This is a genomic window from Bacillus sp. FSL R5-0439 (assembly GCF_038008805.1).
GTDB classification, from domain to species: Bacteria; Bacillota; Bacilli; order Bacillales; family Bacillaceae; genus Bacillus; species Bacillus safensis.
Genome location: NZ_JBBOZW010000001.1, coordinates 2,935,057 through 2,992,727 on the forward strand (window position 1 = coordinate 2,935,057; position 57,671 = coordinate 2,992,727).

General features: G+C 41.9%; 62 protein-coding genes and 1 riboswitch (2 of these 63 only partly in view). Of the genes, 17 read left to right on the top strand and 45 right to left on the bottom strand.

What is annotated here, in order from left to right; genetic code table 11:
* The 17 genes from NST59_RS15200 to NST59_RS15280 all read right to left on the bottom strand — a co-directional run.
* A protein-coding gene (locus NST59_RS15200) for a cysteine desulfurase (RefSeq protein WP_058838127.1) crosses the window boundary here: on the bottom strand, nucleotides 1-554 show its 5' end (the start). Its footprint begins 667 nt before the window's first position; 554 of the gene's 1,221 nt are visible here — the first part of the coding sequence; the start codon lies at nucleotides 552-554; its stop codon lies off the left edge, out of view.
* Nucleotides 554-1,867 (bottom strand): Fe-S cluster assembly protein SufD, encoded by a 1,314-nt coding sequence (sufD, locus tag NST59_RS15205; RefSeq protein ID WP_024423399.1) that lies wholly within the window; start codon nucleotides 1,865-1,867, stop codon nucleotides 554-556. Before sufD ends, NST59_RS15200 begins: the two co-directional genes overlap by 1 nt.
* Nucleotides 1,868-1,885: 18 nt before the next feature.
* On the bottom strand, nucleotides 1,886-2,671 hold the full coding sequence (gene sufC / locus NST59_RS15210) for a Fe-S cluster assembly ATPase SufC (protein WP_007500355.1): 786 nt from the start codon (nucleotides 2,669-2,671) through the stop codon (nucleotides 1,886-1,888).
* Between the two features lie 213 nt (nucleotides 2,672-2,884).
* Nucleotides 2,885-3,019, bottom strand: coding sequence for a hypothetical protein (locus NST59_RS15215; protein ID WP_254965641.1), 135 nt, complete (start codon nucleotides 3,017-3,019; stop codon nucleotides 2,885-2,887).
* Between the two features lie 215 nt (nucleotides 3,020-3,234).
* Nucleotides 3,235-3,603, bottom strand: a complete 369-nt coding sequence (locus NST59_RS15220) for a carboxymuconolactone decarboxylase family protein (protein WP_003212803.1) — start codon at nucleotides 3,601-3,603, stop codon at nucleotides 3,235-3,237.
* A 306-nt stretch (nucleotides 3,604-3,909) separates the two neighbouring features.
* Entirely contained in the window at nucleotides 3,910-4,731 is an 822-nt protein-coding gene (gene metQ / locus NST59_RS15225; RefSeq protein WP_024423400.1) for a methionine ABC transporter substrate-binding lipoprotein MetQ, read from the bottom strand.
* A 14-nt stretch (nucleotides 4,732-4,745) separates the two neighbouring features.
* Complete coding sequence (locus tag NST59_RS15230; protein ID WP_079919062.1) at nucleotides 4,746-5,414, bottom strand: methionine ABC transporter permease; 669 nt, start codon at nucleotides 5,412-5,414, stop codon at nucleotides 4,746-4,748.
* Complete coding sequence (locus NST59_RS15235; RefSeq protein ID WP_058838173.1) at nucleotides 5,407-6,432, bottom strand: methionine ABC transporter ATP-binding protein; 1,026 nt, start codon at nucleotides 6,430-6,432, stop codon at nucleotides 5,407-5,409. Before NST59_RS15235 ends, NST59_RS15230 begins: the two co-directional genes overlap by 8 nt.
* A gap of 154 nt (nucleotides 6,433-6,586) precedes the next feature.
* Nucleotides 6,587-6,695: riboswitch (SAM riboswitch) on the bottom strand.
* Nucleotides 6,696-6,797: 102 nt separating this feature from the next.
* Entirely contained in the window at nucleotides 6,798-7,139 is a 342-nt protein-coding gene (locus NST59_RS15240) for an SCP2 sterol-binding domain-containing protein (protein WP_024423403.1), read from the bottom strand.
* Between the two features lie 120 nt (nucleotides 7,140-7,259).
* Nucleotides 7,260-7,562 (bottom strand): thioredoxin family protein, encoded by a 303-nt coding sequence (locus NST59_RS15245; RefSeq protein WP_024426005.1) that lies wholly within the window; start codon nucleotides 7,560-7,562, stop codon nucleotides 7,260-7,262.
* Nucleotides 7,563-7,575: 13 nt separating this feature from the next.
* A complete protein-coding gene (locus tag NST59_RS15250; RefSeq protein ID WP_024423404.1) occupies nucleotides 7,576-7,920 on the bottom strand; it encodes a toprim domain-containing protein in 345 nt (114 codons plus the stop codon).
* Nucleotides 7,921-8,051: 131 nt separating this feature from the next.
* A complete protein-coding gene (locus NST59_RS15255) occupies nucleotides 8,052-8,288 on the bottom strand; it encodes a YusG family protein (protein ID WP_039181284.1) in 237 nt (78 codons plus the stop codon).
* Between the two features lie 44 nt (nucleotides 8,289-8,332).
* Nucleotides 8,333-8,716: a glycine cleavage system protein GcvH gene (gcvH, locus tag NST59_RS15260; protein WP_008347039.1), complete on the bottom strand. Its 384-nt coding sequence runs from the start codon at nucleotides 8,714-8,716 to the stop codon at nucleotides 8,333-8,335.
* Nucleotides 8,717-8,782: 66 nt separating this feature from the next.
* Complete coding sequence (locus NST59_RS15265) at nucleotides 8,783-9,139, bottom strand: arsenate reductase family protein (protein WP_024423406.1); 357 nt, start codon at nucleotides 9,137-9,139, stop codon at nucleotides 8,783-8,785.
* Nucleotides 9,140-9,250: 111 nt separating this feature from the next.
* Complete coding sequence (locus NST59_RS15270) at nucleotides 9,251-11,032, bottom strand: acyl-CoA dehydrogenase family protein (RefSeq protein ID WP_341040807.1); 1,782 nt, start codon at nucleotides 11,030-11,032, stop codon at nucleotides 9,251-9,253.
* 14 nt (nucleotides 11,033-11,046) lie between these two features.
* On the bottom strand, nucleotides 11,047-12,222 hold the full coding sequence (locus NST59_RS15275; protein WP_058838130.1) for an acetyl-CoA C-acetyltransferase: 1,176 nt from the start codon (nucleotides 12,220-12,222) through the stop codon (nucleotides 11,047-11,049).
* Nucleotides 12,223-12,234: 12 nt separating this feature from the next.
* On the bottom strand, nucleotides 12,235-14,622 hold the full coding sequence (locus NST59_RS15280; protein ID WP_126682295.1) for a 3-hydroxyacyl-CoA dehydrogenase/enoyl-CoA hydratase family protein: 2,388 nt from the start codon (nucleotides 14,620-14,622) through the stop codon (nucleotides 12,235-12,237).
* Between the two features lie 199 nt (nucleotides 14,623-14,821).
* On the opposite strand from NST59_RS15280, the gene NST59_RS15285 reads away from it, so the two are divergent.
* From NST59_RS15285 to NST59_RS15295, 3 genes are read left to right on the top strand one after another with little or no spacing between them, the layout of a single operon-like run.
* Entirely contained in the window at nucleotides 14,822-14,959 is a 138-nt protein-coding gene (locus NST59_RS15285; RefSeq protein WP_003212904.1) for a YuzL family protein, read from the top strand.
* Nucleotides 14,960-14,985: 26 nt separating this feature from the next.
* The gene (locus tag NST59_RS15290) at nucleotides 14,986-15,237 is read left to right on the top strand and encodes a hypothetical protein (RefSeq protein WP_047202428.1); all 252 of its coding nucleotides are present in this window, start codon (nucleotides 14,986-14,988) and stop codon (nucleotides 15,235-15,237) included.
* Between the two features lie 11 nt (nucleotides 15,238-15,248).
* Nucleotides 15,249-15,596, top strand: coding sequence for a spore coat protein (locus tag NST59_RS15295; RefSeq protein WP_039181293.1), 348 nt, complete (start codon nucleotides 15,249-15,251; stop codon nucleotides 15,594-15,596).
* Nucleotides 15,597-15,629: 33 nt separating this feature from the next.
* Here the strand turns inward: NST59_RS15295 and NST59_RS15300 are convergent, their stop codons facing one another.
* The 3 genes from NST59_RS15300 to NST59_RS15310 all read right to left on the bottom strand — a co-directional run bounded on the left by NST59_RS15300 (nucleotide 15,630) and on the right by NST59_RS15310 (nucleotide 17,376).
* Nucleotides 15,630-15,881, bottom strand: coding sequence for a YusU family protein (locus NST59_RS15300; protein ID WP_024423411.1), 252 nt, complete (start codon nucleotides 15,879-15,881; stop codon nucleotides 15,630-15,632).
* Between the two features lie 71 nt (nucleotides 15,882-15,952).
* On the bottom strand, nucleotides 15,953-16,783 hold the full coding sequence (locus NST59_RS15305; RefSeq protein ID WP_008347057.1) for an ABC transporter ATP-binding protein: 831 nt from the start codon (nucleotides 16,781-16,783) through the stop codon (nucleotides 15,953-15,955).
* A gap of 146 nt (nucleotides 16,784-16,929) precedes the next feature.
* Entirely contained in the window at nucleotides 16,930-17,376 is a 447-nt protein-coding gene (locus NST59_RS15310) for a YusW family protein (protein ID WP_180272447.1), read from the bottom strand.
* A gap of 113 nt (nucleotides 17,377-17,489) precedes the next feature.
* On the opposite strand from NST59_RS15310, the gene NST59_RS15315 reads away from it, so the two are divergent.
* Nucleotides 17,490-18,332, top strand: a complete 843-nt coding sequence (locus NST59_RS15315) for an oxidoreductase (protein ID WP_339209687.1) — start codon at nucleotides 17,490-17,492, stop codon at nucleotides 18,330-18,332.
* 47 nt (nucleotides 18,333-18,379) lie between these two features.
* Here the strand turns inward: NST59_RS15315 and NST59_RS15320 are convergent, their stop codons facing one another.
* Nucleotides 18,380-19,786 (bottom strand): S1C family serine protease, encoded by a 1,407-nt coding sequence (locus NST59_RS15320; protein WP_151284744.1) that lies wholly within the window; start codon nucleotides 19,784-19,786, stop codon nucleotides 18,380-18,382.
* A gap of 327 nt (nucleotides 19,787-20,113) precedes the next feature.
* Here NST59_RS15320 and NST59_RS15325 point away from each other — a divergent pair, with 327 nt between their 5' ends.
* Together NST59_RS15325 and NST59_RS15330 are read left to right on the top strand one after the other, a co-directional pair.
* Nucleotides 20,114-20,791: a response regulator transcription factor gene (locus NST59_RS15325; RefSeq protein WP_047202423.1), complete on the top strand. Its 678-nt coding sequence runs from the start codon at nucleotides 20,114-20,116 to the stop codon at nucleotides 20,789-20,791.
* Nucleotides 20,788-22,119, top strand: coding sequence for a HAMP domain-containing sensor histidine kinase (locus tag NST59_RS15330; RefSeq protein WP_099663710.1), 1,332 nt, complete (start codon nucleotides 20,788-20,790; stop codon nucleotides 22,117-22,119). The genes NST59_RS15325 and NST59_RS15330 overlap by 4 nt, the downstream gene beginning before the upstream one ends.
* Before the next feature lie 20 nt (nucleotides 22,120-22,139).
* On the opposite strand, the gene spxO is transcribed toward NST59_RS15330, so the two are convergent.
* Nucleotides 22,140-22,304, bottom strand: a complete 165-nt coding sequence (gene spxO / locus NST59_RS15335) for an anti-adapter protein SpxO (RefSeq protein WP_003212782.1) — start codon at nucleotides 22,302-22,304, stop codon at nucleotides 22,140-22,142.
* A gap of 192 nt (nucleotides 22,305-22,496) precedes the next feature.
* On the opposite strand from spxO, the gene NST59_RS15340 reads away from it, so the two are divergent.
* A complete protein-coding gene (locus NST59_RS15340; protein WP_099663709.1) occupies nucleotides 22,497-23,375 on the top strand; it encodes a TetR/AcrR family transcriptional regulator in 879 nt (292 codons plus the stop codon).
* Between the two features lie 48 nt (nucleotides 23,376-23,423).
* Here the strand turns inward: NST59_RS15340 and fumC are convergent, their stop codons facing one another.
* Entirely contained in the window at nucleotides 23,424-24,818 is a 1,395-nt protein-coding gene (fumC, locus tag NST59_RS15345) for a class II fumarate hydratase (protein ID WP_024423418.1), read from the bottom strand.
* Between the two features lie 89 nt (nucleotides 24,819-24,907).
* Entirely contained in the window at nucleotides 24,908-25,075 is a 168-nt protein-coding gene (locus tag NST59_RS15350; protein WP_003213147.1) for a YvzF family protein, read from the bottom strand.
* Nucleotides 25,076-25,187: 112 nt separating this feature from the next.
* Here NST59_RS15350 and NST59_RS15355 point away from each other — a divergent pair, with 112 nt between their 5' ends.
* From NST59_RS15355 to NST59_RS15370, 4 genes are read left to right on the top strand one after another with little or no spacing between them, the layout of a single operon-like run.
* Nucleotides 25,188-26,612: a spore germination protein gene (locus NST59_RS15355; RefSeq protein ID WP_039181313.1), complete on the top strand. Its 1,425-nt coding sequence runs from the start codon at nucleotides 25,188-25,190 to the stop codon at nucleotides 26,610-26,612.
* Nucleotides 26,599-27,693, top strand: a complete 1,095-nt coding sequence (locus NST59_RS15360) for a GerAB/ArcD/ProY family transporter (RefSeq protein WP_144490118.1) — start codon at nucleotides 26,599-26,601, stop codon at nucleotides 27,691-27,693. The genes NST59_RS15355 and NST59_RS15360 overlap by 14 nt, the downstream gene beginning before the upstream one ends.
* Nucleotides 27,690-28,811: a Ger(x)C family spore germination protein gene (locus NST59_RS15365; RefSeq protein ID WP_039181318.1), complete on the top strand. Its 1,122-nt coding sequence runs from the start codon at nucleotides 27,690-27,692 to the stop codon at nucleotides 28,809-28,811. Before NST59_RS15360 ends, NST59_RS15365 begins: the two co-directional genes overlap by 4 nt.
* Nucleotides 28,812-28,848: 37 nt before the next feature.
* The gene (locus NST59_RS15370; RefSeq protein ID WP_039181321.1) at nucleotides 28,849-29,217 is read left to right on the top strand and encodes a hypothetical protein; all 369 of its coding nucleotides are present in this window, start codon (nucleotides 28,849-28,851) and stop codon (nucleotides 29,215-29,217) included.
* A gap of 42 nt (nucleotides 29,218-29,259) precedes the next feature.
* On the opposite strand, the gene NST59_RS15375 is transcribed toward NST59_RS15370, so the two are convergent.
* From NST59_RS15375 to NST59_RS15400, 6 genes are all read right to left on the bottom strand, one after another.
* Nucleotides 29,260-29,895 (bottom strand): response regulator, encoded by a 636-nt coding sequence (locus NST59_RS15375; RefSeq protein WP_024426015.1) that lies wholly within the window; start codon nucleotides 29,893-29,895, stop codon nucleotides 29,260-29,262.
* Nucleotides 29,892-30,956 (bottom strand): two-component system sensor histidine kinase LiaS, encoded by a 1,065-nt coding sequence (liaS, locus tag NST59_RS15380; RefSeq protein WP_039181324.1) that lies wholly within the window; start codon nucleotides 30,954-30,956, stop codon nucleotides 29,892-29,894. The genes NST59_RS15375 and liaS overlap by 4 nt, the downstream gene beginning before the upstream one ends.
* Nucleotides 30,953-31,744 (bottom strand): cell wall-active antibiotics response protein LiaF, encoded by a 792-nt coding sequence (gene liaF / locus NST59_RS15385; protein ID WP_185847158.1) that lies wholly within the window; start codon nucleotides 31,742-31,744, stop codon nucleotides 30,953-30,955. The genes liaS and liaF overlap by 4 nt, the downstream gene beginning before the upstream one ends.
* Before the next feature lie 3 nt (nucleotides 31,745-31,747).
* On the bottom strand, nucleotides 31,748-32,617 hold the full coding sequence (gene liaG / locus NST59_RS15390; protein WP_126682300.1) for a LiaG family protein: 870 nt from the start codon (nucleotides 32,615-32,617) through the stop codon (nucleotides 31,748-31,750).
* A 104-nt stretch (nucleotides 32,618-32,721) separates the two neighbouring features.
* A complete protein-coding gene (gene liaH, locus NST59_RS15395) occupies nucleotides 32,722-33,390 on the bottom strand; it encodes a stress responsive protein LiaH (RefSeq protein ID WP_341040808.1) in 669 nt (222 codons plus the stop codon).
* A 15-nt stretch (nucleotides 33,391-33,405) separates the two neighbouring features.
* A complete protein-coding gene (locus NST59_RS15400; protein WP_039181331.1) occupies nucleotides 33,406-33,798 on the bottom strand; it encodes a hypothetical protein in 393 nt (130 codons plus the stop codon).
* A 225-nt stretch (nucleotides 33,799-34,023) separates the two neighbouring features.
* On the opposite strand from NST59_RS15400, the gene NST59_RS15405 reads away from it, so the two are divergent.
* The 4 genes from NST59_RS15405 (at nucleotide 34,024) to NST59_RS15420 (ending at nucleotide 38,558) form a co-directional block, all read left to right on the top strand.
* Nucleotides 34,024-34,818, top strand: coding sequence for an AraC family transcriptional regulator (locus NST59_RS15405; RefSeq protein ID WP_039183310.1), 795 nt, complete (start codon nucleotides 34,024-34,026; stop codon nucleotides 34,816-34,818).
* A 275-nt stretch (nucleotides 34,819-35,093) separates the two neighbouring features.
* Nucleotides 35,094-36,398: an NtaA/DmoA family FMN-dependent monooxygenase gene (locus tag NST59_RS15410; protein ID WP_247543726.1), complete on the top strand. Its 1,305-nt coding sequence runs from the start codon at nucleotides 35,094-35,096 to the stop codon at nucleotides 36,396-36,398.
* 41 nt (nucleotides 36,399-36,439) lie between these two features.
* Nucleotides 36,440-37,426: an ABC transporter substrate-binding protein gene (locus NST59_RS15415; RefSeq protein ID WP_059375015.1), complete on the top strand. Its 987-nt coding sequence runs from the start codon at nucleotides 36,440-36,442 to the stop codon at nucleotides 37,424-37,426.
* Nucleotides 37,427-37,508: 82 nt separating this feature from the next.
* The gene (locus NST59_RS15420; RefSeq protein ID WP_039181337.1) at nucleotides 37,509-38,558 is read left to right on the top strand and encodes an NAD(P)/FAD-dependent oxidoreductase; all 1,050 of its coding nucleotides are present in this window, start codon (nucleotides 37,509-37,511) and stop codon (nucleotides 38,556-38,558) included.
* A gap of 90 nt (nucleotides 38,559-38,648) precedes the next feature.
* On the opposite strand, the gene NST59_RS15425 is transcribed toward NST59_RS15420, so the two are convergent.
* Nucleotides 38,649-39,218: a cob(I)yrinic acid a,c-diamide adenosyltransferase gene (locus tag NST59_RS15425; protein WP_064498056.1), complete on the bottom strand. Its 570-nt coding sequence runs from the start codon at nucleotides 39,216-39,218 to the stop codon at nucleotides 38,649-38,651.
* A gap of 228 nt (nucleotides 39,219-39,446) precedes the next feature.
* On the opposite strand from NST59_RS15425, the gene NST59_RS15430 reads away from it, so the two are divergent.
* Nucleotides 39,447-39,761, top strand: coding sequence for a putative quinol monooxygenase (locus tag NST59_RS15430; RefSeq protein ID WP_039181343.1), 315 nt, complete (start codon nucleotides 39,447-39,449; stop codon nucleotides 39,759-39,761).
* A 151-nt stretch (nucleotides 39,762-39,912) separates the two neighbouring features.
* Here NST59_RS15430 and NST59_RS15435 read toward each other — a convergent pair whose 3' ends face one another.
* The 13 genes from NST59_RS15435 to NST59_RS15495 form a co-directional block, all read right to left on the bottom strand.
* On the bottom strand, nucleotides 39,913-41,199 hold the full coding sequence (locus tag NST59_RS15435) for a heme ABC transporter ATP-binding protein (RefSeq protein ID WP_341040809.1): 1,287 nt from the start codon (nucleotides 41,197-41,199) through the stop codon (nucleotides 39,913-39,915).
* Nucleotides 41,196-42,254, bottom strand: a complete 1,059-nt coding sequence (locus NST59_RS15440; RefSeq protein ID WP_064498054.1) for a FecCD family ABC transporter permease — start codon at nucleotides 42,252-42,254, stop codon at nucleotides 41,196-41,198. Before NST59_RS15440 ends, NST59_RS15435 begins: the two co-directional genes overlap by 4 nt.
* Complete coding sequence (locus NST59_RS15445; protein ID WP_341040810.1) at nucleotides 42,220-43,170, bottom strand: ABC transporter substrate-binding protein; 951 nt, start codon at nucleotides 43,168-43,170, stop codon at nucleotides 42,220-42,222. Before NST59_RS15445 ends, NST59_RS15440 begins: the two co-directional genes overlap by 35 nt.
* Before the next feature lie 172 nt (nucleotides 43,171-43,342).
* Entirely contained in the window at nucleotides 43,343-44,734 is a 1,392-nt protein-coding gene (locus tag NST59_RS15450; protein ID WP_059375027.1) for a glycoside hydrolase family 28 protein, read from the bottom strand.
* A gap of 20 nt (nucleotides 44,735-44,754) precedes the next feature.
* On the bottom strand, nucleotides 44,755-46,248 hold the full coding sequence (locus NST59_RS15455; RefSeq protein ID WP_126682304.1) for a UxaA family hydrolase: 1,494 nt from the start codon (nucleotides 46,246-46,248) through the stop codon (nucleotides 44,755-44,757).
* Nucleotides 46,245-47,696, bottom strand: a complete 1,452-nt coding sequence (locus NST59_RS15460) for a tagaturonate reductase (protein ID WP_341040811.1) — start codon at nucleotides 47,694-47,696, stop codon at nucleotides 46,245-46,247. Before NST59_RS15460 ends, NST59_RS15455 begins: the two co-directional genes overlap by 4 nt.
* Before the next feature lie 58 nt (nucleotides 47,697-47,754).
* Nucleotides 47,755-48,765 (bottom strand): LacI family DNA-binding transcriptional regulator, encoded by a 1,011-nt coding sequence (locus NST59_RS15465; protein WP_059375033.1) that lies wholly within the window; start codon nucleotides 48,763-48,765, stop codon nucleotides 47,755-47,757.
* 57 nt (nucleotides 48,766-48,822) lie between these two features.
* Nucleotides 48,823-50,259 carry a glucuronate isomerase gene (gene uxaC / locus NST59_RS15470; RefSeq protein WP_059375035.1) on the bottom strand — a complete coding sequence of 479 codons (1,437 nt, stop codon included), beginning with the start codon at nucleotides 50,257-50,259 and terminating at the stop codon, nucleotides 48,823-48,825.
* Between the two features lie 135 nt (nucleotides 50,260-50,394).
* Nucleotides 50,395-52,149 (bottom strand): HAMP domain-containing sensor histidine kinase, encoded by a 1,755-nt coding sequence (locus tag NST59_RS15475; RefSeq protein ID WP_064498049.1) that lies wholly within the window; start codon nucleotides 52,147-52,149, stop codon nucleotides 50,395-50,397.
* Between the two features lie 3 nt (nucleotides 52,150-52,152).
* The gene (locus NST59_RS15480; RefSeq protein ID WP_039181371.1) at nucleotides 52,153-52,875 is read right to left on the bottom strand and encodes a response regulator transcription factor; all 723 of its coding nucleotides are present in this window, start codon (nucleotides 52,873-52,875) and stop codon (nucleotides 52,153-52,155) included.
* 174 nt (nucleotides 52,876-53,049) lie between these two features.
* Nucleotides 53,050-53,865 (bottom strand): ABC transporter ATP-binding protein, encoded by an 816-nt coding sequence (locus tag NST59_RS15485; protein ID WP_039181374.1) that lies wholly within the window; start codon nucleotides 53,863-53,865, stop codon nucleotides 53,050-53,052.
* Nucleotides 53,866-53,885: 20 nt separating this feature from the next.
* On the bottom strand, nucleotides 53,886-54,908 hold the full coding sequence (locus NST59_RS15490) for a FecCD family ABC transporter permease (protein WP_064498048.1): 1,023 nt from the start codon (nucleotides 54,906-54,908) through the stop codon (nucleotides 53,886-53,888).
* The gene (locus NST59_RS15495) at nucleotides 54,909-55,961 is read right to left on the bottom strand and encodes a FecCD family ABC transporter permease (protein ID WP_039181376.1); all 1,053 of its coding nucleotides are present in this window, start codon (nucleotides 55,959-55,961) and stop codon (nucleotides 54,909-54,911) included.
* Nucleotides 55,962-56,220: 259 nt separating this feature from the next.
* Here NST59_RS15495 and NST59_RS15500 point away from each other — a divergent pair, with 259 nt between their 5' ends.
* Nucleotides 56,221-57,159: an iron-hydroxamate ABC transporter substrate-binding protein gene (locus tag NST59_RS15500; protein WP_039181380.1), complete on the top strand. Its 939-nt coding sequence runs from the start codon at nucleotides 56,221-56,223 to the stop codon at nucleotides 57,157-57,159.
* A 35-nt stretch (nucleotides 57,160-57,194) separates the two neighbouring features.
* Here the strand turns inward: NST59_RS15500 and NST59_RS15505 are convergent, their stop codons facing one another.
* Nucleotides 57,195-57,671, bottom strand: partial view of an amino acid permease gene (locus NST59_RS15505; RefSeq protein WP_039181382.1) — the 3' portion only. The gene runs 930 nt beyond the window's last position; the window shows 477 of its 1,407 coding nt (coding positions 931-1,407); the start codon falls outside the window, past its right edge; the stop codon is at nucleotides 57,195-57,197.

Consider the following 57,671-nt stretch of genomic DNA (forward strand, 5'->3'; position numbering starts at 1 on the left):
GCGATTTCTTTAATCGGGTTGATGGTTCCTAATACGTTTGAGACATGTGTGACAGCGACGATTTTCGTTTGATGTGTGATCGTTTGCTTCACATCTTCAAGCGATAGCGTGCCGTCTTCCTGTAACGGAATGTATTTCAATGTGGCGCCAGTTGCTTTCGCTGCTTGCTGCCAAGGGATGATATTCGCATGATGCTCCATATGCGTAATGACAATCTCATCGCCTTCTTTGAGGTTGGCTCTAGCATAGCTGATCGCCACTGTGTTTAGTGCAGTTGTTGTACCTCTAGTAAAAATAATCTCCTGGACAGATGAAGCACGGATGAATGCACGAACTTTCTCTCTCGCACCCTCGTATGCGTCCGTTGCTCTTGTGCCAAGGGTATGAACACCCCGGTGGACGTTCGAGTTGTAAGACCGGTAATACTCATTCATTGCATCAATGACCACTCTTGGTTTTTGAGAAGTCGCTGCACTGTCCAAATACACCAAATCATGTCCGTTCACTTGCTGATGAAGGATTGGAAATTGCTCACGAACGTCTTTGATATTCATTATTTTACTTTCCTTTCAATTACAGAAATCAGCTGCTTTTTAACTCCTTCAATCGGCAGTTCTTTCACAACTGGATTTAAGAAGCCGTAAATCACAAGTCTTTCTGCATCTTCTTTGGAAATTCCGCGGCTCATGAGGTAGTACAATTGAATTGGATCGACACGTCCAACAGAAGCAGCGTGCCCTGCTGTCACATCATCTTCATCAATTAATAGAATTGGGTTTGCGTCACCGCGTGCTTTCTCACTCAGCATGAGGACACGTGATTCCTGCTCTGCATTTGACTTTGTTGCGCCATGCTCGATTTTACCAATTCCGTTAAAGATAGAGGATGCTTGATCCTTCATCACACCATGCTTCAAGATATACCCTTCAGAGTTTTTACCAAAGTGGATGATGCTTGTTGTGAAGTTTTCAGTTTGGTTTCCTCGGCCGACAACAACTGATTTCGTATCACCGAATGTACCGTCGCCCATCAGTTTTGTGATGTTTTCAGACACGACATCTCCATCATTCATCAGGCCAAGCGCCCATTCGATTTTACTGTCACGGCCATTTGCCATACCGCGTCTGTTCACATATACTGTGACACCTTCTGCAAGGTTATCTACAGCGCCGTATGTGACGCGGGCGTTTGCGCCTGTGAATACTTCAGAAACGATATTGAAGATTGCTTCTTCTGGTTTTGCTGTACTGATGTAGTTTTCTACATATGTCACAGCACTATGATCGTCTGCTACGACGATGACATGGTTGAACAATGTCGTTTCGTCATTTTCATGAAGATAAACAGCTTGAATTGGTGCTTCAAGCTCAACGTTTTTCGGAACATACAGGAAAGCTCCGCCATTGACTAAAGCAGCGTGTAAAGCTGTTAGTTTATGCTCATCCACTTTCACTGCATCTGTCATGAAGTATTGTTTCACTAAATCTCCATGCTCACGAATCGCTGTATGAAGATCAGTGAAGATTACACCTTTGTCTTTCGCTTCAGCTGAAAGAGACAAATAGGCCGGCGTTTGATCACGCTGAATGTAAACTGTCTTATCTGTGTCCTCTAAATCAATAAGAGATTTCACTTCTTCTGGAAGCTCTTCTAATGATCCAAATGGTGCACTTTCGACTGTATGCTGTTTGAAATTCGTTAAATTCCATTTTGAAATATTCGTTTTGTCAGGCTTTGGCATTGGGAGGTCTTCTGCTTTTTCAAGAGCCTGTAAGCGAAGGGAGCTCATCCATGCCGGTTCCTGATGCTTCTCGGAGAAGCTTTTGACATAATCTTGATCTACTGATAATTTCGTTTCTAATGTCATCAATAATCCTCCTAACGCTTACGCTTCTTGACCAACAGTTTCGTCTTCAATTCCTAACTCTTTTTTAATCCAATCATAGCCTTCTGCTTCTAGACGCTGCGCGAGTTCTGGTCCGCCAGATTTCACGATACGACCTTGCATCATAACATGAACGTGATCTGGTGTGATGTAGTTCAGTAGACGCTGATAGTGAGTGATCATTAAGCAGCCAAAGCTTTCGCCGCGCATTTTGTTAATTCCTTTAGAAACAACTTTCAGGGCATCGATATCAAGACCAGAATCGATTTCGTCAAGGATGGCGATCTTTGGTTCAATCATCATTAATTGAAGAATTTCGTTGCGTTTTTTCTCCCCGCCTGAGAAACCTTCGTTTAAGTAGCGCTGTGCCATATCTGGGTCCATTTCAAGGAACTCCATGTTTTCGTCCATTTTGCGGATGAATTTCATAAGAGAGATTTCATCGCCTTCTTCTCTGCGTGCGTTAATAGCAGAACGAAGGAAGTCAGCATTTGTGACACCGCTGATTTCAGATGGGTATTGCATCGCAAGGAAAAGACCAGCTTGAGCGCGCTCATCTACTTCCATTTCAAGGACATCTTCGCCATCAAGCAAGATGCTGCCTTTTGTTACTTCATATTTAGGGTGACCCATAATTGCAGCAGATAAAGTAGATTTACCTGTTCCGTTTGGTCCCATTACTGCGTGGAATTCTCCACCTTTTATCTCGAGGTTTACACCCTTTAAGATTTCTTTCCCTTCAATCTCAACGTGCAAGTCCTTAATTGTTAATGTCGAAGCAGTCATATATCGATACCTCCAAAATAATCATTATTCTCAATTTATTCTCATTCTAATTTTATAACAAATTAAAACTGAATACAACACATTCACGATAAGCGTGAGAGGATGCTCTCAAAATTCTAACAAAAAAAGCAGGTAGATAAAAGGATTTATGTCGAAAAGACTGTTTTCATAAAGAAAGGGCGGGAAACTGTTCTCCCCGCCCCTCAGCTATTATTAGCCTCTTATATTCATTTTTGCGAGCTGTCTTTTCTCATCTCGATAGGACTGCTCTCGTTTATATTCCACTTTCATCCTTAAGTCATGGTCTCTTTCGTACTCTGCATAGCTCATGCCATGAGCTTGATGCATGGCCTTTTCCATCTCGGCGGTATAATCCAATCCCAGTGTACTATGGTCCGAACAAATAATAAACCATTCCCTTCCTTGAGTGTAGCTTTATTGTAGCAAACGTATGCGGCTTCACTCAAAAGGGATATGACGCTCTATGACGGCATATTTTCTCACACATTCGGATGAGAAGTACTCAACTCCTTGATATGGAAAAATACCTTGTTTTCCTTCTTTTAATGCGTCTGTCCTCCAAATTCATCAATACATTGCTGAACGACAGTGATTCCTTGGCTTAGTGCTGCCCCGCCGCCAAAAGCTGCCGCCACGCTCACAACCTCTAGCAGATTCTCTTCTGTCGCCCCTTGATCGAGCGCTCCCTTTGTATGATAAATCATGCAGTATTCATCCTGCGCATGAATACTGATGCCGAGGGCAATCATTTGTTTTTCCTTTTGCGTTAATGAATCGCTTTGAAAGCACTGCTCCGTAAATTCATTAAATTTCTTTCCAAACACCGGCATTTTCTTCTGGAATTCACCCATTGCGGTTTTATAATCAGTCAGTGATTGCTGCATGGATCCGCTCATATGCTGTTCATTCATTTTGATTCCATCCCTTCAGGTCATTTGTACGTTTTTATTATGAGCGAGATTTGAAAAAATACACAAAAAACCTCGCTTTGAAAGAAGCGAGGTTGCAGATTGTTGACAAAGGGCTAAAATGATCTTTATTTTAGCCCTTTGTCTTCCTTTCAGCGTGATAGAAAACCTTTGCATTCTAGGAAGGGCGAGTACCGGAGCAGAGCGAATTTGACATTCGTGAGCACCGGAGCGCAGAACTGACAAAGAATGCGAGGGTTTGTCTACATGCTGAAACCTCGCTTTGAAAGAAGCGAGGTCGAAATGTTGTTATTCAGATACAGGCAATACTGCACCGTCATATTTTTTGTCGATGAATTCTTTGATTTTATCAGAGTGAAGAACTTCCATTAATGCCTTGATCTTATCTGATTTTTCGTCACCTTTGCGAACCGCAACGATGTTTGCATATGGGTTGTTCTTTGTTTGCTCAAGTTCGATTGAATCTTTTTTCGGATTCAATTTATTTTGGATCGCATAGTTGACGTTGATAAATACAGCATCGCCTTCACTGTTTTCATAAGCTTTCGCAGTTAATTCAGGCGCGATTTTTTTGAATTTTAGGTTCTTTGGGTTTTCTTTAATGTTCTTTACTGTTGCGTTGATTGTATCAACCTTTGGATCAAGCTTGATGACACCAGCATTTTGCAGAAGGGCAAGCATACGGCCTTGTTCAGCTACGTTGTTTGTCATGATGATTGTGCCGCCGTTTGGAATATCTTTTACTGATTTGTATTTCTTAGAGTAGATACCGAAAGGCTCAAGGTGAACCGCACCAGCACTCACTAGGTTATAATCTTTGTTTGATTTATTTTCTTCGTTTAAGTAAGGGATATGTTGGAAAAAGTTCGCATCCACTTCTTTTTCAGCTAACGCTTTGTTGTACATTTTATAATCGCTAAGCACTTTCACTTTTAAATCGTAGCCTTTTTCTTTTAGAAGTGGTTTTGCTTCTTCAAGAATTTCGGCATGCGGCGTTTTTGATGCGGCAACCGTAATGGTTTTGCTTTCACTTGCGTTATTAGATGAACCGCACGCAGCTAAAATACCTGCAAATGCTAGAAATAGTGCACTTAGAATCAATTTCTTCATGAATAAATCCTCCCTTAACGTTTATCAATTTTATTTGTAATCAAATCACCGATTATTTGAATAATAAAGACGATGATCAGAATAAACACAGTGGCTACAAGTGTGACATCTGTATTACCAGATTGGTACCCTTCCACATAGGCGAGGTCACCAAGTCCGCCTGCTCCAATTGCACCTGCAATCGCAGTAGAGCCAATTAGAGCAATCGCTGTTACGGTAATACCTGAAATAAGGGCTGGCAATGATTCTGGCAGCAATACTTTGAAAATGATTGTCGACGTTTTCGCTCCCATTGATCGTGCTGCTTCAATGACTCCTTTGTCTACCTCACGCAGTGCAATTTCGACAAGACGTGCATAGAATGGAGCTGACCCTATGACAAGGGCAGGGAGTGCTGCATTTGGACCAAGAATCGTATGCATTAAGAATTTCGTGAACCCTAGTAAAAGAATAATTAAAATGATAAAAGGAATCGATCTGAAAATGTTGACGACAGCGCCGATGACAGCATTAATCGGTTTATTTTCCCAAAGACCGCCTTTTCCTGTAAGGAAGAGCAGGAGCCCTAGGATAATCCCGATGACAAAGGCAAATGCCAATGAAATCAGTGTCATATACACCGTTTCACCTGTTGCACTCCAGATGACGTCTAAATCAACGTTCGGAAACCATTTCTCAAACATGTGTCATCACCTCGATTTCAACCTGTTTGCTTTGGATATAGGCGATGGCTTTTTCTACCTCAGTCTCTTCTCCATTAATGTGGATAAAGAGTGTTCCAAACGCGCCTTCCTGCGTTTGAGAAATCTTCCCTTGAAGGATGTTCACATCAACATGAAACGATCGAATGATTTCTGTGATCAGTGGCTGCTCGGCAGAATCACCGATAAAGGACAACCGTACGACCTGACCTTCTTTTACTCGCTCTAGGACGTGCTCGATTGTTTCTTTCGCTTCCTCTGGTTCCGCAAGCTGTTTCACAAATCGCTTCGTCATTTCTTCCTTTGGCTGTCTGAAGACGCGTAATACTTCGCCTTCTTCAACAATACGTCCATTTTCCATGACTGCGACGCGATGACAAATTTTGCGAATGACGTGCATTTCGTGTGTAATGAGCACAATCGTGAGCCCTAGTCGTTTATTAATATCGGCCAAAAGCTCAAGGATTGAATCGGTCGTTTGCGGATCTAGCGCAGATGTCGCTTCGTCACATAGAAGAACCTTTGGATCATTCGCTAATGCTCTCGCAATGCCGACACGCTGTTTTTGCCCGCCGCTAAGCTGAGACGGATACGCATTTTCTTTTCCTTCTAAACCGACCAATTTAATCAGTTCATTCGCACGCTCTCTCCGTTTCGATGTCGGTACACCTGCGATCTCAAGCGGGAACATAATGTTTTGTCTCACCGTTCTTGACCAAAGTAAATTAAAGTGCTGGAAGATCATGCTGATTTCTTGTCTTGCTTTCCGAAGTTTCGCATTCGATACTTCATTGATCCGGTTGCCTGCCACTTCAACAATTCCTTCTGTTGGCAGCTCCAGACCGTTTAATAGGCGAATAAGCGAGCTTTTTCCTGCACCGCTATACCCGATAATTCCGAATATTTCACCTTTATCAATATCCAAGTTGACGTCTTTCACGGCATCAACATTTCCGCTTTTTGAATGATACGTTTTTGATACATTCTGTAAATGAATCACAGTCTGATCACCTGCTTTCTTGCTGAATCTATAGGTTTCCATCACATACGTTATTTATTCTTCTTTCTGTCATGACTCTAGCCTGACGTCAGGTCAGTAAAAAAGACCTAACTGCAACGCAAGCAGAAAGGCCTTTTATGTCAATTACGCCTTTCTCTCATCTTTCAAAGCGCTGCGGCTTTGAGTGAATTGGCACCAATTTCAGCTATGCTGACGGTTGCCGGGTTTCATAGGGCACGTCCCTCCACCTCTCTTAATAAGAGAAAATATGTTGTTTTATGTGATGTTCATGTTTTTACTAACGTAGAATATCATGCTATCTCAGATATGTCAACGCTGTAAATCGCTAATTTCCAAGTAAACAACTACGTTATCATTTTTCGAAAAAAACCGTTCGTCAGCCAAAGCACTGCCTCTAGTCTAAGGAGCGCACGGAATGACCCTTTGACTTTGACTTGTCCTCTGCTGATTAACTGCTGTAAGGACATATCTCCATCTAATAATTGTAGAATCTCTTTCCTCTCACCATAAAAGATGAGATCCGATAACTCAATTGCAGGTAGTTTCTTCACTTCACCACGTTCATCCACAATCAATGTACAAGAGTCAGTTTCCGCCTCAAATGTAATCTTCAAGGATGATGATGAGAGCAGCGGTTTTAATAGTAAACGCTGCCCTGTGTTACCATGGGCTTTCACATTTTCCACATGTATAACCTCCCTGTCATTTGGTTATACATAACATTTCTCTACAAACATCTTCTTGTCCTTTATAAATAACTCGACAAATTTTCAAATGAATTTCTTGAAATATGACAAAAAACCGCTTTATTTAGCGGTTTCAATCATTTCATGAAGATATGGAACTGAGTGAAAGGCATAGCCTTTTTGCACCAATTCTCCTTTTTTAAACAGTAGAAAGCAAGGAACACTCTCGATCTCAAATGCTTTTGCAAAGCCTGGTGAGTAGTTTAAATTGTTTTCGTAAAATGGTACATCCGGCTGCATGGCGTCTACGACTGCCAGCATTTTCTTTGCCAGCTGGCATGTTCCGCAAAACGGTGTATATAAGTATAAAAGAAATAAATCGTCCTCTATCTCTTTGAATTCGTGTTCTTCAATCTCTTTCATAATACGTCCACCCTCATAAATATTTCGAATGAACATCAATGTTTGCAGCTAATAGGATAGATGCAATGTGGGCTGACGGTGAAGCGGCCACTTCGCGGTACGTTCTATCGACAAAAAGATGAAGTGCTTCAGGGAATTCTTTTCGAAATTGCTTCCGCAGTTTGTCGCCTGCATCGTCACTGTCTGCTAATATGTAAACGTCTTTCCCCACTAAATCGTCCACAAGCTGGTCCAGCTTCGATGTACTGATCGTGCCATTGGTGCAAATGATGGTAACAGGTTCACTTATGACTTCTTTCAGCTTTTGTTTGTCTGTTTTACCTTCTACAATGATGACCTTTTCTATCTCGACATTCATCACGATCACCCGGCCCTTTTGACGTTGATTCACTTCTTCCTTAGATTACAATCTTTCATTCAGGTTGTAAAGATTGGGCGCCTCGTCATCAAAAAGACTGCAGTTTTTGTTCACTGCAGTCTCCTCTGTGATTAGCACCACCCATTTTCATCGTCACAGTCTACATATTTTTCTGTCCCATCGGTCAATGTATCCGTTAGACGATAAAAACGATTTTGATCATAGGAATATCCCGATTTCAGCTCATATTGGTTTTCACTAATCATTGTGCCAATCTCTTCATTTTGATGATAAAGCACCATGCCGCTTTCTTTGAATCGTCCAGTGACATGCTCTGTTATATCCACCTGTTCTTTTTGAAAAGACAAATTGGACACCCCCCATAAAGGTAGAGTGTCCAATTTCACATGAATTAGTCTTCTTTTGTCATTTCTTCATATTGCTCAGCAGTCATTAAGTTCTCGATTTCAGATGCATCAGCTGGTTCTACAACGATCATCCATGCTTTTTCATATGGAGAGTCGTTGACGAATTCTGGGCTGTCATCCAGCTCATCGTTCACTTCGACGATTGTGCCATTGATCGGTGCATAAAGTTCAGAAACTGTTTTCACTGATTCTACACTTCCGAAAGGCTCGTCCGCTGTGATTTTGTCTCCTACTTCAGGAAGCTCAACGAACACGATATCGCCAAGCTCAGATTGAGCAAAATGCGTAATACCGATACGCACCTTATCTCCTTCTACTTTGACCCATTCATGTTCTTCTGAATAACGTAAATCTTTTGGTGTGCTCATTCAATACCCCTCCAGTCTTTTCTTACAATCTATATTGAAGATACCACAATCTGAATGAAAGTTACATCATTTCCAGACGCTTTTAAATGTATCTTCGTTAAATCCAACTGTTACTCGTTTACCGTCTGTTGTAATCGGGCGCTTGATCAGCATTCCGTTAGACGCGAGTAATTCTAGCTGCTCGTCCTCTGACATTGCAGGAAGTTGATCTTTCAGCTGCAGCTCCCGGTATTTTTGTCCGCTTGTATTAAAGAATTTCTTCAGCTCTAAACCGCTTTTTTCGTAAAGGGCTTTTAATGTTTCTTTATCAGGCGTCTCTTCGACGATATGTATGCTGTTGATGTCTTTATTGTGTGCTTCAAGCCACTTTTTTGCTTTTCGGCATGTACCGCAAGATGGGTATTCGTAAAAATCTAAAGCCACCATTTTCACCTCCTGCAAATTGTGACAACATTTTATCACAAAATATTTTAAAAACCTAAATGTATGCTTACAAAAAGGTGCGGAGTGATATCCGCACCTTTTAAGCCATCCTTATACGATATATTTCTCTGCTTCAAAGATTCGTTTTGCCACTTCACGCTTTTTGGCGATGACATTGATTGGAGTAAATCTTGTCAGCTTGCGAAGGGCTGACAGGCTCATGCGGAGTGAATCTCCTTCCTCCATCGCAATCAAGGATTCTTTTGCATGGGCTTCAATCTTTAAGAAAGCCTCCTGCGTGAAAATTTGTGTGTAAGCCAGCTTTTGAGCGTTCTTTTCTGCGCCTGATGCAGCGACTGCCTTTTCCGTACGCAGAATTGCTGATTCAGCAGCAAATATTTCATTGACTATATCGGCTATGTTCACAAGAATTTCTTGCTCTTTGTCTAAGGCTTTCCCGTATTTCATTGCTGCCATACCAGCCACCATTAAGGCGACCTTTTTCGCATGGGTGAGCAAATATTTTTCTTGATCGAGCGGCTGATCGCCTGGCTCTTCCGGCATCATCATCATCAGCTCTTCCTGTAAGGTCTGCGCTTTTTGAAGCAGCGGAAGCTCTCCTTTCATCGCTTTCTTCAAGAATGTACCTGGTACAAGCAAACGGTTGATTTCGTTTGTCCCTTCAAAGATCCGGTTAATTCGTGAGTCACGATAGGCTCTTTCGACCTCGTATTCTTGCATGAATCCATATCCGCCGTGAATCTGCACGCCTTCATCCACAATATAATCTAACGTTTCAGAGCCAAGGACTTTACAGAGAGAACATTCAATCGCATATTCCGCAATGGATTGAGCAATTTGTTTGCCGTCTTTTTGCTCTTCGTCACTTAATAGACCCATCCGCTGTTCAAATAATCCAACCGTACGGTAAACAGCACTTTCCATCGCATAGAGCTTTGCTGACATATTGGCTGCTTTTTCACCAATTAAGCTGAATTGAGAAATTGGTGTTTTGAACTGCTTACGCTGGTTCGCATATTCGGCCGACAATTGAATGACGCGCTTTGATGCACCGATTGTGCCGACTGCAAGCTTATAGCGTCCGATATTTAAAATGTTAAAGGCAATCACATGTCCTCTGCCGGCTTCACCAAGCAAATTCTCCTTCGGTACTTGGGCATCTTCAAGAATTAATGTTCTTGTCGATGACCCTTTAATGCCCATCTTTTTCTCTTCAGGTCCCGTTTTGACACCTGGAAAATCCTTTTCGACAATAAAAGCAGAGAAGTGTTCACCATCAATCTTCGCATACACAACAAAGACATCGGCAAATGCGGAGTTTGTGATCCACTGCTTTTCTCCATTGAGGACATAATGGGTACCTGCTTCATTCAGAACCGCAGTTGTTTTTGCTCCAAGAGCGTCAGAGCCTGATCCTGGCTCAGTGAGTGCGTACGCCGCAATGGTTTCACCAGAGGCGAGTCCTGGCAGGTACGTTTCCTTTTGCGCTTGATTTCCGAAGAGCACGATCGGCAGAGAACCAATACCGACATGAGCGCCATAGGAAAGTGAGAAACTGCCTGCTCTAGCGAATTTTTCAGTAATGATTGCTGAACTGATTTTATCCAATCCAAGCCCGCCGAATTCTTCAGGTACATCGGCTCCTAGAAGGCCAAGCTCACCAGCCTTTTTGAGAAGCCTGACCGAATGCTCGAACTCATGGTTTTCAATTTGATCTATATGCGGAACCACATCTTGTAAAATATAATCCTCTGTTGTCTTTCCAATCATTTGATGTTCATCAGAGAAATCCTCCGGTGTAAAGATATGCTCATAATTCGTCTCATCAATTAAAAAGCTTCCACCCTTTTTTACATCTTCCAATGCTTTCATCCTGATTTCCCCCTTTAGATCAATTCAAAAATGCCTGCTGCTCCCATGCCCCCGCCGATACACATTGTGACAATGCCAAATTGCTCGTTTCGCCGTTTCATTTCATGAATAAGTGACAGCGTTAGTTTCGTTCCTGTACAGCCGAGCGGATGTCCAAGCGCAATTGCCCCGCCGTTGACATTCACTTTTTCTTCATCAATTCCTAAATGGCGAATGACTTGAATTGCCTGAGAGGCAAACGCTTCGTTTAATTCAAACAGACCAATATCCTTCAGCTCAAGTCCAGCGATTTTCAGCGCACGCGGTATGGCTTCAACCGGACCGATTCCCATCACCTCAGGCGGTACACCGCCAACAGCAAATGCTCTGAATTTAGCGAGCGGCTGAAGAGAAAGTGAGGATGCTTTCTCGCGGTCCATCATCATCACACACGCAGCCCCGTCACTTGTTTGAGACGAGTTCCCTGCAGTCACCGTACCTTTTGTCGAAAAGGCTGGACGCAAAGTGGAAAGAATCTCTTCCGTTGTACCTGCTCTCACACCTTCATCCTGTGAGAACGTGAATTGATGCTCTTCTAATTGATATTGTTCTCCTATCCGCCGGTCTGTTACATCAACGGGCACAATTTCATCAGAAAACTTCCCTTCTTGAAGTGCCTTTGCTGCCTTTTGATGACTCCTCACCGCAAAGGCGTCCTGATCTTGACGTGTGACCTGATACTTTTGCGCCACTTGCTCTGCCGTGTGCCCCATGCTCATGTAGTATTCAGGTGCTTGCTCTGCCAAGAGAGCATTCGGACGAATGGAATGCCCCATCATCGGCACCTGCGACATCGATTCGACTCCTCCGGCTAAAATCGTGTCTGCCTGCCCGAGCATAATTCGTTCACCCGCATAAGCGATAGACTGAAGACCAGACGAGCAGTAGCGGTTTATGGTGATGGCAGGTACCGTATAAGGCAGTCCCGCTAATGCTCCAATATTCCGGGCCACATTTAACCCCTGCTCTGCTTCTGGCGTTGCACAGCCAATGATCAAATCATCTATTTGACCGTCGTATTCACCGGCACGCTTTAACGTTTCTTTTACACATAATGCGCCCATATCATCAGGCCGGACATGTTTTAACGATCCTTTTTTCGCCTTCCCTACTGGTGTTCTTGCGCCAGCGACAATGACTGCTTCTCTCATTTTGACTCCCCCTTAGTTACGTAAAGGTTTTCCTTTGACGAGCATGTGCTGCATACGTGCCTGTGATTTCGCTTCTCCTACAAGACTTAAAAAGGCTTCTCTTTCAAGCTCTAATAAGTATTGCTCCTCTACCTCTGTTCCAAATGGCAGTTTCCCGCCGGAAATGACATGAGCTAATTTTTTTACAATGGTCATGTCATGCTCTGAAATGTATCCAGACAGTCTCATATTTTCAGCAGCCAAAATCATCGCTGCATAGCCTGTTTCTCCCATGACCGGCACCTTTTGCTTGAGCGGCGCGCGATAACCGGCTTCATCAAGAGAGAGCACCAGTTGTTTTGCATCATAGATCAGGTGATCCCCGTTCATACTAATTCGGTCGCTCACGCGGAGCATGTTCATATCCCGCGCTTCCTCAGCTGAAGTTGATACTTTTGCCATTGCAATTGTTTCAAATGTTTTTAGCGTGGCATCCTGTATAGCCGTCTGCGACGGCTTCGCTGATCCTTGCAGGTGACGAAGATATAATTCTTTATTTCCACCGCCCCCTGGAATCAGTCCAACTCCCGCTTCCACAAGTCCCATGTAAGTTTCGCTGGACGCCTGTATAGCCGCTGCCGGCAGACAAACCTCCGTACCGCCTCCTAATGTCATCCCAAACGGTGCGGCTACAACTGGGCGGTCGCTATATTTCACCTTCATCATCGCCTGCTGGAAGCGCCTGATCACAAAGTCAATTTCAAAGAAATTGTCGTCCTGTGCTTCCATTAAAATCAGGGCAAGGTTGGCGCCAACACAGAAGTTCTTCCCTTGGTTTCCGATGACAAGCCCTTTGTAATTCTTTTCCGTCTCATCAACAGCGCGATTGATCATATCAATGACATCTAGTCCAATGGCATTGCTTTTAGAGTGAAATTCGAGCAAGGCGACATCATCACCAATATCAATCAGGCTCGCACCAGAATTTTTGAAGATGACGTCCTGTTTCTTTTTCAATCTAGCTAAAGAAATATGTTTGTCGTTCCCTTTTTCCTGTACGTAAGCCCCATCCTGATAAAACGCACGCTCTCCATCAGCATTCTCTTGATAGAATGTGTCGTGTCCTTTTGACAGCATGTCTTGCACCCATGCTGGGATGCTGTGGCCTTCTGCTTCCATGCGCTCGGCGGCTTTTTTGACGCCTATTGCATCCCACAGCTCAAATGGGCCGTGCTGCCAGCCGAATCCCCATTTCATTGCGTTATCGATGGACTGAATATCATCCGCAATTTCGCCTTTTAGATGCGCTGAATAAAGAAGTACGGGCGCTGTCATATTCCAAAGCAATTGCCCTGCACGGCCATCTTGATAAATAAGCGCTTTCAACTTTGCTTTTGTTCCCTTTTGCTGTTTCGCCATCTCAATGCCTGGATCTTTGAGCTTTGTGCGCTCTCCATATGTGAGCGTCACTGGGTCAAGCTCTAAAATGACCTTGCCATTTTTTTGATAAAATCCTTGTCCTGCCTTGCTGCCAATCCATCCTTTTTCAAGCATTCTTTCAATAAACTCAGGCAGCTGGAAAATCTCTTTTTCCTTTCCTTCTACCTGTTCATAGACGTTTCGTGCCACATGAGAAAATGTGTCAAGCCCCACTACATCGAGTGTACGGAAGGTCGCACTTTTCGGTCTTCCAATGAGGGGTCCTGTGACTGAATCCACTTCTCCAATGGTGTATTTGTTCTCAAGCATTTCACGCACTGTGACAAGAAGCCCATACGTGCCAATGCGGTTTGCAATAAAGTTCGGTGTGTCTTTTGCTTCAACCACACCTTTGCCGAGTACATCCTCGCCAAACGTTTTCATAAATGACAGTACTTCTGGATCTGTTTCTTGAATAGGAATGATTTCTAAGAGCTTTAAATAACGAGCTGGGTTAAAAAAATGTGTGCCTAAAAAGTGGCGTTTAAAATCATCTGATCGGCCTTCTGCCATTTTTTCAACCGAAATACCAGATGTATTGCTCGAAACGATGCTTCCTTCTTTGCGGTGTTCGTCGATGAGAGAGAATACGTGTTGTTTTATGCTGAGCTTTTCAGTGACGACTTCAATGATCCAGTCAGCATCGTGTAATAAGGAAAGGTGGTCTGTGAGATTTCCCGGTGTGATGTATGATAGGTTTTTTGCTGAAGTAAGAGGTGCTGGCTTTTGCTTTAACAATTTTTTCATCGCTTCTTGACTTAATCGATTCCGAACACTAGGGTGATCAAGCGTTCGCTTTTTCGCCGTTTCTTCTTTTGTCAGTTCATTTGGCACAATATCTAGCAGTGTTACTGGTATCCCGATATTGGCTAGATGCGCAGCAATGCCTGAGCCCATGACACCTGAACCAATGACAGCCGCCTTGCGAATATGTTTGCCCATAAATATCCCCCTAAACATTTTGAATGAACAGTCATTCATTTTTTGTCCAAAAAAAAGCAATGCCTCTTTCTTTATCTTAAAAGATTTTCCGAAACAGTTCAATAGCGGATTTCAAAAATTTACACATTCTCATGTGCCTTATTTTGCGGTGTATGAATTAAAGATCAAAGGGAATTGTAAGAATGGAGGTGATGTCCACATGTCTCGTTTGAAGAAAAACCCATCGAAAGCAGGCGTAAGTGCTGCAAGTGTAAAAGGAAACGCAGGTCCATCACAGGAAGCAGACCTAGGCGGGAAAAAAACCAGTCAAAATCAGCAATATAAAAAGAATCAGTAAGGAAACAAAATCGTAAGGAGGAACACATGTTGAACAATCAGCCAATGAATATGCCCCCAGAAGTCATTTCAGTGAAGGATTCCTTGTACTTAGAGGATATGCTCAACTGGAACTTGATCGCCATGAAAAAGGCTCATTTTATGGCCGAGCATTGCCAGGATCAAACATTGAAACAAGAATTAAATCAAGTTGGCCAAATGCATCATCAGCATTACACACAAATTCTTCAGCATTTAGGCAGCTCAGGGCAAGGCCAGTCTACTGGCTTTATGCAATAGGAGGAAAAAACATGGAACAGCAAAACCAACAAAAAATCGGGAATCCACAAACCCCGGTTCCCACAACTACAAACATGAACGATCGTGATTTCGTTACAGATCTCTTGTCGACTGAAAAATACATGACAAGTGGATACAACACAGCGCTCAATGAATTCAGTCATGAATCTCTTTACCAGGATATTCAGCGAATTGCGCTGGAAACACAGAAAACACAAAGACATTTATATGATGTCATGTTCCGATATGGCTGGTATTCTGTTGAAGCGGCTGATCAGCAAAAGCTCCAGCAGACACACCAGAAATTCCAGCAAACACTGACAGATCAATCTCCGTACGGATCATCACAAATGTCATAAGAAAAAAACTGCCAGTCTGATGCTGGCAGTTTTTTAACGGTCTTTATTGGCGCGATGAGCTTCGTTCAACTGTTTGATTCGTTGAATCGTGTGTTTGATTTCTTCTTTTGCTTCCGGATACGTTTCATTGAAATGCTTTGCTAGCGGCGGCATGCTTTTGGCAATATGAGAGTAGATCACCCATTGTTTCACATCTTGTTTCAGCTCGTCTGTTGATTCACCGAGCAGCAGCTCTGTATATTTATCAAGCAAGCCTTCCAGCTTTTCATCTAATTCATTTCCCATTGATATTCCGCTCCTTTTTCAGAAAAAAGCCTGACTCTGTGAGACACAGATGTCAGGCTTTTGACATACGATTATCTTGCAGCAAGAAATGTTTCAGCTTGCGCTTGCTGCACAATACAGCGTCCTCTACCGTGCGGAATACATAATGGTGTTCCAAATAGAGGATCTGTTGTCACTTGGCAATTCATATCAAAGACATTTTTCACGAGATCACAATTAATCACTGTTTCTGGTCTGCCTTCTGCATAAATTGACTTGTCTTTAATCGCGACAAGATGATGAGCATATCTGCATGCGAGATTGAGATCATGAAGAACCATCACAATCGTGCGCTGCTCTTTCTCATTTAAATCAAACAGAAGGTCCAAAATTTCGATTTGATGCGTCATGTCTAAATATGTCGTCGGCTCATCTAACAAAATAATATCGGTCTCTTGGGCCAGCGTCATCGCAATCCATGCACGCTGCCTTTGTCCACCTGATAATGAATCAACGGTCCGATCAGCAAGGTCTTCCATCTTTGTTGACTTCAATGCGCGATTCACTGCTTCTTCATCTTGCTTCGACCACTGCTTCAGCCAATTTTGATAAGGATATCTGCCTTGCTTCACTAACTGATGCACAGTTAATCCTTCTGGCGCTTCTGGTCCTTGTGGAAGAATAGCGAGCTGTTTCGCTACTTCTTTTGTTGGTAATTTTGCAATGGAATGACCTTCAAGCAGGACAGAACCACCCATTGGCTTCATGAGACGGGCCAAAGAGCGAAGTAGCGTGGATTTACCGCATCCATTACTGCCAATAAATACTGTGATTTCACCCTTAGGGATTGATACATTTAGTTCATCGATGATCATTGTTTCTCCGTAGCCTAAGCTTAAACCTTCAGTAGAAATGGCACTCATTCCGCTCAAACGCTCCTTTTCTCATCCAAATTTTTATATGAAATATCGTCTATGTACAGACGTAAAAGATCACTTATCTCAATTTAGTGTATCAGATTTAAGTGATCTTGAAAATCATTTTCAATTAAAAAATGAGAAAGTCTCGTTTATTTCTTCCTTTGGAATGTCCGTTTGGTCCCATCCTCGAGCTTCAGATCGATCTGAATCCGCTGATAATCATCATCTAAATTAAAAGCAGCTAATAGTTCATTTACATACGCTTCATTGATCTTTGCACTAGGAATCGACATATCATTCAGCTTCATCTTCATCTCGCGCAAGGCTTCTTCCCCTTCATAGCGGACCCCATTCATATGATCACGAATGATTGCCTCCTCTTTGCCTCTTGCCTGACGGTAGGTCGCTTCGTATAATTCGTTTTTCTGTCCATATTGTACATGCAGATGCAGATGCTGAAATGGCAGTTCCTTCATTTGAACAGCTGACAGACTTTCTGCCTCTGCTTCATGTGTTTGTTGTAATGGTTCAATTGATTGACAGCCGGACAGCATAAAGAGCAGCACTCCTATTTGTCCCGCCTTCTTCCAACACATCATGTGTTTCCTCCTATTTCATAGCATCGCTTTTTATTCTTCTCCAGGCTCCTTTTTGTTATTCAATAAAACATCTCACTATGATAAATTTAAACAAAAAGGAGAACCGGATGATGAAAAAAACAGCCATTGTAACTGGTGCCAATAGCGGCTTTGGCAAGCTCATCACGATGCGTCTCGCCAAGCAGGGCTATACAGTGATTGCCAGCGTCAGACAGAAAACCAATGCAAAAAAGCTCGCTGAAGAAATCGAGCAAGCCTCTTTATCCGGCATGATACATATTGAAGCGTTAGATGTGACGGATACGCAGTCGATCCAAGCATTTCAGAAGAAACTTCATGCCTATGCACCCATTACCCTGCTTGTGAACAATGCGGGAACAGCCTTTGCTGGTTTTGCGGAAGAGATTCCTGTTGACACGTACCGCCAGCAATTTGAAGTGAATGTCTTCGGTGTGATGGAAATGACCCAAGCAGTCCTGCCGTTTATGACGAGCGGCGCAAAGATTTTCAATATGAGCAGTATCAGCGGATTAATGGGAATGCCTGCACTTTCTCCATATGTATCGTCTAAGTTTGCGTTGGAAGGCTATACAGAAAGCCTACGGATTGAACTAGCTTCGTTCGGTATCCAGGCGGCCTTAATTGAGCCGGGCTCTTTCCAAACAAATATTTGGAATACCTCCATGAACGAGCAAATGATTCAGCCAGCAGAGGGATCGAAATACATAAAACTCTATCAAAAGATGATGGCCCATATTGATACCCAGAAATCCAACTATGGAGATCCTCGTGAAGTGGCAGAGCTTGTTGTTCGGTTAGCAGAGAAGAAGCGGCTGAAACGGCTGAGATATCTTGTTGGAAAAGGCGTACGACTTTCATTCACAGCAAAACAGCTTCTGCCGTGGAACATGTGGGAACACCTCATACTGCGTACACTCTCTTCAAAAAAATAAGCACAAAAAAACAGGTGGATATGTTGACATCCACCTGTTTTTTTCATTTATTCGCTCTCTGACTGCCCAAGGGTAATATCTAGATTTTTGTTCTTTCCTTCACGGATGACAGTCATTGTGGTTTTATCGCCGACTTTTGTTTCTTTGTAAAGAATTTCTTTCAGCTGAGAGCTGTTCACTACGTCTTTCCCTTTGAACTTGATGATGACATCTCCAGATTTTAAGCCTGCTTTTTGAGCAGGTGAACCTTTTGAAACATCCTTTACGTAAATGCCTTTGCCGATTTGTTTATCAAATAAGCCGAGCGTATTTTCCTGATACGTCTCAGGCACTTGCTCAAGGTCAATCATTTGTACGCCAAGGTATGGACGTTCAACTTTTCCATTTTTCAACAGCTCATCTACAATCGGTTTGACATCGTTACTTGGGATGGCAAATCCGAGTGATTCCACACCGCTTTCGCTGATTTTCAAGCTGTTAATACCAATGACTTGACCATCTGTATTGATCAGTGGCCCCCCGCTGTTTCCTGGGTTAATGGCTGCATCTGTTTGCAGTACATTCATCTCCACTGTACCAGATGACGTATTTGCTTCAACAGTACGATCAAGACCACTAATAATTCCTTCTGTCACAGTACCTGAGAACTGTGCACCGAGCGGGTTCCCAATGGCGATTACTTTATCTCCAGCACGCAGCTTAGAAGAATCACCAAAGCTCGCCACTTTATCAATGCCGTCAGCATTGATTTCAACAACGGCTAAATCTGTCATGACATCACTGCCGACAAGCTTCGCGTCTTTTGTTTTCCCATCGTAAAGTGTGACCTTTAATTTATTGGCCCCTTCGACAACGTGGTTATTTGTAATAATGTACGCTTTTTTGCCATCTTTTTTGAAAATGACACCAGAGCCTGTTCCAGCTTCAGCTTCTGTTTGATCACCGCTCAAGCCAAACGAATTTTGTGTAGATTGATAGTTTGAGACACCTACAATGGTGGGCTCTAAATCTTCTACCATATCAGCAACATTTGTGGCATTGGTGATTTGTTTTGTCGAGAAATTATCTGAGGCTGCCGGCTCACTTGATGCGGTCTGCGTTTGCGTGTTGGCAGCTGTATCCTGTGACTGCGGCAAAAGCGGTGTAATGCCAAGTACAAGACCCCCGCCAATAATTCCTCCAAGAATCGGGCTGAGCCATGCCGCCTTCCGCTTTTTCTCCTTTTTTGACGCACGGTCATCCACCATTTGAGGAGAATGATTCGTCACACTCTCCTGCGCGGCAGATGCTTCGTTTTCATGCTGGTGTAAAACGAGTTCCTTCTCTTTTTCTGGTGCGTCTATTTGTTTCTCATTCTCTTGATGGGTATCTTCTTGATGGTTCATTTCATTGTCTTGATTCGTGTTTTCTGGATGATTCATCTTATTCTCTTCATCTTCTCTTCGGAAATCCATCGCTTGCACTCCTTTACATCATGTTTCATTTCATATGTCTAGATAGGACTCAGGTCCTCTTAATGGAAAGATCATTGAAAAATACTTTATGGCAATATGTCAAATTATATAATACTTATTCATAGAAAAAAAGCAAGGTGCGCACATTGATGAAAAGCACCTATTCATCCGCCTTTTGTCTATGCCCTTTTTTCCCTTGACCTTATCATAATCAAACATTATGGGATAATGATGAGAAGAATATGTGAAATTGTGAAAAAAGCGTGTGATTGTTGACATGCCGCCTTTGTATCCCGTTATAATGACGTTGAGAGGATGTGGAAGACTTTGTCGTACACCATTTATTTAGTTGAAGATGAACAAAACTTAAATGAACTGTTAACCAAATATTTAGAGAGTGAGGATTGGAATGTCTCCTCTTTTTTAACCGGAGAAGCGGCACGCGAGGCAATGAACAAGCCGCCGCATCTATGGATTTTAGATATCATGCTGCCTGATACAGACGGCTACACCCTCATTAAAGAAATCAAAGCCGCATCACCTGACGTACCGGTCATTTTCATTTCAGCACGTGATGCCGATATCGACCGTGTCCTCGGCTTAGAGCTGGGAAGCAGTGATTATATTGCGAAGCCGTTTCTTCCGCGTGAGCTGATCATTCGGGTACAAAAGCTGCTGGAGCTTGTGTATAAAAACAATGATACTCCGCAGCAGCAAAGCGTCACAACCGTTTCTTCTTATGTCATTCATGAGGATGTAAGAGAGGTGTATGAAGAGGGTCAGCTCATTAACTTAACTTCTAAGGAATTTGACTTGCTGCTTTTATTTACACATCACCAAGGACATGCTTTTTCTCGTGAAGATATCCTCGTCAAAATTTGGGGACACGATTACTTCGGGACAGATCGTGTAGTCGATGACCTTGTTAGACGGCTGCGCAAAAAAATGCCCGACTTAAAGGTCGAGACCATCTATGGATTCGGTTATAGGATGCTGAAAGGATGAAGAACAAACCGCTCGCTTTTCAAATTTGGGTTGTGATCTCTGGCATTTTGCTCACCATTTCCATTGTCCTGATCATTCTATTTTCTAATACATTACGTGACTTCTTCACAAATGAAATTTATAAAAATATTGAAAATGAACAGCAAGTGCTGACAGAATATCCATTAAACCGAGACGGCTCGCCAAAGTCGACACCGGAAAACCGCTCCGTGCAGCACATTTTGATTCCGTCAAATGAATTAGATCAAATGGCGCAGTTTTTTCCGCATGCCTTTATTGAGAAAATCCAATCGTTTGTGAAAAAACAAAAAAGCGCAACGAAACGTTATTCTGAAGAGGTGAACGGCCAGCATATCTTTTTTGTCATCAAAAAGGTATCATCAGGCAATACACCATATATTCTTCTGTCCTATGCACCAGATTCTTATCGAGACGACCTGTCCTTTACGCTGTTTAAACAGCTGATCTTTATCTTAGGCACCGTTATTTTACTAAGCTGGATTCCATCGATATGGCTTGCCCGCTATTTATCCCGACCAATCGTTGCGTTTGAAAAACACGTCAAACGGATTGCACAAGAGGACTGGGACGATCCTGTCATCGTTGACCGGCAAGATGAAATTGGCAAGCTTGGTCATACCATTGAGGAAATGAGACAAAAACTCATTCAAAAGGATGAAACAGAACGGACACTTTTGCAGAATATTTCACATGACTTAAAAACACCTGTCATGGTCATCCGCGGCTACACGCAGTCCATTAAAGATGGTATTTTTCCTAAGGGAGATCTTGAACAAACGGTGGAAGTCATTGAAGGTGAAGCGGAAAAGCTTGAGAAGAAAATCAAGGATCTGCTGTACTTAACAAAGCTTGATTATTTATCAAAACAACATCCCGCACATTCTTCCTTCCTAATCAGTAATACGATGCTGGAAGTGGTCGACCGAATACGCTGGTCGAAAAATGAATTGCAGTGGAACGTGGACTTAGATGATGAGGCTGCTCTTGAAGGCGATCCAGAACAATGGAGCAAATTATTTGAGAATGTACTAGAAAATCAACTTCGATACGCAAAAAGCAAGATTGATATTCAGATGAAACAGGAAGAGGAGCAAATCCGCATTGTTATTCGAAATGACGGTCCTCCAATTGAAGAACATATGCTGTCCAACCTATACGAACCTTTTAGTAAGGGAAAAAAGGGCGAATTCGGTATTGGATTAAGCATTGTCAAAAGAATTCTTTCAATGCATCAAGCGTCCATATCTATTGAAAATGATGATCTAGGTGTACGTTATACAATCATAGTTCCAAAGAAGAGACTGTAGGTTTTTGACCGCAGTCTTTTTTAGATGAATGAATACCCATTGAAATCACGGTATGTGGCTTTGATCTTTTTGCCAGCTTGATACATCCATTTCTTTTCAATGGTTGTCTCTTTTGGCATTTTGACTTTTTCTACTTGAATCCCTTTTGTTCGCAAGCGTCTAATCATATCATCGATTTCTCTCATGGAACATCATCCTTTCACATATTTTGACCAGTTGGTCACCTTACTTTATAATATAAAGAATTACACTGTAAAAAACAAGTTACAATCTGATTAATTTTTGAAAACTTTCGTCGTTTATGACCGATAAGTCATATCTCTTTGCGCACGTTTCCTAAGACATTTGTCTCTCGGTAAGAAAGGATGACATTCATATTGAAAAAGAAAGAAAAAATGATCATTGAGGCTGGCATGAAATTATTTGCCAGCAAAGGCTACAACACAACGTCTGTTCAGGAAATTGCGGATGAATGCCACATGTCAAAGGGTGCTTTTTATCTTTATTTTAAATCAAAGGAAGCACTGCTCATTTCAATCCTTCATTACTATTACGATAAGGTATTTACCCGGATTCATGAGGTTCAAACAGAGGGCGGCACACCAAAAGAAGCCTACCGAAAACAGCTCACTGTCTATTATGATAATATTTTGCAGCAAAAGGATTTTATTAAAATGCAGCTGAGCGACAGGGCGCTTCCACTGAATGAAGAAACGCAGCAGCTCGCAAAACAAATTAGGCTTGCGACCGTCCAGCTTCACATTGATAACATTAAACAAGTATATGGAGATGCTGCTATTCCTTATATGGCTGATTTATGTTTGACGATTGAGGGCATGAGCCACGTTTATTTCGAGCTGGCGATTTTATATGATTTTCAGCTGGAAGCAGAAGAACTTGCCACAACCATGATTCATCGTATCGATGATTTGATGGGCGGTATGATGAAGCGAAATGACCTTCCTCTCATTTCTGTAGATCAAGCGAGCGATTGGTTTGGTCCGATTTATGAACGGTCATTCGATCCGCTCACAGAATCTCTTTTAAAGGAGTTAAGAGAGATTGCTGAATCACACTATGAAGTGAAGAACGAACCTGAATTATTTGAAGCGCTTGGCATACTAGAAAATGAATTAAACAAACAAAAACCAAGACAAGTCATCGTGAAAGGCATGCTGTACCAATTAAAATTATACGCACCGCTGCAAAGCAACTCTGATTCACTTTTGCGTATTTTGAAAGAGGATCATTTGTAAACGCATCACTTTTAATGAAAAAAACCAGGGGCAGCCGCCCCTGGTTTCTTATTTCGCTTTTGGTGTCACCATTTCTTCTGGTTTCACAAATTGCTCGAACTGCTCCTCTGTTAGCAGCTCTAATTGAAGTGCTGCTTCTTTTAATGTTAATCCTTCTTTGTGAGCAAGCTTCGCAATTTTCGCTGCATTTTCATATCCGATGTGCGGGTTAAGTGCCGTCACAAGCATCAATGAATTGTTCAAGTTTTTCTCAATTGTTTCTAGGTTTGGTTCGATTCCAACTGCACACTTGTCATGGAATGAGTTCATGCCGTCAGCAAGTAGTTCAACTGATTGCAGGAAGTTATAAATGATGACTGGCTTAAATACGTTCAGCTCAAAGTTTCCTTGGCTTGCCGCAAAACCGATTGTGGCATCATTCCCCATGATTTGTGCTGCAATCATAGTTAAAGCTTCACTTTGAGTTGGGTTGACTTTTCCTGGCATAATAGAGCTTCCCGGCTCATTTTCAGGAATAATCAATTCGCCAATTCCACAGCGTGGGCCACTTGCAAGCCATCTGACATCATTGGCAATTTTCATTAAATCAGCTGCAAGTGCTTTTAAGGCACCGTGTGCATACGTAATTTCATCATGGCTTGTCAGCGCATGGAATTTGTTTGGTGAAGAATTGAATGTTTGACCTGTCAGCTGGCTGATTTCCTCAGCAACATATTGACCGAACTCAGGATGTGCGTTAATGCCTGTACCAACAGCAGTTCCGCCAATGGCTAATTCTCTCATTTTTTCAGTTGATTCTAGAATCATTTCTTTTGAACGGTCCAGCATGTATACCCAGCCGCTAATTTCTTGACCAACTGTCAGCGGTGTTGCATCCTGCAAGTGCGTACGGCCGATTTTCACAATCTCTTGATACGCTTTTGCTTTCTCATCAAGAGTTGTTCTTAACTGGTCAATAGCAGGCAGCAACTTTTTGTACACAGCTAAAACAGCTGCCACGTGCATAGCCGTTGGGAATGTATCGTTTGAGCTTTGGCTGCGGTTAACGTCATCATTCGGGTGAATGCTGAACTCACTATTTTTATCTTTCAAATAAGCAGTTGCTCTATTTGCAACGACTTCGTTCATGTTCATGTTACTTTGTGTTCCACTACCTGTCTGCCAAACAACAAGCGGGAAATGCTCGTCATACTTTCCGCTGATGATGTCATCACATACAGCAGCAATTGCTTCTGCTTTTTCGCTTTCAAGGTTGCCAAGACGCTCGTTGGCAATCGCTGTGCTACGTTTCAAAATTGCAAACGCATTCACAACTTCCTTTGGCATTTTCTCAGAACCGATTTTGAAATTTTCTTTGCTTCGTTGTGTTTGTGCACCCCAGAACTTGTCCTTCGGCACTTTGATTTCGCCCATTGTATCTTTTTCGATTCTAAATTCCGTCATTATGTATCCCTCCATAGCTTCTCATCACTCAACTCTATTCTATACAAAAAACGAAAATCCTTTAAGCGTTTTCAATTAAAATTTTATCTTTATTTTAATTTTAGTTCAATATAAACGCGAACATCCTTCGAATATTTGTATTTTGGGTTCGTTTTTCCGTAGTCCTTTGATGTATATGTCACCTCATAATGCTTGTCAAACGACTGTAGAATACGGTCGATCTCCTCTTTTGTTCCTGCTAAACGAATCTGTGCCATCTTGTTTCCTCCAAAACCCTCATTCTTTCTTTTACCACAAAATAATGTAACACAGAATATTGTTTTTTCAAGCAGGTAATGCTAAGAAAAAGATTTGAGGCGGGTGATCCGAATGAATCAAACTCCATTAAAAGAGCACTTATACGATAACCTCTCCGTCATCCTTCCACAATTAAAAGAAATGGACGACTTGGTTCATGAGAAAAAAACGTTGCCTCACGGACAGGTTGTTTACTATTTATACATAAAAGAAATGAACGAAACGATGGAGATTCAAACCTTTTTAAAGCTGCTTCTCCAAGATCATACGTCTCTCACAAAAGAGAAGCTGGAATCCAATTTATCGATGATGACCACCCGTTCGGTGAAGACTTCTGAGGAATTGGTCGCTGCGATTTTTGATGGGCATTGCGTGGTACTGATTAACGGTTTTCAGCATGCGTACATTTTAGAAACGCATGGAACGAAGAAACGCAGTATAGGGGATGCTACCTCTGAAACAGTTGTGAGAGGACCGAAAATTGGCTTTATTGAAGATTTAGATACGAACTTAGCTCTTGTAAGACAGCGCTTGAAAAACCCCGATCTCAAAACGGTTGATATGAAGATTGGACAAAAGAAGTACACCCAAGTGACCATCATGTACATAGATGGCATGGCTCAATCGTCTGTTTTAAAAGAAGTGAAAAAACGACTCAAGCAAGTCACCATTGATGATATACAAGACTCTGGGGTTCTTGAGGAACTGATTGAAGACAATGTGTACTCTCCTTTTCCGCAAATCCAAAACACAGAACGACCGGATAAAGTGGCGTCTGCTTTAAATAATGGACGTGTCGCCATTTTTGTTGATCATTCTCCTTTTGTGTTAATTGTACCTGCTTCTCTCGCGACGATTATGCAATCACCTGATGATTATTATGAAAGGTGGATCGCCGCCTCTCTCATTCGGATGCTGCGGTTTACCTCTATCTTTCTGACATTATTTTTATCAGCTATTTATATTGCGCTTGTGTCCTTCCATCAAGGACTGTTACCAACAACACTGGCTATTTCGATCTCAAGTACAAGAGAAAATGTCCCATTTCCGCCTATTGTGGAGGCACTCATTATGGAAATAACGATTGAACTGCTGCGGGAAGCGGGTTTAAGGCTGCCAAATCCGCTCGGTCAAACGATTGGACTTGTAGGTGGAGTTGTCATCGGACAGGCGGCCGTTCAGGCTCATATTGTGAGCTCAATCATGGTGATTATCGTCAGCGTGATTGCCCTTGCGTCCTTTACTGTTCCTCAATACGGGATGGGCATGTCGTTCCGCGTGCTCCGCTTTGTGTCTATGTTTACGGCAGCTACTTTGGGTTTATATGGGATTGTGCTGTTCATGCTCGTTCTCCTTACTCATTTAACACGGCAAAAAAGTTTTGGTACGCCTTATTTTTCACCAGATTTTGTGTTCAGCTATAAAAATGAAGACAATTCCATCATTCGATTGCCTTTGAAAAATCAAAAGAAAGGAGAACGATATGGTCAATCATAAAGAGTCGATCACCAGCTATCAGGCAAGTGCCATTATTGCCAATACAACATTAGGTGCCAGTATGATGATTCTGCCAAGAGCAATGGCTCAAGCTGCAGCTACACCTGACGGCTGGATTGCGCTCTTACTCATGAGTGCCATTTACATTATATTTATTTTTGCGAATGTCCTTATGATGAAAAAAGTTCCTTTCTCCTCTTACTATGATTATACAAATGAGGGGCTTGGAAAGTGGATTGGTGCTCTTGCTAACATATTGATTATTATTTATTTTCTTGGCGTTGCCAGCTATGAAGTACGAGCGATGTCGGAAATGGTGAAGTTTTTTTTGCTTCAAAACACACCTGTAGCAGTGACAATGATCAGCTTTATTTTGGTTGGCCTTTATCTCGTAGTCGGTGGGATTGGTGATTTTGCCAGACTGTGCCCCTTTTTCCTCATTGTCACCTTGATTATCTTATTTGTTGCATACGGACTCAGTGTTCAAGAATTTAAGTTAGATAACCTCCGGCCTGTTTTAGGAGAGGGATTCTCCCCTGTCTTCAAATCCCTTAACGCATCAGCCATTTCGTTTGTTGGCATTGAAATGATACTGTTTATGCCTGTCTATATGAAAACGCAAAAACACACCTTTGCTTATGGCGCAGTCGGCTTTTTGATTCCTGCGATCATCTATATTTTCACCTATATTCTTGTCGTTGGTGCGTTCACGGTGAAAGAAACAGCGACTTTGACTTGGCCGACGATTGCCTTATTTCAATCGTTTGATATACAAGGAATCTTTATTGAGCGAATCGAATCCTTTTTGCTCATCGTTTGGCTTGTTCAACTTTATACGAGCTTTGTAGGATATACGTTTTTTGCTGCAATGGGGTTATCAAAACTCACAAAATTCCCTAAAAAGATCGTGCTCGCGCTGATGGGAATTGTCATCTACTTTGCCGCCATTTTCCCAAAGGATGTTGATACAGTGCGCAATTATTTAACGTATGTAAACCATTTATTTTTCCTTTTATTCGGTATCCTCCCGTTTCTCTTATTTATCATCGTGTTTTTGAAAAGGAGGCGGAAAACAGCATGAAAAAGAAGAAGGTCTTTGCATTACTCGCCCTTGTTCTATTAAGTGGATGCTGGGATAGTACCAATATTGAGGAGCTCAACATGGCGATTGGTTATGGCTTAGATAAAGGAGATAACGGTCATAAGCTGAAAATATCTATGCAAGTCCTTGTTCCTCAAAAAATTGAACAGGAATCCAGCGTAAAAGACCCAACAAAGATTATTGAAACTAGCGGTGATTCCGTGCATCAAATATTCCGAACAACGACTCTCAAAAGCCATCGGATTTTCGCCCAGCAGCTGAGGGTGTATTTATTTTCTGAGGAGCTTATCAATGAAAATAATTTCGACCTCGTCATCAATCAATTTATTCGCGACAATGAAACGCGGAGAGGAAGCCTTGTCTTTATGACCGCTGAAAAGCCTGGAGACTTGCTGAAAATCAATGATGATGGGCAGCCTGCTTCTTCTACATTATATGATATTTCGGGGAATACAAAATCGACCATCCGTATGTTAAAGCCTGTTTCATTAGGAGATATTTCTACTGCTATGCAAAACAACGTATCTTTTGCTGTTCCAAAAGTCAGTGTGGATCAAGGGAAATTAATACTCGACGGTGCCTCTATTATTAAAAACAAACGATTTCTCACCGACATCTCTCCGTTAGCCGTGCAGTCATACAACCTGTTGACAGGGGAAGGAAAAGGCGGAGTCATTGAATTTGAATATGACCACAGCATCTATTCTTATGAAATATTTAAACTGAAACACAACATTGAAACGAAGAAAACAGCCAGCGGAAGATATCAATTTGATGTATCCGTAGAACTTGATGGAAGATTATCTGAGGATTGGAATGAGCGTGAGAATGCATTTAATGAGAAGTATCTTCAAGAGATTGAGGGTGCAGTGGAGCGTCAATTAAAGAAAACTGTAAAAGATTTCATTGGGGAATTACAGCATGAGATCAAAGCAGATATTTGCGGGTTTTCTCAAAAAGCGAGTATTGCGTATCCGAAGGACTTTCGAAAAGAAGCGAAGCATTGGGATGAGATTTTTAGTGAATCGGACATTCGTTACAAGGCAAATGTGAAAATCCGTGACTTCGGGACTAAGGGCGCAACACAATCTTTATAGAGTATGTTAAAATGGTAAGAAAAAAAGGGTGTCAATCATGAAACGAGCTTTACTTTCGGCCGGCATTCTATTTTTGATTCTAGGGATACTTCTGTTAATCGTTGTATTCATGCAATCAAAAGAAGATTTCTTCATTGAAGCCGACAGCTTTTCAAGCACATTTTTGATCGTGGTTTATTATGGACAAACCCCTGCGCTCCTTCTGTTGGGAGGCGGATTATTCGTCGGACTTTCACAGATCATTGATTTGCAGGAAAAAAAAGCGGCAGCAGCAAAGGAGAGCGTAAAGCTTTTATCCGAAATGAAGAAAACCCTGGAAGAAAAATCGGCCAAGGAGCAGGAGGCTTTTCCAGTTCCTGAGCTCCATCAACTATCCGAACGTCCGATCACAGGACAGAAGGACTAATTTTACGCATGTTCTAGCAGCTTTCACTTGAAAGCTGTTTTTTTATTGAATCAGCTTATGGCGGTGGGCATACACAGCCGCTTGCGTTCGATCTTCCACATCAAGTTTGGAAAGAATGTTGGTAATATGGGTCTTCACCGTTTTAATTGTAATAAATAATTCCTCGGCAATGACCTTATTCGATTTCCCATCCGCAATCAGCTTCAAGATCTCCATTTCTCTTGCTGTTAATGAATCGTGAAGGATAGACCCATTTGATGAATGACGGAGTTTATTCATGACCTTTCCTGCCACTTTCGATTCAAGTCTTGGTTCGCCGATGCTTGCAGATCTGATGGCATCCGCAATTTCTCCTGCCTTGGATGTTTTTAATAAATAGCTTAAAGCACCCGCCTCAATCACAGGATAGACTTTATCATCGTCAATAAAGCTCGTCAGAACAATGATCTTGGCATCTTCAATTTCCTGACAAATTCTTTTCGTTGCTTCTATGCCATCCATCCCTTCCATGACGAGATCCATTAAAATCACATCTGGCCTTAATTCAACGGCTAGCTCTACACCTTTTTGTCCATCTGACGCTTCACCAATGACTTCAATATCAGCCTGCGCCTCTAAAAAGGCCGCAAGCCCCATTCTCACCATTTCGTGATCGTCGATTAAAAGCACTCGAATCATCGAACGTTCTCTCCTTTTCCTTCATCAAAAATGGGAACCTTCACATCAATTTGTGTGCCTTTTCCCTCAAATGACATAATCTCTGCGACACCGCCTACCTCACTTGTTCTTTCTCGAATCGATTCCAGTCCGTAGGAGGCCGTCTTCACATGGTCTGTTTGAAAGCCAATACCATTATCAATAATCTTTAGCTGCACTTGACGGTTTCTTATGAGCAGACGCACTGTCACTTTTGTCGCCTTTGCATGCCTAAACACATTCGACAGTGCTTCTTGCACAATTCGGAAGAGGTGGTCCTCTACTCCTTTAGATAACGGAACATCATCTTCGATTTCCCAATCAATATCAATCGGCTGCTTTGCTTGAAATTCATTTAGCAGCTCAATTAAGCCTTTTTTCAGGTCTTTTCCTTCTAGAGTGATCGGTCTCAAATGAAGCAGAAGAGCACGCATCTCATTTTGTGCATCGCCAGACATTCGTTCGACAAGCTGCATTTGTTTTAAAATCTTTTCGTCCTTTTCCTTCATGCCTTCAAGAATAGCTGAGGTCATCATCGAAATCGCAAATAACTGCTGGCTGACCGCATCATGGAGCTCTCGTGCCAGCCGCTGACGCTCTTCTGAGACAACCGATTTCTTCATTTGAGCCTGCCATTCAGCCCGTTCATTCGAAAGCTTTTGCAAAGAGGCTACTTGCCCTTCCACCCGCTTCGCCATTTCGTTTAATTGATCGGCGGCTAAGCCAATTTCATCATCGCCAAGCGACGGCAGTCTGTATGCAAAGTTTCCATTTTCGAACTTCAAAATCGACTCTACAAGCTGGTCGAGCCTCTTCTTATGCTGATAGCCAAATACACTCGCGGCAGAAATCCCAATCGCAAGACTAACGATGAGTAAAATACAAAAAAACGGTATGCCAAACCAGCGGGTAGAAAGCAGGATCATTGGATCAAGCTGATAATAAAAAAACATCAGCAGTGTCGTCATCGTTACAACACCGAGCGAGACGCCGACTCCAAGACGAACAGATTGCCACTGGATACCTAAATGCAATTTCCTCATAAGTATCTCACATCCACATCTCCGATCAGTAGAGAGATGGAGATTTTCACTTTTCGTTTGCTCTCATCATAATCGTTGGTCATCACATACACTTTACTGCCGAAGCCGCTTCTTTTTTCATCTATGATTTTCATATCACCAATCGCGGCTGAAGCACTCACACATACTTCAATATCCTGCGGTACGTAAATATCCACATCGCCGATCAGTCCGCTAATCACGATTGTGCTCTCTTCTTCTGCAATGATCGCCTTTGATAAATCGATTTTAACATCGCCAATAAAACCTGAAATCGTCAAATCACTTAGTTGAAAAGGCTTTTTCATCAGCCTGACTTCACCGATAAAAAAGTCATGCTCTTTGCGCGGCTTTGTCTGGCTTTTTGTTTTCTTCTGATCGCCCTCTTTTTCAAGATTGACTTTCAGTGAAGGCTTCCCATCGTCTGATGTTTCCTTTTTATCGACATCAAAAACAGGTTTATTTTTCAATAAACGATAGCCCGCATAAATCAAAAAAGCCGCAAATAAGTACCCTGTTAAACTAAATGTAATATTGAGCAGAAATTTTAAGAAGAGAAAGCCGGCAAAAATATAGGAAACTGAACCGAGCCAACGTTTGGATCGTGAGTGCAGCCAATAACCCGCCAGCGCAAAAAACACAGGCCAAAACAGATCTGCTCCGATCCCAATAATTTTGAGAAATAAATTAATACCAAAAATCACCACAATGATGCCTAATATTTGATTCCTTGTAAAACGCAGTTGACTCGCCTCCTTCCTTTCTTTCATTCATTAACGCAGCTTGAGGTTACCACTTGTCATTTCAATATCGACTAAATGTGTCCCTTTTCCCCGCGTACCTTTAAAGCCTCGACCTTCATTCTCCACTTGATCAAAATCATACGAGTGATCGACGCTTCCACTTGTTTTTTTCACCTGAACGTTGAAATCTCCGTCGTCTGGCAAATTAAATTTCGCGCTCCCTGATGTCATCTGAAAGGAGACAGGTGACTCAATTGTATCAAAACTTGCCGTCATTCGGCCGCTTGTCATGCCCAATTGCAGTTTGCCTTTTACATCATTAATATCGGCACGCCCTGAAGTTGCCCCAATATCACTATCCTTCGCATCGATATGCGACACTGCCATCCTGCCAGAGGTTGCTTTGATTTCTACATTTTTTGCTGAAAAATTCTCGGCTGTGAGGTTTCCACTCGTTGATTTGAGCATCACATCTTGAAGGGACAGTTTTCCTCCTCCGTCAATCTCACTGACGCCACTTCCACCTGTAATCTTCACATTTTTATGATAATCTGTTGGAATTTTAACTAAAAGCTCTCCTTTTTCAAATTGAGTGAAAAACAAGAAGCTTTTATTTTCAGCACGAATTTTGAAGGTACCACCTGTTTGCTCCGCATACATTTTCCCTTTTCCATTGACAGCAGTCACGGAAATATCGGAACGATTTTCAGGTTTTACCTTCACGCGAAACCCAGAAAGAGAAATATCTAATTGATCAATCTCCTCTGTTTTTGCTGAAGCTGTTGTCACTGGTTTTTCACGGGAAAAACTTAAATGAAAGAGACCTTCATTTTTGAAAAGCATGCCAATCATTAAAAAGATACCTACAAGTATACAAATTAGACCGATTAATCGCTTCATTCATACCATCCCTTTATCTTCTGACCTTTTCATTATAAGGAAAAGCGAAACAGAAAGAAATCAAATATCGGAAGAAAAAGCCTGCTTTTCTTCCGATGTGATCTCTATACGTTTGCTTGCTGCTGTTCAGGCTTTTTCTCAAGCTTCAGTTTCTGCCATTCTTTTTCAACCTCATCGGCATAGTCTAAATGAGCATATGCCCCTTGATCCGCAAATTTTGCATAGCTGCCTGCTTTTGTTTCCATTTCTTCAATACGGTTCTCCATTCGAAGAAATTCTTTATATGCACTTTCACTGTCTACTTTATTGATGGAATCATTCATATGCTGCTTTGCCTGTGCGGCATTGGCTCTTGCAATCAGTGCCTGTTTCTTGTCTTTTATATCACGCAGCTTCGTTTCTAAGTGCTGTAATTGCTCTTTCAGCTCTTTCAATTGTTTCACAGACTGCTGGTACGCTTCCTGATATTCGTTGTGCTTTTCTTCAAAATACTTCATTTCTGTGAGCGCTTTTCGTGCAAGCTCCTCTTCTCCCGCATGATATGCCATCTCTGCCTGTTTCTTTCGCTTTTCAGCAAATGCTTCCGTCTCTTCTGCTTTTCGCAGGAAGCCTTGCTGAATCGTTTGCTGTTTGATGATGGCATGTTTCGCTTTCGCAACATCATCCTCCATATCACGAACGTATTGATTCAGCATGACACGCGGATTCTCCAATTTATCTAACCCTTCATTGACAGTTGCAACAAACATATCTCTTACTCTTCTTAATACCATTTGATGTTCCTCCTTTTATTTTTTCTTTAAAAAGTCTTCCCATTCTTGATCAAATGACGTGTGAATCGGTTCTTCCGTATTGGGTGCCGTGTTTGGCTCCATATAGGCTCTGCTTGATGATTTTTTGGTAGATTCACCATTAATCATCGACCAGCCAAAATAAAGAAGTACCCCTGCAAATGCGATGCCGAGTAAAAACGGCAGGAATTGCACGACGATCAGTACACCAATGACTGCTAGAATGATCCCTGAGGTTTTACTGCCTTTTTCATATTTTTTAACACCTACATAGATGAGCCATGCCCCAATCAAAACCGGAATCAGTCCACCTAATGAACCACCAAAGAAGATGGATAAACCGACAAACAATAAAATTGAACCGATAATGGTTTTACTTGTTATTTTCATCTTCATGCCTCCTTTCTTGCTCCTTGCTTTAACTATAGTCAAAAAAGAAAGCCGGCAAAACGTGTTACAGATTGATCTTTGATTGCGACTAGAGTCGTAACAATGCTCAGACTGAACGGTTGAATCAAACAAAAAACACTCATCGAAAAGAAGAGTGTTGTTAAACGTATGGTAGAATCACAGAATAAGTTGTATCTAAATCAAGTAAGAGGCAGGTGTCGTATATTGATAAATAGAGATCAACTAGCTGATCTATTTGCTAGTCATCCTTTTCACATAAAAGAAATCTATCGTTTAGTCATCCAGCCCCATAGTACATTAAGGGAGTTTAAGACAGAAAGTGCTTGCTTTCTTTTCAGTATTCGCGGGGAAGCTAGGCTGAATGTTAATGGAAAGAGCTACGATTTGCAGCCAGGGTCCGTCATCCATGTAACACCAGGATGCCAGCTTGCCCTGCAGGTGATCAGTCAATCAGAATACGAGTACCATTCACTTTTCTATCATTTGAATTGTGATAAAGAATCTGACTGTGACACTGTTTTCAAGCTGGAAACGGGAGCAAATCCGAGAATCATTGAATTACTCACCATGCTCCATCAGAATGTCCATACACCTGGCGGAATGGGGAAACTTCGAGTCAAAGAATTATTTTTACGCATCCTATATCAAATACTAATGGGCTGTAAGCAGGAAGAGAGCTCTCCTCATGAAAGGGTCATTGAGGAAGCCATCGCTTATATTAGAGGACAATATATGATTCCATTAACACTTCAGGATCTCGCTGAACTGTTCGATATGAATCCTAAAAGCTTCTCATACTTTTTCCATAAATATACCGGACTTCACCCAATTGACTATGTCATCCAGTATCGTATGGAAAGAGCGCTTGAAATACTAAAGGCAGGCAATATTTCGATTCGTGACGTTGCTATGACTGTCGGCTATCCCAATCCGCTATATTTTAGCAGACTATTTAAAAAGAAATTCGGAGTGCCGCCTAGCGCATATATCGCTAAATAAATCTGTCGTATTTCTTCTCAAAACGATAGACACCAGCCTCATTCCTTAAAGGAATTCCACAGCTCTCTATGAAATAACCAGCCTAACTGCCTCATAAATTGAAGTCGATCAAGATCATCGCTCTTCTGTCAGTCCAGATTAGATAATAATGCATATGATATTCGCTATTTGTGTATTCGCATTTCACGAGGTCCTTGCTATACTATTAAATGATAATGATTATCAATATCGATTATTACTGACTAATAATCAGCAACGACAGGGAGGCAGATGATGTGAACAAAAAAAGGCAGCTTTGTATCGGATTGTCCTTGTCAGCGACCTGGTTGAAGGGAAAAGGCTGGCAGCATCCGAGCAGCATGGTAGAACACTTATTTTCAACCAACTTTTACGTTGAGCTTGCAAAGAGAGCAGAGATGGCCAAGCTTGACTTTCTTTTTAAGCCGGATGCACTGACACTCCACATAGAGTCATTGGATCACTCCCCTGGCTTTGGCGGTCTTGATCCAACGGTTCTGCTTGCTTCGATTGCTCATGAGACGGATCGAATCGGACTTGTTTCAACTGCCTCGACTACGTTCAACCCTCCCTATGTAGTGGCGAGACAGCTTCAGTCCTTGCACTCGATCAGCAATGGACGTGCCGGCTGGAATATTGTCACTTCGATCGACGGAGCCGATAATTTTAGCCATTCACCCATGCCAACCTCAGAAGAACGATATAAGAAGGCGATGGAATTTACGGATGTTGTACGCAAGCTTTGGGAGAGCTATCCAAATGAGGCGCTGCTCATCAATCGAGCGACAGGACAGTTTGCTGACAAGGAGAGAATTTATTCTATTCAACATGAAGGGCATTTCTTTCAAATTAAGGGGCCGCTTAATGTGCCAGCTCATCCGTCAGGAACCATTCCTTTGTTTCAGGCAGGTGCTTCGGAAACGGGGCGGGATTTTGCCGCTTCAACTGCAGATGCGATGTTTGCAGCAACCCCTGATATGGCCTCAGGCATTGAATTACGGAAAGACATGAGGAGAAGAGCATGCAAGCATGGCCGCCAGCCGGATGAGATCCGTGTGCTGCCTGGCTTGTACTTTTTTATAGGAAAAACACGTGATGAGGCGCATGAAATGTATCGAGAGGCTCATTCCCATTTAAGCACTGCACAAGGTTATGCAGCGATACAATCGATTCTAGGTCTCGATATTCGTCACCTTCCCTTAGATCAACCCGTTCCTGCCGATATGCTGCAAGGATTGGATGAGCAGGTACGCAGTCAGACTCATGCTGATTTGCTGCGCAGGTTGATTGTACAAACGCAGCCTACCGTAAGAGAACTACTCTCCAGACCAGAGGTCATTGGATCGGCACACTGGGTCATCGTGGGAACAGCTGAGGATGCACAGAGAGAAATAACCAGATGGTTTGAAGCAGGCGCTTTAGACGGTTTCATTGCTCTTCCGGGCTCAGTACAATCACTAGAATTATTTTTTGACGAATTGGTCCCCTTACTCGTCCAACATGGCTTATTTAGAAGTGAATATATAGGATCCACCTTACGTGAGCATCTGGGGATGAAATAAAGCACGACTACAATAGACAGTTTGAGAGGAGTTTTGAAAAGATGAATAAGAAATTAATGATCATCGGCTTCATTTCCTTATTGATGCTGATCATGGCGGCATGCGGCGGAGGAGACAAGCCTAAGCAATCAACTACTGCCTCCGGAAGCAAAAATGCCGGAATTGAAAATTCAGGTGATGCTGCTACGAAAACAATAGAGTATCTTGGGAAAAAGTATACCATCCCGAAAAAAGCCGAAAAAATCGTCATTACTGGGGCAATGGAAGCGATGGAAGATGCCGTTGTACTTGATGTTCATCCGGCAGGGGCAATATCAGTAGGAGGAAAGTTTCCGAAAATATTTGCTTCAATCACAAGCGATTCCGAATCAATCGGTGAAAAACAGCAGCCAAATTTTGAGAAAATATTAAGTTTGAAACCTGATGTTATTTTAGGCTCCTCTAAATTTCAACAAGTCGTACTGAACAAGTTAGAGAAAATTGCGCCGACCATTCCAATCTCCCATATCGCGACAAATTGGGAGGCTAATTTAGAGCTAATGGCCGAATTAACAGGAAAACAAACGAAAGCAGAGAAAATCCTCACTCAATACAAAACAGATGTCAAAGACGCAAAAGCTTCGTTAAAGGAAAAGCTCAAGGATAAAAAAGTAGCCATCATTCGCATTCGGGGAGCACAAGCCTTCGTATATCCAGAAGATGTTTATTTCAATCCTGTCTTGTATAACGAATTGGGTCTCGCCGTTCCTCAGCCGATTAGTTTGGCAAAGACACAAGAAGCAATCTCTGTCGAGCAGCTAGGAGAAATGAATCCGGATTATCTATTTGTACAATTTTCTACGGATGAAAATCAAGAGGCAAGCCAGGCATTTGATGACATGAAAAAGAATCCTGTTATTCGAAATATGACGGCCTTTAAAAAGGATCAGGTTTATATCAATGTGGTACATCCACTCCTTGAAGGAGGACCTGCTTATAGCCGCATCCAGTTTTTAGAAGCCTTGCAGCAGCAATTAGAAAATAAATGAGACTGCATGAATCAGCTATGAAATCATGACTATGGTCATTTTTAAAAATAAATGAAGCAAAAGAAGTGGGGAGAATTGTACGATGCAGGATATGGAAGTTTATGATGTAACCATTATTGGCGGCGGACCTGCTGGATTGTTTTCCGCCTTTTATAGTGGATTGCGTGAAATGAAAACGAAACTGATTGAATTCCAGCCTTTCCTTGGAGGAAAGGTGCATGTTTATCCAGAAAAGATGATCTGGGATATAGGAGGATTAACGCCAGTTCCAGGCTCGCAGCTGATTGAACAAATTGTTACTCAAGGACTGACCTTTGATCCAAAGGTCGTACTCGGAGAAAAGGTGACCTCTATTTCTCAAGACGAAACAGGTCACTTTGTTCTCCACACCGCGTCCAATCAAAAACATTACTCCAAAACCGTCATTTTAGCTGTTGGAGGAGGTATCCTCAAGCCGATTAAATTGGATATTGAGGGTGCAGAACGATTTGAGGTTCAAAATTTGCATTATACGGTCAAATCCCTTGCACGTTTTAAAGATAAAACCGTGTTGATCTCAGGAGGTGGTAATTCAGCCATTGACTGGGCGAATGAGCTGGAGCCGATTGCCAAGCAAGTGTATTTAACCTACCGGAAAGATGCTTTAAAAGGACATGAAGCCGAAATATCAAGACTTAATAACAGCTCTGTCCAATGTCTGCTTCATACCTCGATTGAAAAGCTCATCGCAGCAGACGATCATGAACGGATTGAAACGGTTGTCCTCAAAAATAATCAGGACGATACTTTATTTAAGCTAGCCATAGATGAAGTCATTATCAATCATGGATACGAACGAGACAAAGAATTACTTGCGAATAGTACCATTAAACTAGAGCAGAAGGATTACTGGATTGCAGGAACTCCACTGAGTGAGACGTCAGTCCGGGGCATTTATGCAGCAGGCGATATTTTGCATCATGAAGGAAAATTACATTTGATTGCTGGGGCTTTCCAGGATGCTGCGAATGCGGTAAACCAAGCGAAGCAATACGTAATGCCTGATGCAAGCGCTCGTGGAATGGTTTCTTCGCACAATGACATATTTATTCAAAAAAACAAAGAGCTGATGAAGCATTTGTATACGAAATAAAGTGTTCATTGCACAAGCAAGACTTGGAATCCCTTCTGTGCTTACAGAACGAAGACGTTTAGCACTCTTCTCATTCGAAGAGTGCTTTCCTTATTTAGAACGAAACACGTCGGCACTTCGTTCATATTCAACATCAGCTTCACCAAGCCGATGATTCACGATTCGGGCAGCAGCAAATAAATAATCGGATAGACGGTTTACATATGTGAGCGCAACGGTTGGAATCTCCTCCTGTTTCGCAAGCGTCACAATATGCCGCTCTGCTCTTCTAACGACTGTCCGCGCCACATGTAAAAGAGCAGCACCTTCCTGACCGCCCGGTAAAATAAACTTGGTGAGCGGCGCAGCTTCTTCTACATAGACATCCATTCTTTCCTCAAGGACTGCCACAGAGGCTTCTGTTAATTTGCCCTCTTTAGGTGGTTTCACTGCTGCCAAATCACCGCCGCAGTCAAACAGCTCATGCTGTATAACGATCAGCTCTGACAAAAGGTCCTGAAACAATTCGCCATGCTGCCGTAAATTTGCATGCGCAAGTCCAATGAAGCTATTCGCCTCATCTAATGTGCCGTAAGCTTCAACTCTCACGTCATCTTTATCGGCTCTTCCTCCGATCAAGCCTGTTTGTCCCTGATCCCCGGTTTTCGTATAAAGTTTCAACGGTATTCCCCCTTTTCTACTGCTTTGTCCTTTTAGTATAACCCGAACTAAATAGGATGTAGTTGTTTTACTAAAACATGGTGAATGAATGTCATTAATGAAACAGAAAAGTGAACCATTTGTCCATTATGAAGGCCAACCACCCCTTTTATTTCCTTATAAAATAATGATTGAAGATATAGTTTATAGTGTCTAAAATGTGATTAAGACAAAATGAAGGAGGATGGTATGAGTAAATTTAGTTTATTTAACAAGTTTATGGTACAAGAAGGCGAAAAAGAAAAAATGGTTGATATTCTGTTAGAAGCAGCAGAATCAATGAAGAATTTGGATGAATGTGAAATATATCTTGTGAATATTTCCGAGAATGAACCAAATTCTGTTTATGTTTATGAAGTGTGGGCAAACGAAGATGCCCATCAAGCATCTCTAGGTCATGAAGCTACCCAAACATTAATAAGTCGTGCGAAACCAATTATTACTGGTATTGATAGAATCAATACTTTAATAACACAAGGCGGAAAGGGCATTTCATCTAATTAGAATTCAACCGTCTTAGATATAAAATTAGAACTGGTTGTCATTGTGGCAGCTTTTTTTCTTAAGAACAATTGTAATGACTACACATTTTAGATATGTGTAGTCATTACAATATCAACTGTTTTACTCAACTAACCTAAATATAACTGTACGTTCACTTTTGAATGACTTTCAACTTATGAAGAAGCCCATACACCTTTTGTCCTAATCTTTCGTGTAGAAGGTCAACATCTTCCGTTTCCTGCGTATTGGGTGCAGCAATACAAAGATGATGGATTGGAATGCTTGTTTCTTGCTTTATGATGTGCATAAGCTGACCTATGAGCTGAACAGCTGCGCCGTCTGATAAAGATCGTTTCAGGATAAGCCAAATGTTCAACTTTTCCTGCTGAAGCATGCTGTAAAGGATCATATCGTCTTCGGCGTCTTCTGCAGCGTATTTCGCTAATCCTTTAGCTTGCTCGAAAAACAGCATATCTTCAGTTGGCTCTAACTGATGATGAAGCGTCTTCGTTCCCGTTCCAATCGACCTTTTCCAAAAGAACCCGCCGTTTTCCTTATGTGAGGTAAGGATGCGAAGAGGCTGATTAATGGAAAATGTCATTCCTTCTGAGCCATATGTCCTCCAGCCATCCGCTATGTTTACAATTGATGTTTTAGAAGGGGCGGAAGGTTCAACCATCAGCTGAGGGTTTGCCCTAATTGGATGCTGGAGCGGTGTCACATTTGTTTCATACACACGGTTGATTCGTTCGGTGGTCAAAACGTGATGCGGCAGTCCTAACATGTCAGTCTTTCCTTCATGAAGCAGCAGCAGCCGATCACAATATAAACTAGCAATGTTCACATCATGGAATACGCCAATGACCGTTAACCTAGAGGAAGTCGTTTCTTCTTTAATTAAATCAAGCAAATCTTTTTGATAGGCTAAGTCAAGGAAGCTGGTTGGTTCATCCAGCAATAAATATTCAGGCTGCTGCGCCAATGCCTGTGCCAAATACACACGCTGCTGTTCACCGCCACTTAACTCATGGATGGGTTGATCCTTAAACTGTGCAACACCCGTTTGTTCCATTACTTTTCTGACGACCTGCACATCTTCTTGCGTGGCAGATTGCAGCCACCCTTTTTGATATGGATAACGGCCGAATTGGACGGTTTCTTCCACCGTAAATGAAAAAACTTGATCCGTTTTCTGCGGCAGAACTGCCATCTTTTGCGCAAGCGCCTTTGGCTGATAGGATTGAACAAGGTGACCGCCGAGGCGCACTTCACCGCTCTCAGGGGCTAAAATTCCTGCCATCATTTTAAGCAGGGTCGTCTTCCCGCTCCCGTTTGGGCCGAGTATACCGAGAAATTCTCCTTGCTTTACTTCAAGGCTAATGCCACGAATGATCTCTTTCTCTCCATAGCCACCTCTGATTTCCTTCACTTGAATCATACGTGCGTCCCCCCTCTATATTGACGAATGAGGATGATGCCAAATACAGGTGCACCAATTAACGCAGTAATGATGCCAATCGGTAATTCAGTCGGCTCAATGATGGTACGGGATAACACATCTGCTAATACGAGAAAGGAAGCACCGTTCAACATAGACAAAGGCAGCAGATGCCGATGATCCGTGATAGTTAAGAGGCGGATAAAATGCGGAATCACAAGTCCTACAAAACCGATCGTCCCTGATACCGCTACTGCACTTCCGGTCAGAATCGAGCCCGCCAGCAGCACAATATATTTGCTCCTTTTCACATGGACACCTAATAGCTTTGCCTTCTCCTCGCCATATGTCATGACATTCAAATCTCGCCCCATCAACATTAACGTAAAGGTCCCAATAAGAAAGAAAGGAAGAAAAAGCGCAATATAACGCCAGCCTCTCATGGACACACTGCCAAGCAGCCAATGAATGATCTCTTTTAGATCATCACCTGTTAAAGCAATCATCAATGAAATGAGCGCACCCAAAAAAGAGCTAAAAATCACTCCTGTTAAAATTAAAGAAGAAATGCTCATCCCCCGATGAACAAGACGCGCAAAAAAGAGAACGAGACACAGGGTCACAAGCGCCGTTGTCATACTGAATAATGGCAATGTGAAACTGCCAACAAGCGGGAGCTGCAAGCTAAAAAACAGAGTCGCTACGGCTCCAACTGATGCCCCTTGAGATACCCCCAGCGTATAAGGGTCAGCGAGAGGATTTTTTAATAAACCTTGAAAAGCTGCACCAGATAACGCCAGTGCTGCTCCGACTAATGCCGCTAATATGACTCTTGGCAGCCGAATGTTCATCATAATATTGCGATCGATGGAATCAATGGTTCCAAACTGTATTCCGAATAGTTCATGAATAAATATACGAAGAATAGAAGGAATGGGAATCCCTAAGCTTCCAAAGGAGATTCCCATTCCAATGCTCATCACAAGAAGTAAAGCACTTAGTGTATATGCGATGATCAATTTATTTGAACGTGTCAGGATAGACGCTTTTCGCAAGAGCCTCGACTCCTTCAACCAATCGCGGTCCCGGTCTTGATGCGAGATCCGTATTCAATTGAAAGACTTGTTTTTCTTTCACTGCTTTCATTGCATTCCAGCCGTCTCTTTTTTTCAAATCAGCTAAGCTGGAACCATCAATTGTCACGATGACATCAGGATTTCGTTTGATGATCGATTCTTCTGTCATTTGCACCCAGCCAGTTTGATCGCCAGCAGCATTTTTGGCATGGATAACAGAAAGCATTTCATCCATAAATGTATTTTTACCAGTTGTATAGATTTCAGGCGCACCTGACACTTCGACAAAGACAGTTTTTTGTTTGTCTTTTGAAATCGTCTCTGCTTGTTTCTTGAAGTCATTCAATTTTGTTTTCATCTCGTCTACAAGTTTTGTTGATGCTTCTTTCACGCCAGCTGCTTCACCGATCATATCGATTGATTTGTACACATCCTTAAAGGAGGTTGCATCATTTACAGTCAGAACTTTTATCCCTGCATCTTCAAGCTGTTTAAATCCTTCTTTTGATCCCATTTGAGATGCATGTGCTAACACAAGATCTGGCTTTAATGAAATGACCTTCTCGACATTGAATTCAAGTCCGCCAATCTTCTCTACCTTTTCGACTTCCTTTGGATAATTATCAAAGTCTGATCGTCCAACCATTTTATCTCCAAGGCCGAGTGCATAGGCAACTTCTGTATTACTTGGAATTAACGAAACAATTCGTTTAGGCTGTTCTTTGATTTCGACCGTTTTTCCAGCTGCATCTTTAATCGATACTGGAAATGCCGCAGTGGCCGTTTCTTTATTTTGTGACCCTGTTGCTTTATGATCTGTCTCAGCGCCTGCACATCCTGCTAAAACACCCATCACAAGCAATAACGATAGCCAAATAGCTGTTAACTTTTTCATGAGCGAACCCCCTGGTTTATGTACTGCTTAACGAAATCTCTTTCGTCAATTCTTTTCTAATTTCGGGAATATTATACTACAGTGCAGATAGGTTGTATATGTGATTTCTAAAAGCGTCTTTTCTGTTCATAAAACAAAAAAACAGCCTCTAAAAAGACTGTTTTTCACTCTTCTATTGATTGATTGGTTCTCCATTGATAACGACTTTCTGAAAATCAGGAGAAACTGCATGCTCTAAAGATAAGGGATACGCCACTTCATCTATGACACAATCTTTCATTTTAAAATGAGTAACAGGAGAATGTGCGTATGCGGCTATTTTCACACCATATCGTCCGCCGTTGCTTTTGAGTCCTTCTACTTCAATATGACGTACAACAGGACGATGCGGACCAGCATCTCCTTCCTCATACATCATGTCGATACAGATCACTTCATGCTTTAGACTTTTGACTGTATTGTTTTTAAAATAAATATGTTCAATCGTACCGCCTCTGACAGAGTTGGTTTTAATACGCAGTGCCCGATCAAGGTTCGGACTGTCCATTACGTTATCTTCTGCATAAACAAACTTTACCCCGCCAGAAATCTCGCTCCCGATCGTCACACCGCCGTGTCCATCCCTCATCTCATTTCTACGAATGACGATGTTTTCAGATGGAACCCCTATTCTCCGTCCATCCTCGTTTCTGCCCGATTTGATGGCAATACAATCATCTCCGTTATCAAAGTAACAATCTTCAATGAGCACATTCCGGCAAGACTCCGGATTGACACCATCTGTGTTTGGTCCATGCCCAATGATTTTAACGCCGCGGACGATGACGTGACTACTTAATACAGGATGAATTTGCCACATTGGTGAATCCTTCACTGTCACTCCTTCGATTAGAACTTGCTGACATTGGTATGGCTGAATAAAGCTCGATCTTAAATAATGGCCTTCTCCAAATACCCTTTCTTCTACCGGTATTCTCTTTTCCGCCATTTCAAACAAGAGCTGACGATCCTGATCTTGAGAGGGCTGGCCATTTGTCCCATACTTCCAAGGCCACCAATGATGCTCATCCCCTCTGCCATCAAGCGTTCCGGCTCCAGTAATAGCGATATTTTCTGCATGGTGTGCATAAATGAGAGGTGAATAATTATAAAGCTCAATCCCCTCATATCTTGTCAGTACAAGAGGCAGATAATCCTTTGGGTCTTGACTGAATGTCACATAGGCTTTCTCCTGCAGATGAAGTTCTACATTGCTTTTCAATTCTAAAGCACCTGTCACAAACGTCCCTCTTGGGATCAGCACCCTTCCTCCTTTCAACCGATGTGCTTCATCGATGGCAGACTGAATGGCATTTGTAGATAACTCTTTCCCTTCCGCATCTGCTCCATAATGAACCACATTCAATTCACGATCTGGGAAATGCGGCGCTTTTATCTGCTTTAACACTTGATCGATCCCGTTTGCTTTTTTATCTTTCTTCCCTTGCTTTGCTAAACGAGCAATTCCGACTCCAGTTAGTACCGTTCCTGCTGTGATATACATCAAATTCCGTTTTTTAGACACTTTCTCATCCCCCAGTCGCCTTAAAGTGTGACACCTGTTTTGAAAATAGCCAGCTCTCTAAAATTGTTTTTTTCATGATTTAACAGCTTCCCACTCGCCACATCAATAACCGTTGAAATGAATTTTTCTAACACAACATCTTCCGGTACATCTTCAAGCAGTTCTCCGGCATTAAAGTCAATCCAGTGCTTTTTTGTTTCATATAAAGCTGTGTTGGTCGAGATCTTCATTGTTGGCACAAACGTACCAAATGGTGTCCCCCTGCCTGTTGTAAAAAGCACCATTTGACAACCGGAAGCAGCAAGAGCAGATGAAGCAACCAAATCATTACCAGGTGCACTTAATAAGTTCAATCCCTTTTGTTTCAGCAGCTCCCCATATTTCAATACATCTTTAATATCAGAAGTGCCTGCTTTTTGTGTACAGCCGAGAGACTTATCCTCTAATGTCGAAATTCCACCAGCTTTATTTCCCGGGGAAGGATTTTCATATACCGGCTGTCGATGATCCAAGAAGTATTGTTTAAAGTCATTGATCATTTGCACAATATTGTCGAAAGTCGCTTCTGATGCTGCTCTCTCCATTAAAATCGTTTCAGCACCAAACATTTCGGGCACTTCTGTCAGCACCGTCGTTCCGCCTTGTGCGACAATAAAATCGGATAGCCTGCCTAAAAGCGGATTTGCAGTAATACCGGAAAATCCATCTGATCCTCCGCACTTCAAGCCAATTTTCAGCTCAGATAACGGAATGTCTTCACGATGATCTTCTTTCGCCGCATCATAAATTTCCTTGAGTAAAGCGACTCCCGTCTCAATCTCATCTCCTACTTCTTGGCTTCTTAAAAATTTCACTCTCGTACGGTCATATTCACCTAATGTGGACTGAAAATCCTCAATGTCATTGTTTTCACACCCAAGTCCAAGAACAAGTACTCCTCCAGCGTTAGGATGCTTCACCGCATTTTGTAAAATGGTTTTCGTATTTTCATGATCGTCCCCAAGCTGGGAGCATCCATAATTGTGCTTTAATACGAGGGCTGTTTCAAAAGGATGGATGTTTCCACCCATTTCAGCGGTGAATATTTGGATCATTTGATCGGCGATGCCATTCACACATCCAACGGTAGGAACAATCCAAAGCTCATTGCGGATTCCGCTTTCGCCATTTTTTCGTTTATATCCTTTAAATGTAAGATTCGTTTTTTCATAGGGGTTTTCTGATAATGAAGGCTGGTATTCGTATTCTAGCTTGCCAGATAGATTGGTTTTAATATTATGCGTATGCACCCATTCCCCAGCAGAAATGGCAGTCACTGCATGACCAATGGGATAGCCATATTTGATAATATTCTCTCTTTGCTTGATATCAGCCAATGCAAACTTATGACCTTTGCCAACGGTCTCTTTTAAGATAATCGTATGTCCTTGATGCTGCAGCTCTTCCCCTTGTTCCAATCCTTTTAAAGCAATACCGACATTATCTGAAGGGTTGATTAAAATAAAGTCTTTCATGCCTTCTCCCCCTGATTTTCATATTGAAGACGCATCATTTGGTGAACAGCCGCACTCATCCCGTGCTTCTGTATGAGGGTAAGCTGATCAGCTACAGCTTGACTCAATCCATTTACATCCGTTAAATCTCTGCCCCATAATGATTCGTATGAAAGGATACTCGCTGCAACCGCTTCATTGGAACGGTTTTCCCATGCTTCCTTCATGAGCGTGAGCACAGTTTCATCATCCTTTACCCTTCCTGCATGTGCTCTGTAGAAATAAATGAGACTGCTAAGTGAAAACACAAGTTTCATTGGCAGCTGTTTCTTTTGCTCGACATAATCAAGCAATGACGGAAGATTACGGGTTCGGAATTTGGATACCCCATTCAGTGCAATATCCAGCAATTGATGCTTTACAAATGGATTGCAAAAACGATCCCAAACGGATTGTGTATAAAGAAGAAGCTCATCTTGAGGAAGTTCAAGTCCTGGAAGTACTTCCTCCTCCAGCATACGCCGGATGAACGGACCAACATGCTCATCATCCACAGCTTCTTTTACAGTTTCTATACCGCATGAGTAAGCAATCGGCACCATCGCTGTATGTGCACCATTTAAAATTCGTACCTTGCTCATACGATAAGGCGAAATATCCTCTACAAAAAGAACATTTAACCCTGCTTCTTGAAAGGGGAGCTCCTTTTGTACGAAGGCAGGTGCTTCAATGACAAAAAGATGATAATATTCTGCCGTGACAAGCAATTCGTCAATATACCCTTCTTCCTTTTCTACGATTTCAGCCGCTTCCTTAGAGAATCCAGGGACAATCCGGTCCACAAGCGTATTACAAAACGTGTTGGCCTCTTTTATCCATGTCATAAACGCAGGCGACAATTCCCACTCAGCTGCCATACTGATCACATATTCCTTCAATCGATCACCATTTTGTTCAACCAATTCACAAGGTAGAATGATCAGACCTTTCCGCTCATCTCCAGCAAAAGCTTTAAACCGGTGATACAAGAACGCTGTCAGCTTTCCTGGAAAACTGGCTTGTGGCCGATCCTCCAAACGATCCTCCTTTTTGAGCACAAGTCCTGCCTCCGTCGTGTTTGAGAAGACAAAGCGGAGATCCGGGTTTTCCGCTACGTGTAAAAACTCCTCGTAATCCGTATACGTACTAATTCCTCTGCTAATCGATTGGATGATTATACGTTCATTCATTTCTTGCCGGTCATGATATCCCTGAATACATAATGTGTACAAGCCATCTTGTTCATTTAAGGCTGCCACTGATCCTTTTCGAGGAGGGACAACAACCGCTCTTCCTTTAAAATCTGTGCAGTCGTTCAGCTTCTGGATGTGCCAATTGATAAATCCTCGCATAAAATTTCCTTCACCAATCTGCAAAATCGTTTCCGGATACTCAGGTGCCGGGTAAATGGCTTTTGATAATCGTTTCAAATGGATTCCCCTCTCCAAGTAATATGCACACGTGAACATTTTTCTGAAAAGGTGCTGATTACTGCACCTTTTTAACTGAATCTCTGATCATCAGCTCTGTGTGAACATACACTTTTTCCATATGATCTTCTTCTTGCTCTTCACCGTTTATTACTGAAAGGATAGCTTCTGCTCCAAGTGCACACATTTTTTCAATCGGCTTTTTCACCGTTGTCAATGCAGGTGTGGTATAGGATGAAAATGCAATATCATCAAAACCGATAATAGAAATATCATTTGGACACGTTTTGCCTTTTGCAAATAAAGCATTCATTGCACCGATCGCCATGTCATCATTTGAGCAAAAGAGCGCTGTTGGCGGTTCATCAAGGGCCAGCAGCGATTCCATTGATTCATAGCCGCTTTTCATGTGATAATCGCCTTTCATCATATATTCTTTCTTCATAGGCATTTGGTGATCAATTAACGCTTGCAGGAAACCAGCTGTTCTTTCTTGAGTTGATTTAAAGCCTTCTTTCCCTTCAATGATGGCGATTTGTTCATGACCTTGCTGAATGAAATGGTGTGCAGCCTGGTAAGCTCCTTGACTATCATCTGCTAATATATTCATGACTTCATGACTTTCTACACGGCGATTCAGCACAATGATGGGAATGCCCTGTTTCTTCACATGATGGATAAACGCCTCATCGTGCTCGCTTTGACTCATGAGCAAAATGCCATCATAGCGTTGTTTATGAATGGTTGTATAATCGTGAAAGTCATCAATTCCTCTGACAAAGAGATTATAATACTCTGTCATGACGCTATTGACACCTTTTAACGCATCCACAAAGAAGCTTGAAGATGTACCCTCTGTTAAACTCGTAAAAAACAGACCGATTGTAAATGATTTTTGTGATACAAGGCCTCTCGCATGGACATTCGGTGAATAATTCAGCTGTTTTGCAATCGACAAAATCTTTTGTTTTGTCTTCTCTTTAATAAAAGGACTGTTATTCAAAGCCCTTGATACCGTGGTATGAGAGACGTTTGCCAATTTTGCTATGTCTTTAATTGTGACTGTCATGCTATTCCGCCTTTTATGATTTTTTACCATCTTATCATAAAATCGCTTTCATTTTCTTCATGTCATTTTGTTCGGATGCTGGAGCTGCTTCGTCCGGTCAAATTGGAAATACTGTCTGGCATTTTCATAGCTGATTCCTTTCACGATTCCCCCTAACAGATCAAGATCATATGGAGCTTCCCCTTTTTCTACCCAATCTCCGATGATATCGCAAAGCAGTCTTCGAAAATATTCATGCCTTGTATACGACAAAAAGCTTCTTGAATCTGTCAGCATCCCAATGAAACGGCTGATCAGTCCAATACTGGATAGAGCCATCATCTGCTCTGTCATCCCTTGTTTCGTATCATTAAACCACCAAGCTGTACCGTGCTGAATCTTCCCAGGAGCCGTTCCGTCTTGAAAGCTTCCAGCCAATGTGGAAATCACAACATTATCCCTTGGATTCAAGGAATATAAAATGGTTTTTGGCAGTGCCTGTTCTTGTTCTAAACGATCCAATATTCGGCAAAGCGGCTTGGCAATGTCTGCATCATTCATCGCATCATACCCTGTATCTGGCCCAAGCCGCTCAAACATTTTCGTATTGTTGTTCCTAAGCGCATTGATATGAAGCTGCATCGCCCAGCCCCGCTCATAGTAAGCCTGACCAAGCTTAATGAATGTTTGTGTTTTAAATTTAGTCTTCTCTTTTTCCGTCAATGCATGCCCAGACATTCTTTTATGAAAGATGGTTTCCACTTCTTCTTCCGTCGTTTCTTCAAACGTCATTTCGTTAATGGCATGATCTGAGATCAGGCAGCCCTGTTCATGGAAAAAATCAATTCTTGCACGGAGTGCTGTTAAAAAGTCTTGATAGGATTGGATTGGAGTAGATGAAGCCTCTGCCAGTTCGTGAACATACGCTGTAAATAGGTGATTTGTTATATCAAGGGCCTTATCAGGCCGAAATCCGGGCAGTACTTGCACAGTGAATCCTTCTTCCCGCAGTTTTTGATGATAGCAAAGCGAATCGACTGGATCATCTGTCGTCACGACTGTTTCAACGTTCGATTTCACAATGAAGTCTCTTGCACCAAAACCCTCTCCTTGCAGCTTTTCATTTACTTTTTGCCAGATGATGTGTGCGGTTTTTTCGTTTAAAAGTTCCTCAACTCCAAAATATCGTCTCAGTTCTAAATGAGTCCAGTGATAGAGCGGGTTTCCAAGGGTCATGGGAACAGTCTTCGCCCACGCCAGAAATTTCTCATAGTCTGAGGCATCCCCTGTGACGTGTGATTCTGGTATGCCGTTTGCTCTCATGGCACGCCATTTGTAATGATCTCCGTAAAGCCATGCTTCGGTGATATTATGGAAGGTTTTATTTTCATAGATTTCTTTGGGGCTTAAATGACAATGGTAATCTATAATTGGAAGGTCCTTAGCAAACTCATGGTATAGCTTTTCCGCCGTTTGACTGTTGAGTAAAAACTGATCATCTAAAAAGGCTTTCATCAAACTCCCCCATCTCTCTTATAAATAAAAATGATTTGTTCACGTTAACAATTTCATTGTAATCGTTTACAAAATTGATTTCAATCCTAAAACAGGAAAAAACGATCTCCTTTAGAAAAGAAAATCGTTTTTTTGCTATTTTACAGGTGATGATTTTTTTAGGATAATCGCAATAGTTGTTCCAGAGCCTAGTTCACTTTCAACTTGAATATCACCGTCATGCAGCAAGACGAGCTCTTTTGCTATCGCAAGCCCGAGACCAGTTCCGTTCGTTGGATCATTTGTATTTGTCCCTCTGTAGTAGCGGTTAAATAGGTGATCCACCGTTTCCTGTGCCATTCCGCGGCCATTGTCTTTCATTTCGATCCGAACTTCTTCATCTGTTTCAGATAAAACAGCTGTAATATGAGTGCCTTTTTCGTTATGCTTCACTGCATTCGCCAGCAGGTTCTCAATCACTCGTCTGAACCAGGCTTTATCGATCTCAAATATGACACCATCTGTTTGATCTTCAAAGGAGCATGGATAATCCTCAGATGAGGAGCTTCTTGAGAACTCATCCATAATGGAAGCTAAAAATTCACTGAGTTCAACCGGTTTACGATTAATAGGCAGGGCACCATTCTTCAATCGGTACGTGAGGTTTAAATCCTCAATCAGTGTCGACATGTATTCTGATTTCTCACGAATCACCTGTCCCATTTCCATGACTTCTTCTTTGGACCATTGATATTGATCGGATTCAAGCATGAGTCCATAGCCGTAAATCGTACTTAGAGGCGTTTTCAAATCATGAGACAATCCTGCAATCCATTCTTCCCTTGTGGTTTGAATTTTTCTTCGGTTTGCTTCATTCTCTTTTAATGTAAGCGTGAGCTGATCCATTGTTTTTAGGATATCCTCAAATAATCGGTATTCCCGCTTAATACGGCCTTTTTTATTTTTACTGAATGGAATTCCCTTTCTATTTGTTGGTTCCTGCAATTTATTTTTTGATAAGAAAATCAGCCAGCGAATAATGTGATAAATTGGCAGCCCATAGCGGTACGAATACCATAATGTCATAATAATAATAATGGTGAGTGCAAGACCTGCATTTAAGATAGTTGTATATTGATTTAAAGCGTCTGTCTCTTTATCGTAAAGTTCGTCTGGGCTGTATACTTTATTTGGTACAGAAACAATAATATACAGGTTTTTATTCACTTTCATATAAGACAGATCACTTCTAAACTCCCAAGGTTTCGATTGATACTTGAGCAGTTCAACATCTGTTACGTTATGTTTCAAATCGGTGTTGGCTCGAATGCCTTTTAAATATTTTCCTTCGTCATTGAACAAATGCACCGATCCATTCATTCTCTTCAAGAATTCTTTTGTTTCAACCGAATATTGAGATAGTGCAGCCAAATTCTTCTCGTGCTGCTTCAGATAATTGGCTACTTTTGTGCTGTTCGTTTTGAACCCATATAACACGATAAAGCTTTTTTGATCAATCTCAATTGGCCAGAAGTACATCTTATAATCTTTAAATTGTCTCTTTTCAAAAATCTTGATCATTTCATCCTTTTGATAGGATGTTGGAATGGTTTTAGGGCGATGATAACTATAAACGTTTTTCTTTTTCGAATCGATTACTTGTAGCCAGCCGTCTCGTTTTTTCACTGCTTGCTTGAGCTGATCGTCGGCTTCCATTTTTCCATCCTCGTTAAAATAAAGCCAGCTCATGAGTGTATCTCCATCAGCTTTTGTTAAACCGGTTTCAGCCATGTTCTCATAGTATTTTTTATAATATAAGTTATCAGAGAACGTATTCCCAATCATCAAAATGGCAATGACAATAAACATTTGTCCGACAAAGTGAAAGAAAAGTTTTGCTCGTAAATTCATAAACTATTGAAGAACCTTTGCAGGGTGTGGTATAAATTTATATCCCATACCACGGATCGTCACAATATATTCGGGCTGACTCGGATCTAACTCGATCTTTTCTCTCAACTTTCGAATATGAACCATGACAGTGTTGTTATCACCATATGACGGGACGCCCCATACTTTCTCATAAATTTGATCTTTTGAAAGAACCACATTCGGATGATCACAAAAGTACTTCAGCAAAGAAAGAAGCTGAGCAGAGCATGCCGTCACCTCTCCTCTTACTTTCAATTCGGCTGCATGAGGATGATAGGAGAAATGGGCATATTGATATTGGCTTTGAGTGTCTTCTTGTTCCTCCTGTAAGGAGATATATGTTCGGTTTAGATGAGCCTTAATTCTAGCCACTAGCTCAAGCGGATTAAATGGCTTCGTGATATAATCGTCTGCCCCCTGCGCAAAGCCCGTCAGTTTATCGACATCAGACGTTCTTGCAGTTAAATAAAAAATAGGCGCTTTCGTTACTTTTCTGATTTCAGGCAGAACGTCAAAGCCAGATTTACCGGGCATCATCACATCTAGAAGTAAGAGGTGGATGTCCTCGTTTTTGACAACATCTAATGCTTCATCTGCATGGTAGGCTTTATAAATATGCTTGAATCCTTCTTTTTTTAATACGCGTTCAACCATTTTCACAATTGCTTCTTCGTCATCTGCAATCAATATTTTTGCTGTTTCCACGCATCTCTTTCCTTTCTAGCTATGATCTCTAACCGTATATTACCATTGTCTAAAGTAAAAAAGTACCTCTTTTCTGCATAAAAGCGAAAAAAATCAACTGGAAAAAATAGTAGCACTAGGAAGTTTCAAACACGCAAAAAAACCCGGCATCTGCACCGAGTTCCTTTACATCTATTATCCATTTACAGCTTCTAGCTTTCGTTCATGATTCATTAAATCATATGTTAAACAAATCGGCTTATTCGTTCTAGGATCAAGCACAATTTCTGCATCAATATGGAATACCTGACTGAGTACCTCTTTGGTCATGACCTCATGAGGCGTACCGTCTTTTATGACTTTCCCTTGATTGAGGGCAATCATGTAATGTGAAAAACGCGCCGCATGATTCAAATCATGGATGACCATCAACACAGTTCGCCCCTGCTCTCTATTTAAGCGTTCTAACAGCTGAAGAATCTCGAGCTGATGTGCAAGATCCAAATACGTCGTAGGTTCATCCAATAGGAGCAGCTCTGTTTCCTGGGCAAGTGCCATCGCAATCCATACTCGCTGGCGCTGTCCGCCGGAAAGTGCTTCAATTGGTCGATCATGAAAAGCGATCATTCCCGTTTCCTCAAGTGCCCATCTGATGATTCGTTTATCTTCATTTGATAAGCGACCAAACCCATTTTGATGTGGGAAACGTCCATATGACACAAGCTCATACACTGTCAGTCCACTAGGTGCTTCGGGTGTTTGCGGTAAGATCGCCATTTGTTTTGAAATTTCTTTTGTCGGCGTCTCATGGATAGCCTGGCCATTTAAATAAACAGCTCCTCGATTGGCCTTCATAATACGAGACATCGTTTTTAAAATGGTTGATTTCCCGCAGCCATTCGGTCCAATCAGTGTTGTCACCTTGCCTTTTGGGATACTGACATTCAAATCTTCTACAATCAAACGGTCTTGATAACCGATACAAAGCTTTTCTGTTTCGAGCGATTTCATATGTTGTCTCTCCTTCCTCATTAGTTCGATTTCATCAATAAGTAAATGAAGTAAGGTGCGCCTAAAGCAGAAACGACAAGGCCAACTGGCACTTCTGATGGTGCAAGTATGACGCGGCCAAGTGTATCCGCCAATAATAATAACAGCGCCCCAATTAACGCGGAGGCCGGTATCATTCCTTGATGCTTTGGCCCAACAAGCTTTCTCGCCAAGTGCGGTGCGGCTAACCCTAGGAAAGAAATACTCCCTGCAACAGCAACACTCGCACCAGCTAATGCAACGGCAATCAGCATGAACAAGCTTCTTTCTTTATGAACTGAAATGCCCAATCCATAGGATAGCTGATCACCCAAATTCATGATATTTAAATAGCGTGATCTGACAATCGCGAATATAAGGAAAATCACCATCCATGGTAGAACAGACAGGACATACGTCCAGCTCGAGCCATAAATACTTCCAGATAACCACACGATGGCTTGGTTAAAATCATTTGGGCTCATTTTTAACTGAATGACCACAATCGCTGCTGAAAATGCAGCATTCACACCAATACCAGTTAAAATCAATCGGACAGGTGTGATGCCTTTTTTCCACGCTAACACATAGATAAGAAATGCAGCAAAGCCTGCACCTACGAACGCGAAAAGCGGCAGTACAAAAATCGTAAAGTCACCTAAATTCGCCATCGTGCCTTGAAATGCAAAAATAAATAGCACAACGGCAAAGCCAGCGCCGGCATTGACGCCGAGAATACCTGGGTCAGCTAAACCATTTTGAGAAACGCCTTGCCAAATCGCGCCTGATACAGCGATAGAAGCACCGACAAGTAAAGCGATGACCATTCTTGGAAGTCGGAATTCGAATAATACGAGCTCATCCATCTCACTTCCGAATCCAAAAAGTGTTTTCAATGTATCCATCGGAGAGATCCGAATTTCTCCGGTATTTAAACTAATAAGGAACACAGCTACGATCGCGAAAAAGATCATGAGCATCGTTCGTTGATATTTCTTTTTCTTTGCTTGCTGCACCATTTCCATTTAGATTCCGCTCCTTTCACGTCTAGCTAAATATAAGAAGAAAGGAACGCCTATAATCGCCGTGATGGCACCGACTGGCGTTTCAAACGGAGCGTTGACCAGCCTCGCAGCAATGTCTGCATAAATTAACAAAGTGGCCCCTAAAATAGCGGAGCATGGGATAATCCAGCGGTAGTCCACTCCAACCAAGAATCGAGTGACATGAGGGATCACAAGCCCGATAAAACCAATAGAGCCCGCTACCGACACGGCAGCACCCGTTAAAAGAATAACAACCAATACGCCAAGCACCTTGACCGTTTTCGTATACTGTCCAAGTCCTTTCGCCAATTCTTCACCTAAGCTCAGAACCGTGATCGAACGGGCAAGGATCATTGCAATGATTAGTCCTGCAATGGCAACTGGAATGATGATATGAATGTTGCTCCAATTCACACCTGCCACTCCGCCAGCATACCAAAAGCTCATATCTTGAGCGACGTCAAAACGAATGGCAATGGCTGAAGAAATTGAGCTCAAAAGTGCTCCAACCGCTGTACCAGCTAGTGCGAGTTTAACCGGAGTCAGTCCCCCTTTTGACATAGTACCGACACCAAATACAATAGAGGCACCGAGTGCGGCTCCAACAAATGACCAAAGAATTAATGTGAAAGAAGATTGGCCAGGGAAAAATGCTAATGCAATGGCAATCGCAAATGCGGAGCCATTTGTCACACCCATAATCTCCGGTGACGCCAGCGCATTTCTTGTCATTCCTTGCATAATGGCACCTGATACGGCTAAAAAGGCACCGACGAGCGCGGCTCCAACTGTGCGCGGCAGCCTCAATTCCCGAATGATTTGATGTGAAGTTTCTTGTGGATCAAAATGAAAAACGGCTTCCCATACAGTCTGTAGATGAATGTTTGCCGCTCCTAATGATACCGATAAAAAAAGACCAAATGATAAAGCGATGATTCCTATGATGATAACAGCTGCTGTTCCAAAAGGCTTCGTGACAATATCGATCGTATCATCGCTGGCTGGCAGCTGTTTATTCGATTGTGAGCCCAAAACCAGTCTCTTCCTTTCCGTTCATGTTTATTCTTTATTAGTGATAATGATTATCAATCTCGAAGTCTAGTATATCACTTTCTTTTCTTTTTGAAATCATTGTTCTGATAAATTTCTTTATTTTCATCAAAAAACTGTGAGAATTTCATCATTTTTCTTTAGGCCTAAATTAGCCAATGCATTTTTGTTCCTATCATGTTACGATAAAAAATGAAATTGAGAATCATTATCAAGGAAAAATGAATAGGAGAGAACTTTTGTGAAAAAACGAACTGGATTTCTTTTGATTTCTTTATCGATTCTTATGATCTTTACAGCCGCTTGCGGCAGCACTTCAAATAAACAATCTGCAGCGAAAAAGAATGACATGATGACATATCAGGATGCAAAAGGTGAAGTGAAGCTTCCGAAAAATCCGAAACGAATAGTGCTTCTTGCAGAAAGCTATTACGGGGACCTCGTCACACTCGGCAAAACTCCGGTTGCTACAACATCACCCATCTTTAAAAACCCTTTTTATAAAGGGAAAACAGATGGAGTGGAAAATCTCGGAAGGACCCCATCGGTCGAAAAAGTAGCCGCTTCGAAGCCAGATATGATTATTGCTTGGGGGGAAGATGAGAAGTTTGATCAATACAAAAAAATCGCCCCAACTGTAGCGGTAAAATACAATCAATATTCTTTCAAAGACCAGCTAAAAGAATTCGGTAAAATGACAGGTACACCAAAAAAAGCAACAGAATGGATCACAAAATGGGATACCAAAATTGCTGAGGTGAAACCAAAGGTAACCAAAGCTGTTGGCAGCAAAACGGTCTCGATCGTATCGCCATTTGATAAAGGCATTTATATCTTCGGAAACACCTTTGCCCGCGGGGGCGAAATCATTTATGACGAGCTGAAATTAAAAGCACCGAAGGCTGTCAAAAAAGAAGCGATCGACAGCGGTGTTGGCTATGCGAATATTTCTCTTGAGAAGTTGCCAGAATTCGCAGGCGACTATATTTTCACAGGTCCATGGAGCGGCTCAAAAAGTAAAGGTGACCAAGTGTATCAAAGCAGCATTTGGACATCACTTCCTGCCGTCAAAAATAAACATGTATTCGAAATAGATCCAGTCGGTTTCTTCTTTAATGACCCAGTGTCACTAGAAGGTCAGCTAGAGTTTATTGTGGATCGATTGACATCTGCATCATAAAAAAACGTTTCTCCAGAAATGGAGAAACGTCTTCCTTATACCGTTCCTTTGGCAAATCCTTTTGACATGAATGGATAAAGCAAAATACCTACTAAGAATAGACCGATTCCAAGACCAAAGGTTTTCAAGTCTGCTGTTCCTGAAATAATGACCCAAGCTGAATACCCCATCGCAACAAGTGCAATGATGCCATCTCTCGTTCGATTTCCTTTTTGAAGTTCATACGTGTCACCTTGCATAATGACCTTAAAGCTGTAGATGGAAGACACAATATACGGAATAAGATACGCAAGTGTCGCTGATGTAGTTAAAAAGGTAAAAGCTTCATTAATCGTACGTGACATCACAGAGAAGATAAACAGCTGTGACATAATATTTGTAACAGTCAAAGCGAAAGCAGGGCTTCCTTTTTTGTTTGTTTTTGCAAATACTGCTGGAAAATCACCAGCCTTTGCTGCTTGATACGGCACTTCTGAACCAAGTAAAATCCAGCCAAGCATCGAACCAAACAA

Coding starts and splice junctions, on each gene's coding strand:
- sufD (WP_024423399.1), bottom strand. CDS start 1,867: ATGACATTAGAAACGAAATTATCAGTAGATCAAGATTATGTCAAAAGC.
- sufC (WP_007500355.1), bottom strand. CDS start 2,671: ATGACTGCTTCGACATTAACAATTAAGGACTTGCACGTTGAGATTGAA.
- NST59_RS15215 (WP_254965641.1), bottom strand. CDS start 3,019: ATGCATCAAGCTCATGGCATGAGCTATGCAGAGTACGAAAGAGACCAT.
- NST59_RS15220 (WP_003212803.1), bottom strand. CDS start 3,603: ATGAATGAACAGCATATGAGCGGATCCATGCAGCAATCACTGACTGAT.
- metQ (WP_024423400.1), bottom strand. CDS start 4,731: ATGAAGAAATTGATTCTAAGTGCACTATTTCTAGCATTTGCAGGTATT.
- NST59_RS15230 (WP_079919062.1), bottom strand. CDS start 5,414: ATGTTTGAGAAATGGTTTCCGAACGTTGATTTAGACGTCATCTGGAGT.
- NST59_RS15245 (WP_024426005.1), bottom strand. CDS start 7,562: ATGAAAGAGATTGAAGAACACGAATTCAAAGAGATAGAGGACGATTTA.
- NST59_RS15250 (WP_024423404.1), bottom strand. CDS start 7,920: ATGAATGTCGAGATAGAAAAGGTCATCATTGTAGAAGGTAAAACAGAC.
- gcvH (WP_008347039.1), bottom strand. CDS start 8,716: ATGAGCACACCAAAAGATTTACGTTATTCAGAAGAACATGAATGGGTC.
- NST59_RS15270 (WP_341040807.1), bottom strand. CDS start 11,032: ATGAAAGCATTGGAAGATGTAAAAAAGGGTGGAAGCTTTTTAATTGAT.
- NST59_RS15275 (WP_058838130.1), bottom strand. CDS start 12,222: ATGAGAGAAGCAGTCATTGTCGCTGGCGCAAGAACACCAGTAGGGAAG.
- NST59_RS15280 (WP_126682295.1), bottom strand. CDS start 14,622: ATGGGCAAACATATTCGCAAGGCGGCTGTCATTGGTTCAGGTGTCATG.
- NST59_RS15285 (WP_003212904.1), top strand. CDS start 14,822: ATGTCTCGTTTGAAGAAAAACCCATCGAAAGCAGGCGTAAGTGCTGCA.
- NST59_RS15290 (WP_047202428.1), top strand. CDS start 14,986: ATGTTGAACAATCAGCCAATGAATATGCCCCCAGAAGTCATTTCAGTG.
- NST59_RS15295 (WP_039181293.1), top strand. CDS start 15,249: ATGGAACAGCAAAACCAACAAAAAATCGGGAATCCACAAACCCCGGTT.
- NST59_RS15300 (WP_024423411.1), bottom strand. CDS start 15,881: ATGGGAAATGAATTAGATGAAAAGCTGGAAGGCTTGCTTGATAAATAT.
- NST59_RS15305 (WP_008347057.1), bottom strand. CDS start 16,783: ATGAGTGCCATTTCTACTGAAGGTTTAAGCTTAGGCTACGGAGAAACA.
- NST59_RS15310 (WP_180272447.1), bottom strand. CDS start 17,376: ATGTGTTGGAAGAAGGCGGGACAAATAGGAGTGCTGCTCTTTATGCTG.
- NST59_RS15315 (WP_339209687.1), top strand. CDS start 17,490: ATGAAAAAAACAGCCATTGTAACTGGTGCCAATAGCGGCTTTGGCAAG.
- NST59_RS15320 (WP_151284744.1), bottom strand. CDS start 19,786: ATGGATTTCCGAAGAGAAGATGAAGAGAATAAGATGAATCATCCAGAA.
- NST59_RS15330 (WP_099663710.1), top strand. CDS start 20,788: ATGAAGAACAAACCGCTCGCTTTTCAAATTTGGGTTGTGATCTCTGGC.
- spxO (WP_003212782.1), bottom strand. CDS start 22,304: ATGAGAGAAATCGATGATATGATTAGACGCTTGCGAACAAAAGGGATT.
- fumC (WP_024423418.1), bottom strand. CDS start 24,818: ATGACGGAATTTAGAATCGAAAAAGATACAATGGGCGAAATCAAAGTG.
- NST59_RS15350 (WP_003213147.1), bottom strand. CDS start 25,075: ATGGCACAGATTCGTTTAGCAGGAACAAAAGAGGAGATCGACCGTATT.
- NST59_RS15355 (WP_039181313.1), top strand. CDS start 25,188: ATGAATCAAACTCCATTAAAAGAGCACTTATACGATAACCTCTCCGTC.
- NST59_RS15360 (WP_144490118.1), top strand. CDS start 26,599: ATGGTCAATCATAAAGAGTCGATCACCAGCTATCAGGCAAGTGCCATT.
- NST59_RS15365 (WP_039181318.1), top strand. CDS start 27,690: ATGAAAAAGAAGAAGGTCTTTGCATTACTCGCCCTTGTTCTATTAAGT.
- NST59_RS15370 (WP_039181321.1), top strand. CDS start 28,849: ATGAAACGAGCTTTACTTTCGGCCGGCATTCTATTTTTGATTCTAGGG.
- NST59_RS15375 (WP_024426015.1), bottom strand. CDS start 29,895: ATGATTCGAGTGCTTTTAATCGACGATCACGAAATGGTGAGAATGGGG.
- liaS (WP_039181324.1), bottom strand. CDS start 30,956: ATGAGGAAATTGCATTTAGGTATCCAGTGGCAATCTGTTCGTCTTGGA.
- liaF (WP_185847158.1), bottom strand. CDS start 31,744: ATGAAAGAAAGGAAGGAGGCGAGTCAACTGCGTTTTACAAGGAATCAA.
- liaG (WP_126682300.1), bottom strand. CDS start 32,617: ATGAAGCGATTAATCGGTCTAATTTGTATACTTGTAGGTATCTTTTTA.
- liaH (WP_341040808.1), bottom strand. CDS start 33,390: ATGGTATTAAGAAGAGTAAGAGATATGTTTGTTGCAACTGTCAATGAA.
- NST59_RS15400 (WP_039181331.1), bottom strand. CDS start 33,798: ATGAAAATAACAAGTAAAACCATTATCGGTTCAATTTTATTGTTTGTC.
- NST59_RS15415 (WP_059375015.1), top strand. CDS start 36,440: ATGAATAAGAAATTAATGATCATCGGCTTCATTTCCTTATTGATGCTG.
- NST59_RS15420 (WP_039181337.1), top strand. CDS start 37,509: ATGCAGGATATGGAAGTTTATGATGTAACCATTATTGGCGGCGGACCT.
- NST59_RS15430 (WP_039181343.1), top strand. CDS start 39,447: ATGAGTAAATTTAGTTTATTTAACAAGTTTATGGTACAAGAAGGCGAA.
- NST59_RS15435 (WP_341040809.1), bottom strand. CDS start 41,199: ATGATTCAAGTGAAGGAAATCAGAGGTGGCTATGGAGAGAAAGAGATC.
- NST59_RS15445 (WP_341040810.1), bottom strand. CDS start 43,170: ATGAAAAAGTTAACAGCTATTTGGCTATCGTTATTGCTTGTGATGGGT.
- NST59_RS15455 (WP_126682304.1), bottom strand. CDS start 46,248: ATGAAAGACTTTATTTTAATCAACCCTTCAGATAATGTCGGTATTGCT.
- NST59_RS15465 (WP_059375033.1), bottom strand. CDS start 48,765: ATGACAGTCACAATTAAAGACATAGCAAAATTGGCAAACGTCTCTCAT.
- uxaC (WP_059375035.1), bottom strand. CDS start 50,259: ATGAAAGCCTTTTTAGATGATCAGTTTTTACTCAACAGTCAAACGGCG.
- NST59_RS15475 (WP_064498049.1), bottom strand. CDS start 52,149: ATGAATTTACGAGCAAAACTTTTCTTTCACTTTGTCGGACAAATGTTT.
- NST59_RS15485 (WP_039181374.1), bottom strand. CDS start 53,865: ATGAAATCGCTCGAAACAGAAAAGCTTTGTATCGGTTATCAAGACCGT.
- NST59_RS15490 (WP_064498048.1), bottom strand. CDS start 54,908: ATGGAAATGGTGCAGCAAGCAAAGAAAAAGAAATATCAACGAACGATG.